We start from the raw sequence: 56,272 nt of genomic DNA, 5'->3' as shown, positions 1-56,272 counted from the left end.
CTTTCCAAAGGAGATGTCCACGGGAGACGGTGCCGGAGCCCCCACCGCTCCGGGTACCGGGCATTCCCGGCAGGACGGTCCGAAATCCGGCACCGCGATCACGCGTTCGCCGGACACCGTACCCACGGTCGGCGTGCAGATGGGCAGCCCGTACACCTCGGAGAGTGCGGGACCGGTGAGCAGTTCCTCGGTGGGTCCCCAGCGCACGTCGTGGCTGCCGACAAAGAGCAGCGAGTTGCGGGACACATGCAGCGCGTGGTCGGGGTGGTGGGTGGTCATGATGACTCCCATTCCCTCGGCCGCCAGGCCGGTGAGCACGGCCAGCACGCGGGACTGGTTATTCAGGTCCAGTGCCGACGCCGGTTCGTCCAGGATCAGCAGGTCGCAGCCGGATGCCACGGCACGGGCAATCAGCACCAGCTGGCGCTGCCCGCCGGAGAGGGTAGAATAGTCGCGCCCGGCCCAGTCAGCCACTCCCACGCGAACCATGGCCGCGTCAGCGGCGTCGTGGTCCTCTCGGCGCGGCGTCTGGTAGGCGCGCAGGTGCCGGGTACGTCCCATCAGCACCATCTCGAAAACGGAAAAGGACGGGCCGGCGCCGTGGTCCTGCGGTACGTAACCGATGCCGGGGGCACTGTGGACCGTGCCCTCGCGCGGGGCGAGCAGCCCGGAGAGGCATTTGAGCAGCGTGGTTTTCCCGCGGGCGTTGGGGCCCAGGATGGATAGGATTTCTCCGCGTTCCAGGGAAAACCCGAGGTTCCGGAAGAGCCACGGGCGCAGCCGGGAATAGCGGAACCCGAGGTCGGTGGCCTGCATCAAGGGTGCGGAGCCGACGGCCGGGCTGCCCGCCATCCGGTCATGTGGAACCGGGCGGGGCCGGGATAGGACGGTCATGAGAGCTCGGCTTTCTTCTGCGAACGGGCCAGCAGCACCACGAAGACCGGAGCGCCGATGATGGCGGTGAGGATCCCCAGCGGCAGTTCGCTGCTGCTGATGGAGCGGCTGAGGGTGTCGATGAGCATCAGGTAGGTGCCGCCCAGCAGCAACGACGCCGGCAGCAGGATCCGGTGGTCCGGCCCCACCCAGAGCCGGGCGAGGTGCGGAACTACGAGTCCCACCCAACCGACGGCCCCGGCCACGGCCACGGTGCCGGCCGTCATCAGGGCAACGGCACACAAAAGCACCACCCGCGAACGCTGCGGATTGACGCCCAGTGCGGCGGCGTCGTCGTCCCCCAGGGACAGCACATTCAGGCGCCAGCGCAGGGCGAGGACTATCGCCGCGCCGATGGCCACCGGAACGAGTGCGGTGAGCACCTTGTCGTAGCTGGCCGCGGCGATGGACCCGAGCAGCCAGTGCACAATCGAGGGCAGTTCGGAATAGGGGTCGGCCAGGTAGGTCATGAAGGACACCAGCGCGTTGAAGAACGCCGCCACCACAATGCCGCCCAGGACGATCATCAGCATGGCGTTGTCCCGTCCGCCCAGCCGGCCGAGCAGCAGGACGCCGGCGAGTGCGGCCAGCCCGAAGCCGAAGGCGCCGCCGACCATCCAGCCGCCGGACAGGCCGAGGGTCAGCACCAGCACACCGCCAAAGGACGCCCCCGCAGTCACACCGATGATGTCCGGGCTGACCAGCGGGTTGCGGAACAAGGCCTGCAGGCAGGCACCGCCGAGCGAAAGCGCCCCGCCCACCAGGAAGGCCAGCAGCACGCGCGGAAGCCGTACATCCAGGACCACGGTGGCTTCCTGCTCGGTCCAGGTCCGGCGGACCATGCCTTCGCCGCCAAAGAGGGTGGTGATTTCGTTGAACAGGATGCGCAGGATTTCGTTCGGCGGCACCCAATACCGGCCGGCCGCCATCGAGACCAGGGCCACCGCGCACAGAATCAGGACACACAGCGGCAGGATCAGCCGGCGGCGCCGGGACGACGACGTCGGGGCATCAGCGTTGGAAGAAGCGGCGGACACTGTCCGCACCTCAGCCGCGGAAGACGTCATAGCCAACGCTGGCACCGTTCAGGTCCAGCCGCAGGGCGGCATCGATCTGGGCTTCGCTGACTTCGTAGCCGTAGAGGTACGCAATCTTTTCCCTCATGTCAGCACGCAGGGTGTTTTTGCTGCGGCCCGGATGGAATACCTCCGCCGCCCACTGCCACATCAGCGGCGATTCGGCACAGGGAACCTCCCAGCGGTACCCGCCCAGCGGCGCCTTGTAGACACGGCGGTTTTTCACGGCGGACACGGAGGCGAGCGACTTATCCGCGTAGACCTCAGCCGGGGTGCGGACATCGAAGCCGCCCAGCGTAATGACTTCGGGATCCCAGTCGATCAGCTGCTCTGAACTGACCACGTTCTCGGCCGAAAGGTTATCCGCAGCCATGTTCTGCCCTCCCGCCAGCTCCATCCAGTAGTGCATGTAGGAGGACTTGTTGGAGGCCGAATAGCCGTCCCCGGACTGGCCCAGGTGAACCGCGCGTACCGGAGTGTCCACCGAAGACAGCTCCTCCTTGAGCCGGGAAATTTCGGCATGCATCCAGTCCACGATTTCGGTGCCGCGTTCAGGCTTGCCGAGGATGGTGGAGAACAGGGACATCCAGGTTTCCAGGTATTCCTGCGTGCCGTAGAGCAGGCAGACGGTTTTGAAACCTGCGTTTTCCAGCGGCTCCACGAGCCCCTCGCCCTGGTCCGCCCACTGGAACACCACGTCGGGTTCCAGCGTGGTAATCGTTTCGATGTTGGGGGTGAAGCTCGACGGCGCAATGGTAGTGGTCTTCTTCGACTCGGGGAACATCTCGCCGAACAGGCCCTGCTGGTTCGCCTGGAGCGTGGATTCGTTGATGCCGACGATCTTTCCGTAGCCCCCGTCCACAGCCGTCAGCATGGACGGGGATGGGATGACCGTGGTGGCGATGCGCTGGACGGGTGCGTCGAAGGACACCTGGACGCCTCGCATATCCGTCACGGTGAAACCGCCGGCTGCGGCAGCCCCGCCTGCGGCTCCCACCGTTTCACGGGACGAGCATGCCCCGAGGGCCAATGCCAGGAACCCCAGCCCGGCTCCGCCGAGAATATTGCGGCGCGAGGGTCCGGAGATGGGGCCGGGCAGGGAGGTATCGGGTGCAGTCAAGGACGTTCCTATCGCAGGCGGTAGGTAAGGATTACCTAAATGGACACCTAACATCTGACCACACCCGAAGAGATTAGAGCACGTTTTTATGCCCTAATTACGCTGTGAAATCCGTCGCACCGATCCCTAGCCGGCCTAGCATCCAGCAAGGCTAGGATTGGTCAAATGGACACCCCAAAGCGACCGTCGGAACAGGACGGCTATTGGTACGGCCCCGATCCGGAACACCCCCGGGCCCGCGACGTGCTGGACGCCGTGCGTAGCTACCGCGCCGCCGAGACTTTGGTTCGACGCCGGACACAGGATGCGATGGGGATGAATGAAAACGACCTGCTGGCCATGCGCTTCCTCATGCAGGCCCGGCAGGCCGGAGACAGCCTTGGACCCAAGGACCTGAGCCGGCTGCTGGGCATCTCCACTGCTTCGACCACGGCACTTATCGACCGGTTGGAACGCGGCGGATACGTTCAGCGGCGGGCCCGCCCCAACGACCGCCGCGCCTGGGAGATCGTCCCCACCGACGCCTCGGACAACGATGTGCGCCACACAGTCGGCGATATGCACCGGCGCATGATGCAGGCTGCAGCTGACCTTTCCCCGCAGGAAGCCGAAATTGTCATCGGCTTCATGGACCGCCTGCGCCAGGCGCTGGACGAGCCCCGCGAAGCCAATCCGCAGCCGTAACCTCTGCGGGATGTTCCGCATCCCGGCCGCTTTCTTCCCGACAGCTGGACCGCAGCACCCTGCCCACCTTATTGTTAGCTGAACTACTATCTAGACAGGCTAGGCATTCTGGAACGAACCTGAAGGGGCGGGGCAATGGGCGGATATTCTCGATCACCAACCGACACCTCGGGATTCAGCGCACACGTCCTCATCGACGGACGGTTTTGCCTGGACGAACCCATCGGCCGCGGCACCGCGGCCTACGTCTGGCGGGCCACAGACCTGGCCTCGCTGGAAAAGGTGGCCGTGAAGATCTTTTCTGCGCCGCTCGGACACGCGCCGGAGGGACATGAAGCACTCCGGGAAGCAGCCGCGCTGCGTTCCGTCGATAACCCACACGTGGTGCGGATGATTTCCACGGGCGCCATTAGCCACCCGGCCACCGGCATGCAGACGCCGTACCTGGTTCTGGAACTTGTGGGGGGAACGGATCTTCGGCAGGGCCTCACCGGCGGGCTGCAGCCCGCCGCCACCGCGCGGCTCGGGGCCGAACTGGCTGCAGGGCTCGGCGACGTGCATGCCGCCGGATACATCCACCGGGATGTGAAGCCTTCGAACATCCTGCTGGATTCCGCCACGGGCCAGGCCAAAATCACCGATCTGGGCATCGCCGTCAGCCGCCAGGAGCACGGGACCGAAGCGCCGTCCTACGGAAGCCTGCCCTACATGAGTCCCGAGCAGGTGCGGCGCTCACCGCTGACCCCCGCCACGGACATTTACTCGCTGGGACTTGTCCTCCTGGAATGCCTGACGGGCGTCCGGGCCTTTGACCTGCCGCAGATCGAATCCATGGTGGTCCGGACGGTCCGCGGACCGGAAATCCCGTCCACTCTGCCGCCCGGCTGGCGGTCGCTGCTGTCGGCAATGACCTCCGTATCTCCGGGCGAACGGCCCACCGCCGAGCATTGCAGGGTCGCACTGGAATCCCTGCAGCACGAGCAGGCGCCCGCAGCCGCGGCCTGAGCCGCAGCCCGCAGCCGCCTGCGCCGGCAGCCGCTAGGCCAGCTTCCCGGTCATCCGGTCGCGCATCAGCACACTGGCGTCGTTCAGCCCGGTGATGCGCACTTCGGTTCCGAGCCTGCGGTATTTTTCCGTCACGGCGTCGAGGGCAGCAACCGTGGACGCGTCCCAGACGTGGGAGGCACTGAGGTCAATGACCACGAGGTGCGGGTCGAGGGCGTACTCGAACTGCGAGTACAGGTCATTCGACGAGGCAAAGAACAGTTCGCCGTTGACCGTGTAGACGGCGGTGGCCTCGGGCCCTTCTCCGGTGACGGTGCGGTCCACGGTGACGAAATGCGCCACCCGCCGCGCGAAGAGCACCATGGCCACCAGCACGCCGACGCCGACGCCGGCGGCGAGGTTGTGGGTGCCGACCGTCACCGCCACCGTGGCCAGCATGACGGCGGTTTCACTCTTGGGCATCATTTTCAGCGTGGACGGGCGGATGCTGTGCCAGTCGAAGCTGGTCACGGCCACGAAGATCATGACGGCCACCAGGGCAGCCATCGGGATCAGTGCCACTACATCCCCGAGGACCACCACGAGAAGGAGGAGGAACACTCCGGCGAGGAACGTGGAAATCCGGGTCCTGGCGCCGGAGCCTTTCACATTGATCATGGTCTGGCCGATCATCGCGCAGCCGCCCATGCCGCCGAAGAATCCCGTCACGAGGTTCGCTGCCCCCTGGCCCCAGGCTTCGCGGGTCTTGTTGGAGCGGGTGTCCGTGACGTCGTCGACCAGCTTGGCGGTCATCAGTGACTCCAGCAGCCCCACGAACGCAACGGCCAGTGCATACGGGAAAACCACCTGCAGGGTGGCCAGGCTGAAGGGAACATCGGGCAGCAGCAGCGAGGGCAGGCTGTCCGGCAGTTCGCCCTTGTCCCCCACCGTCGGGACGGACAGGGACGCGGCTACCGTGATCGCGGTGATGACAACAATGGCCACCAGCGAGGCGGGCACCGCCGTCGTCAGCTTCGGCAATCCGAAGACGATGAGCAGCCCCAGGGCGGTGAGCGGATAGACCAGCCACGGTACTCCCAGCAGCTCGGGCACCTGGGCAATGAAGATGAGGATGGACAGCGCGTTGACGAAGCCCACCATGACCTGGCGCGGGATGAAGCGCATCAGCTTGGCCACGCCGAGCACCGCGAGCAGCACCTGCAGGACACCGGCGAGCAGCACTGCCGCAACCATGTACTGCACTCCGTGGGAGGCCACCAGCGGGGCAATCACCAGGGCGACGGCGCCGGTGGCGGCGGAAATCATGGCCGGACGGCCGCCGAGGAAGGAAATGGTGACCGCCATGGTGAAGGCGGAAAACAGGCCGATCCTGGGGTCCACTCCGGCAATGACGGAGAAGGCCAGGGCTTCCGGGATGAGCGCCAGGGCGACCACCAGCCCGGCCAGTACCTCGGTCCTGAGCAGTTTCGGCGAACGCAGGGTGCGCAGGACCGACTGCCGTTCCTCGGGTGTCAGCACCGCAGCCGGCGCTGGTGTCTCCGTCGGCTCAGAAGGTGAGTGAACTGGTGTGGTGGCCACCGGGCTCCGTTTCGGATGAAGTTCTTGTGCGGCAGAGGCTGCCTGGCTGTCGAGGGTGCGGTCCCGTTTCTGCGCGGAACTGCCCAGCCCAATTTAAGCCTGCCCGCGCGATATCCTGAAAAGCGTGATGCAGTCCCCGCTTCCCGTGCGCAACGGAGTCAACGCCACCCGCCTGCGCCTTCCCGGTGAAGGGCCGTGGGACACCGCCATGGACTACGTACTCGAACGGTTCGGCCATGTGGACCCGGACGGCATTGTGGACCGGTTCGAGCGCGGTGAAGTGGTGGGTCTGGGCGGCGTTCCGCTGACCGCCTCCACTCCCCTGACCGAGCACACCTTCATCTGGTACTACCGCGAGCTTCCGCCCGAAGATCGGATCCCGGTGGAGATCGGCATCCTGCACCAGGATGATGACCTTCTGGTGGTGGACAAGCCGCATTTCCTGCCGACGACGCCGGGCGGCATGTACGTGGCCGAGTCGGCCCTGGTGCGGCTGCGGGTCTCCCTGGGGATTCCGGACCTGATTCCCATGCACCGGCTGGACCGGATGACCGCCGGAGTGCTGCTGTTTTCCACCAACCCGAAGACCCGGGGCAAGTACCAGACGCTTTTCGAGAAGCGCCGGATCAGCAAGGAATACGAAGCGGTGGCGCCAATCCGGGAGGACCTTGAGCTGCCCCGGACTGTCCGCAGCCGGATGATCAAGTCCCGCACCTATCTGCTGGCCCAGGAAATCGAGGGCGAGCCGAACGCGGAGACCCGGATCGAGCTGCTGGAAAGCCGCGGCGGGCGGGGCCGGTACCGGCTGCTGCCGCATACCGGGAAGACCCATCAGCTGCGGGTGCATATGGCTTCGCAGGGGATCGGGATCCTGAACGATTCGTTTTATCCGGAGCTGCTGCCCCAAGCCCCTGACGATTACGCCAAGCCGCTGCAGCTGCTGGCCCGCTCGGTCCGGTTCACGGATCCGCTGACCCGCGAGCCGGTGGAGTACCGCAGCCGGCTTGCTCTGGGTGCCTTCCCCGGCTGATTCCGGTTTTACAGCACGGTCCAGCGTCCTCGCATCCGCCGCAGCACGCGCAGGTCCTGCCCGTTTGCCACTTCCTCCACGGCCGCGCGCATGTTGATGGCGGCTCGGCGTGCCCGGGAGTTTTCCACGGACCACTCGTCATCCGGCACCGTGAAACGCAGGGTGATCCGCGGAACCCCGGAGACGATATCCAGTTGGTTGGCCTCCACATGGTGTGCGGTGGCCAGCGCGGCGACGGCTGTTTCCATTACTGCTTCCGGCGGGTTGCCCGGCTTCAGTCCCAGGATGTTCAACTGGACGCGGAAGGAAGGCATGGAACCAGCCTAGTGCCGTGCAGGACCCGGATACGCCGCCGGGCCCGGCACCGGTCCTGGGGACCGAGGTGCCGAACCCGGGGGAGAAAAGCTGCGGGTGTGTCCGCTCAGATCTGCTCTTCGGGGTCGAAGTCTTCCAGGGTGGCGCCGCCGCGGTGGGCCGGATCGTCACTGGCGTCGTCGGCGGCAGGATCACCGAAGTCGACGTCGTCGGCGGCCTGGCCAATGGTGGGTTCCTCCGGCGGGATCTGCGAGTCGCCCTCGAGGAACCGCTCATCGGCGGTTTCGTCGCGCAGCGTCTGATCCGACAGTTCGCCCGGTTCGTTCAGGGGTGCCTCTTCACGGATCAGCGGGTCCTCCTGCCAGTTGTCGGGGTTGTCCTCCGCTGCGCCGGGGTAGGTCAGGTCTTCGGCGTCCACCAGTTCGTCCTGCTCCAGCAGCTCGTCTTCGGACACCACCGTCAGTTCGTCCGGGGTGGCAACTGCAGCTACGTCATCGGCGAGAACCGGATCGTCGCCCAGTTCGGGATCAGGAATGCTCTGCTCGGTCATCAACCATGCCTTTCACGTCCGGTAAACCGGGCCACCGAATCTGCGGCCCATTTAGTAAGCCTACTGATCCTGCGGTTCTCATGCCACCCGGCGGCCCAGGTGCAGTCCCTGCGGTTCCGCCGCCCGCTGCAACCGCAGGCTCCGGAAAAGCCCGTCCTCGCGCGTCATTATGCCTGCCGAAAAGGCCTAGGGAATAACTGTGACAGCGCCCAACCCGCGAATTCCCGGCACTTTCCGAATTAGGTCACGAAATATTGACGTAATTGCCCGGGGTGGTCCAGTGTTTCCTCGTTACCTTTCCGAAAATGCAATTCAAGGGAGTCAGCAGTGTCCTTGCTGCACCACGCCGAACCTTCCGGCGATGTCCGTATCCGTGTTGATGAGGCGCTCGCCGGCAGGCATCTGCTCAACGCCGGAAACAGTGCCCGCTATGCCGAGCAGATGCTCCAGGGCGTGGAAGCTGCTGCCGCCGCAATTCGCAGAGCCGACGGACCGTTCACCGGCGTCTCCCCGGCAGAGCTCAAACCCGTGGTGGAAGCCGTTGACCTGGAGACGCCGCTGCCGGATACCGCCGCAGCCTTGGCTGAGCTGGAATCGGTGTACCTTCGGGACGCGGTGTACTTCCATCACCCGAAATACGCCGCGCACCTGAACTGCCCGGTGGTCATTCCGGCGCTGGTGGGAGAAGCCGTGCTTTCCACCGTCAATTCCTCCCTGGACACCTGGGACCAGAGCGCCGGCGCCACCCTGGTCGAGCAGCGGCTCATCCGCTGGACCGCGGACCGGCTCGGTTTGGGTTCAAACGCGGACGGTGTCTTCACCAGCGGCGGCAGCGCTTCCAACCAGCAGGCACTGCTGATGGCACGCAACAGGGCTGTGGCAGCACTGCGCCAACACCCGGAACAGCGCGCACGGCGGCTTCCCGAGCTGCTCGGCGGCCTCCGCATTTTCGCTTCCGAAGCAAGCCACTTCAGCGTCCGCAAATCCGCGTCCATCCTCGGCCTGGGGTACGACGCCGTCATCCCGGTCCCGTGCGACGCAAACCAACGGATGGACCCGCGGGCGCTGGAAGGAGCACTGGCGGCGAGCGCCGCCCGGGGCGAGCAGGCAATGGCAGTAGTGGCCACGGCCGGAACCACTGATTTCGGCAGCATCGACCCGCTGCTGCCGGCCGCCCGGATCGCGAAACAGTACGGGGCCTGGCTGCACGTGGATGCGGCGTACGGCGGAGGGCTCATCACCTCCCGGCGCCACCGGCACCTGCTCGACGGGATCGGCGCTGCCGACTCGGTCACCATCGACTTCCACAAGACGTTCTTCCAGCCGGTGAGCTCCAGCGCCGTCCTGGTCCGCGAGCGCGCAATGCTCGACCACGTCACCTACTACGCCGACTACCTGAACCCGGAGAGCGCCGCCCGGGAGTCCATCCCTAACCAGGTCGACAAAAGCATCCAGACCACCCGGCGCTTCGATGCGCTGAAACTCTGGCTTACCCTGCGCGTCATGGGGGCCGACGGCGTCGGGGCACTCCTGGACGCGGCCATTGACTTGGCCGCCGCCGTCGGGCTCGCCGTCGAGGCCGACCCGCAGCTCGAAACTGCCGCACCCGTCCAGCTGAGCACCCTGGTCTTCCGCTACCGGCCGGCCGGGACGAAAGGCAGGCCCATGGATGAGGACAGGCTCGACGCGGTGAACCTGCACATCCGGCGGGCGCTTTCCGCCTCCGGCGAAGCACTCGTGGCAGGCACCAAGGTCGCCGGCCGGCATTACCTGAAGTTCACCCTGCTCAACGCCGACACCACTCTGGCGGACATGCAGGAAATCCTGGAGCAGATCGGCCGCACCGGCTCTGCCTACCTTGCCGGAGCTGAAGCATGAGCGCCCGCACCAGTACCAGCGGCAGCCCCGGCACCGGAGTCCCCGAGCCGGGACACATTTACGACCTGCTGGGGATCGGCGTCGGGCCCTTTAACCTCGGGTTGGCGGCACTGACCGATCCGCTGCCGGGCCTGGACGCCCTCTTCCTGGACAGCAGCAGCGGTTTCAACTGGCACCCGGGGATGATGCTCGAGTCCGCACACCTGCAGGTGCCGTTCATGGCGGACCTGGTCACGCTCGCGGATCCCTGCTCGCGGTACTCCTTCCTGAACTTCCTGAAACAGACCAACCGGTTGTACCGGTTCTACATCCGCGAGAACTTCTATCCCCTCCGGGCGGAGTTCAACGCCTACTGCCGCTGGGTAGCGGAGCAGCTGCCCAACGTCCGGTTCGGTGAACACGTCACCGGAATCCGCCATGTGGCCTCCGGCGGTTCCGGCTCCGGTTCCGGTTCCGGTTCCGGCTCCGGCCCCGGCAGGATCTACGAAGTCACCGCCCGGACTGCCGGCGGCCCCCGCACCTACCGCACCCGGCGGCTGGTCCTGGGCACCGGAACCCAGCCCTACCTGCCGGCCGCAGCCGCCGCCCTGCAGGAGAGCGGGGCAACCGTCCTCCACAACGCCGACTACCTTTCCCGCCGGCAGGAACTGCAGCAGAAGCGGTCCATCACCGTTGTCGGTTCCGGCCAGAGCGCCGCGGAAATCTACCTCGACCTCTTGGAGGGCATGGACGCCCACGGCTACGAACTGAACTGGGTCACCCGCTCCGGGCGGTTCTTCCCGCTGGAGTACACCAAGCTCACCCTGGAAATGACCTCGCCGGACTATGTTGACTACTTCCACGCCCTGCCCGCAGCCACCCGGGACCGGCTCGTGACCGAGCAGAAAAACCTCTACAAAGGCATCGACTCGGACCTAATCAACACCATTTATGACACCCTCTACGCGAAGAGCCTGAACGGGGAACCGGCCACCCGGCTGCTGACCCACATGGAACTGTGCGGCGGTACCTTCGATGCGGCCGCCGGGCGCACCACCCTGCAGCTGCACCATGCCGAACAGCAGCGCACGTCCTCCCTGGAGACCGACGCCGTGGTCCTGGCCACCGGCTATGCCTACCGCGAACCGGAGTTTCTGGCCGGTATCACCGACCGGATTCGGCGCGACGGCGCCGGCCGGTTCGACGTCGACCGTTGGTACGGGGTGGGCACCGAACCGGGTGAGATCTTCGTCCAGAATGCGGAGCTTCATACCCACGGTTTCGTCACCCCGGACCTGGGCATGGCCGCCTACCGCAATTCGGCCATCATCCGCGAAATCCTCGGCCGGGAGGCCTATCCCGTCGAAACCGGCATCACGTTCCAGGATTTCGGCGTGACCGCGCAAGGCAGCCCTGCTTCCGGAGAGGTTCGCGAGTGAACTTCACCCTTACCCCCGTGGACGCCGCCCGGCACGCCCCGGTGCTGCATAGCTGGATGACCCGGGACTACGCACGGTTCTGGGGCATGCTCGAGGCCTCCGTTGCCGACGTCGAACGCGAATACGCCGGCATAGCGGCGAACCCGCATCACCAGGCCTGGCTCGGATTCGAGACCGGGGCGGAGGAACCGGCCTTCCTGATGGAAAGCTACGATCCGGCCCGTTCCCCCCTCGCCGGCACCTATCCGGTGGCGGCGGGCGACGTCGGAATGCACCTGCTCGTGGGACCACCGGACCAGCCGCGCCCCGGTTTTACGTCCGCGGTGTTCCGCACCGTGCTCGAGTTCCTGTTCAGTGATCCCGCCACCGTCCGGATAGTCGTGGAACCTGACATCCGCAACACCAAGATTGCCGGCCTCAATGCGCGCTTCGGCTTCGAGCCGGACCGCATCGTGTCCCTGCCGGACAAGGAAGCCCGCCTCAGTTTCTGCACCCGCGCCGGGTTTGCAGCCGCACTCCAAGGAGTTACCCCGTGACCACCGTTCTTGAACCGACATCTGCTGCTGAACCGGCTGCATCCTTGCCAGCGGCGCCGGCCACCGCACACCTGACGCCCGGCCGCTGGGAGCGCGCGAACCGCCATCTGATCCGCAAGGCGATTGCGGAGTTCTCCCATGAACGCATCCTTCGTCCCGCACCGGAGCCCGGGCAGGAAGGAATGTTCCGCCTGGTCTCGGACGACGGCACTGCCGTCTACCGGTTCCGTGCCGCCCGGCTGATGCTGGAGCACTGGAGCATCCCCGCAGACAGCATTCACCGCGAGGTCAACGGCAGCGCAACCCGCCTCGATGCCCTGGACTTCATCACTGAATTCGCCGGCACCCTCGGCATCAACGAGCAGATGCTGCCGGTCTATCTGGAGGAAATCTCCTCCACGCTGGCGTCCGCGGCCTTCAAGGACGCCCCCGACGCTCCGGGTTCGGAGCTCCTGGCTTCCGGCATCACCGCCGGGCACGATCCGGCCGAGGACTTCCAGGCCGTGGAACGGTCCATGACCGAAGGCCACCCCTGCTTCGTGGCCAACAACGGCCGACTCGGGTTCGGCTCCGGCGACTACCTTGCCTACGCCCCCGAAGCCGGCGCACCGATCCGGCTGGAATGGATCGCGGTCCGTGCCGACCGCACCCGGTTTACGGCTGCGGCGGGGCTCGACTACCGGATGCATCTGGAAGAGGAACTGGGGCCCGCAACGCTTGCCGGGTTCGAGTCCACACTGCACGCCTCCGGGCTCGCGGCCGGAGACTACCTGTTGATGCCGGTGCATCCCTGGCAGTGGCAGAACAAACTCAGCGTCACTTTCGCAGCGGACCTCGCCCAACAGCACATCGTGTACCTGGGGACGGGCCGGGACACCTATCAGGCCCAGCAGTCCATCCGCACCTTCTTCAACCGCGATGCACCCTTCCGTTGCTACGTGAAGACCGCACTCTCCGTAGTCAACATGGGCTTTATGCGCGGCCTCTCCCCGGAGTACATGGTGACCACTCCCGCCATCAACGACTGGCTGGACGGACTGGTCCGTGCCGACCCGACGCTCCAGGCAGCCGGTTTCCGCCTCCTGCGCGAGGTCGCCGCCGTCGGCTACACCAACAAGTACTACGACGCCGCGGCCCCCAAGGGCTCCCCCTATCGGAAGATGCTCGCGGCCCTGTGGCGGGAAAGCCCGGTGGACCAGCTTGACGACGGCGAACAGCTGGCCACCATGGCGTCCCTGCTGCATACCGACGCCGCCGGGACGCCGTTCGCGTCCGAGTTGATCCGTCGGTCCGGGCTGCCCGCCCGGAAATGGCTGGGCCGTTACCTCAACGCGTATTTGGTGCCCCTGCTGCATTGCTTCTACGCCTACGATCTCGCGTACATGCCGCACGGCGAGAACCTGATCCTGGTACTGGGCGACGGTGTCCCGCACCGGGTTTTCATGAAGGACATTGCCGAGGAAATCGTGGTGATGGGCGACAAGGTGCCCCTGCCGAAGGAAGCCGCCCGGGTGCGGGTGCAGATTCCCGCCGATGAAAAGGTCCTCTCCGTCTTCACCGACGTTTTCGACTGCTTCTTCCGTTTCCTTTCCGCCATCCTGCACGAGGACGGCATCCTCCCCCAGGAGGAATTCTGGGCCGAAGTGGCGGACACCGTGCGGCAGTACCAGGCAGACCATCCGGAACTTTCAGCTGAGTTCGCTGCGTCAGACCTTTTCGCCGAGGATTTCCCCCTCTCCTGCCTGAACCGTCTGCAGCTGCGCAACAACCAGCAGATGCTGGACCTTTCCGACCCGTCCGGCGGCCTGCAGTTCTCCGGCCGTCTCTCCAACCCTCTGGCGGCTTTCCGCGGGTAAACCTGCGGGGTGGGCCGCCGAAACCGGAGGGTTGCCGCCCCGCGCCCACCATTAGGCCCGGCACCGATCACCGGAGAGCGGCCAGGGGGCACTCCATTTCCCTTCCGGTTTGGGAATCTGCTGCCGGTTTGGGAAATCGCTCCATTTCGCAGTGGCAGGGATTTCCCAAACCGGCAGATTTCTCCCATAACGGCGCAAAAACCGGCTCACCTCGGAGCAACCCGGCGGCTCAAACACCCGGGGGCCGTGGGATCGGGGGCGGTTTGGCGCCGACGTTGAAGGGCCGGCGCTTTCCGCGCCGGTATCGGCAATCCCCTCGGTTTGGGCAAAACCCTTCGGTTTGTGGCAATCCCTGCGCCGCACCCCGCACGCATCCGGACAAAACGCAGGGATCCGGGCAAACGGCAGGAGCCCGGGGCCCGGGGACTGGGGCGACCCGGAGTGCCCAAGAAGGTGCGGCGACACCGGTGACACCGGAGGGGCCTGGAGGAAGGCGGCTTTAATATTTCCCGCGAGCTCTGCGAGCGCGGAAATTTCGTTGCCGCCGTTCCAGGCCCCGCAGGGGCCAGGCCCAGGCCCAGGCCCAGGCCCAGGGCCACCCCCAGCCAGGCCCAGGCCCAGGCCCAGCAGAAACCTAACGCAGCGCCGATACCCCGGTAATGTCCCGGCCCACAATCAGCGTGTTGATCTCATAGGTGCCCTCGTACGTGTAGATGGCCTCGGCGTCGGCGAAGATCTTCGCCATCCGGTAGTCGGTGACAATGCCGTTGCCGCCGAGGATGCTGCGCCCCAGAGCTACGGACTCGCGCATCCTGGCGCTGGCGTAGGACTTGGCCAGGGCAGCCCGCGCCATATTCCCGGGGCCTGCGGTATCGCCCCGGCCTGCCGCTCCGTCCTCCGGTGCAGCCGCGGCATATCCGCCGTGTTCCAGCTCGGTAACCCGGGCCAGCATTCCGGTGCTGGCCACGGCGTTGCCGAGGATGGACACCAGCTGCTGCTGGATCAACTGGAACGCGGCCAGGGGCCGGCCGAACTGGAGGCGCTCGACGGCGTAGGCCCGGGCGACGTCGAACGTCGCCAGCTGCGCCCCCACCGCCTGCCAGCCGACCATGATCCTGGAGCCCTGCAGCAGCTGCTTGGTGTCATCGAAGCTCTCCACCCCGGCGAGCAGGTCCGCGGCGGGGACGCGGACATTGGTCAGCACAATGTCCGCGTTCTGCACGGTGCGCAACGCGGTCTTGTGCTCGATCCGGGTCCGGGTCACGCCGGGCAGGGTCGCGTCAAGCAGGAAGCCGCGGGTATGCCCGGTTTCCGGTTCCCGCGCCCACAGGACCATGTAGTCGCAGAAGGTCCCGTTGCCGATCCAGCGTTTGGCGCCGTTGAGCACCCACTCGTCGCCGTCGCGCACCGCGGTGGTGGCCATCCCGCCGGCGACGTCGGAACCGTGATCCGGTTCGGTCAGCGCGAAGGCACCGGTGATCCGCAGGGCACGGGCGTCGTCGAGCAGGCGCCCCTTCTGCTCCTCGGAGCCGAACGCATGCAGTGCTTCGACAAACAGGTCGTGGTGGACCATGAAGAACGTGGCAAGCGAGGTGTCGGCGCGGGTCATTTCGGCGATCACCAGACCGGCGAAAAGCGGCGAGTACCCCTGCTGGACGGGCGTGGACAATTCCAGCCGTGCCAGCTTGGGCAGGAGGTCGAAGGGGAAGCGCTCCTCGTTCCACCAGTGCCCGGCGTACGGCAGCACTTCCTCGGCCAGGAAGCGGCGCAGTTCGGCGAGTTTGCGTTTTTCGATGTCGCTGAGCAGGTCTTCGAATCCGTAGAAATCGGCGTCGGGCAGCTGGGGTGCGGAGGAGCTCGTCAAGGTCAGCGCGGCCCCATCCGGATGGCGCCGTCCAGACGGATGGTTTCACCGTTGAGCATCTGGTTTTCAATGATGTGCGCGGCCAGGGAGGCGTACTCCGTGGCCCGGCCCAGGCGGGACGGGTGCGGCACCTGCGCCGCCAGTGAGTCCTGCGCGGCCTGCGGCAGTCCCGCCATCATGGGGGTTTCAAAGATTCCCGGCGCAATGGTGACCACCCGCACCAGGTGGCGCGCCAGTTCGCGGGCCAGCGGCAGGGTCATGGCTGCCACCCCGCCCTTGGATGCGGAGTAGGCCGGCTGGCCGATCTGTCCGTCAAAGGCGGCAACGGAGGCCGTGTTGATGATGACGCCGCGTTCCTCGGTGCCGTTGGCGGTGACCGGGTCGGTTTCGGCCATGGCGGCGGCGGCGAGCCGGGTGACGTTGAACGTGCCGATCAGGTTCACGCTGACCACGCGGGCGAAGTCCGCCAGCGGAAGGACACCGTCGCGGCCCAGCACCTTGCCCGGTGTTGCAATCCCGGCGCAGTTCACGGCCACCCGGAGGGGCCCTGCCGCCATGGCTGCTTCGACGGCGGCCTGCATCTGCTCCGGATCGGTCACGTCCCCCGGCACGAACCTGGCGTTGTCCCCCAGCTCTGCGGCGTAGGCGAGGCCCTCGGACTGCGGCAGGTCCACCAGCACTACGGAGGCGCCGGCGTCGTACAGCCTCCGCGCCGTCGCCCGCCCGAGTCCGGACGCTCCCCCTGTGACTATGGCCGATGCGCCTGCGATGTCCATGCATTCCTCCTGAGTCCTCACCGGCAGTGTCGTCTATGTCACACCGGCAGTACCCGAGCCTACTGCGCCGCGGCCGGTGCCGCATCTTCGGCGGCTGGCATAGGGTTGGCGCATGCCCTATGAGGATTCCGACGCCGACGAACGCGCAGAGGCTGCAGCCCGCAGCGTGAGCACCGCGTTTGGCCGTCAGCTGGCCGGGCTGCCGGGCACCCATCTGGCCGCCACGAGCCGTCCCGCTTCCCGCCTCCAGCAGCTGCGCCTGCCCTGGCATTACTGGTGGCAGGCACACTATCTCGATGCCCTGGTCGATGCGGGCCTGCGGGAACGCCGCACCGGCACTCCCTTCCGCGGGCCGGAGCATCCCTCGGCTGCGGAGCTGGCGCCGGCGCTCGTCCGGACCATTCGGCTGCGGAACCGGATGCGCTACGCGAACCGCTTCTACGACGACATGGCCTGGCTGGCCCTCGCGGTCGGCCGGCTGAACTCGTTGTCGGGATCGCGGGACCGGCAGCAGCCCTACCGGAAGATCCTCGCCACCCTGAACGCAGCCCTGGAGTCCGCCCACACCCCGGATCTGGGCGGCGGCATTTACTGGAACAAGGACCGGAACTTCAAGAACACTCCGGCCACCGCTCCGGCTGCCCTGCATTTTGTCCGCAGCGGATCACGGGACCGGGCGCAGCAACTGGTGGATTGGCTCAACGCCACGGTGCTGGACCCCGAAACCGGGTTGTACCTGGATGGAGTCAAGCTGGTTCGGGGCCGGCCCAAGCTGGAGAGCACCGTGTTCACGTACAACCAGGGGCCGGTCCTGGGCGCGCTGCTGGAGCTCGGGGGGAGCGCCAATCTCGCCCGCGCCGCGGAACTGGTGGGCGCCGTGAACACCCACTTGACCGACGACGGCGGCACCTCACCGGTGCTGCGCACCCATGGCACCGGGGACGGCGGGCTTTTCACCGGCATCCTGGCACGGTACCTGGCCCAGGCCGCCGTTTCACCCGCGTTGCCGGAACCTTCCCGCCGCACTGCTGCCGCCCTGGTCGACGCCACGGCCCAGGCACTGTGGGAGGGGCGGGGCAAACGGGGGGACTGGATCCTCTTCTCCACCCGGCCGCTGCAGCCGGCGGCCGTGTCCTATCCCGGCGGCACCGCCGTCGGGCTTTCCACCCAGCTGCAGGCCTGGATGATCCTGGAAGCCTCGGCGCGGGTGCACCGGGCCGGGGCGGACCTTCCCTGAGGCGTCTCTAACCGGCCTTGAGCGGGTGCTGTGAAGCGGCGGCCGCGGGGTCCAGGTCCGCGAGTGTGATCAGGTGCTGCGGGTGCTGCGGGAGCGGGAAACTGCGCTGCACATTGAGGTCGCTGTCCACGTGCAGCATTTCCCCGGAGTCCAGCAGCCGCCAGTTCGGGTTGGCGTCCATTTTCTCGGTGGCCACCAGCACCTCCGGCCGGTTCTCCTCGCGTATCTGGTCGCTGTGGACGCTGATCCGGTTGCTCCGCTTTTCCCCCACCGGGCCCCGCGGACCCTGCTGCAGGACGTACAGCGGATGCGTGTCGGGATAGCGGACCGCCCACAGGTCCGTGGCTGTGGTGAGGATGAGGTTCACCGCGTAGAGCCGCACGTTCTGAGCGATCCAGGTCAGGGTGGACGCGATGGCAGCGGAAACGTCTCCCCCGTTCACCCTGGCGGCGGCAGTGATGAGTGCGAATACCCGTTCGCTGTCCGTCTCCCCCTTGACCAGGTGGTACATCTCCAGCTGGCGCAGCCTGTCGTTCAGCTTGTCCAGGTCCTCCACCACCCCGTTGTGGGCCAGCAGACGGTTGTCCTGCTCAAAGGGATGCGTATTGACGTCAGTGTCCCCGCCGGTGCTGGCGTAGCGCACATGCGCCAGGAAGGTGGTGCTCTCCAGCTCCCGGGCCTCCTGCGCGTACTGGACATCCTCGTACGCGGCAATGGGTGCTTTATCCACCACCGGGCTGCCGTCCGGAGCGAAGGTCCCGATCCCGAAGCCGTCCGCTTCCTTATGGCTTTGCCGGGCCAGGCTGTCCGGGGCCGTGAGGAGCCAGAACGTAGCCCGGACCGGGGTCTTCCCGGCATGCATACCAAAGAGCCGGCACATGTGGACCTCCTGGCGGGGTTTCGGATGGGTATCAGGCCGGCCGGTTCTCCGCGTCCCGCGGTTGGGCTTCGACTGCCGGCTCCTGGACCGGCGCAGCCGGTGGAGGCTTCCGTTTCTGCGGATAGGGAGCCCGGTGTTCACTGAGCATCTGCACGTAGTCGGCGATCCGGCGTTCGCGGGCGGCCTGGGTCTTGAGGCCCTTGAGCCGGAAGTACATGGCAAAGCGGTTCTGGGACGTCAGCACGTCGAACATTTCCTGTGCGGAGGGAACCGCGGCGATGGCGGTCCGCAGGTCCTCCGGGATCTCCGCGGTTGCGGATCCGGCGTAGGCGGCGTCCCAGCGGCCATCCACCTTGGCGCTGAGCACGGCATCCCGGCCTGCCGGATGCATCCTGCCCTCTGCTTCCAGCCGGCCGATGTACCCGACATTGCGCAGCGACCAGATGCTGCGCGGTCCCCGCGGCTGGAACCGCTGGAGGTAGCTTTGTTCATCGCGCTTGTCCGCCTGCGCATCGATCCAGCCGAAGCAGAGCGCTTCTTCGAGGGCCTGGCGGTAGGTCAGCTCCGTGACGCTTCCGCCCTTCTTGCCCAGCACCAGGCGGACACCGTGGGACAACCCGTGATTGCGCTCCAGCCACTCCCGCCAAGCCCCGGCATCCGGCAGGAGGAGCTCCGGGAGCTCTCGTGTCATGCCCCCAGTCTAGGGAAGCCGCAGGCGGGCCAAAAGGGCCCGGACCGGTCCGGGGCCGGTTTCTCCCGGGTTCAGCCAATGGCTCAAGCGCAGCGTGCCGTGTGACGTGCGCGGGTTGTTTGGGGTAGAACACTGCTATGAACGTTCGCACTCCTGACCCGTATCCAGGCTGGCTCTCCGAGGAAGATCTTTACGAAGCCCGGCAGCGCCTGCCCATGGTGTACGTCGAAGCCGTACCGGTACGGTGCGACCCGCTGGGGTACGTCACCGAAGTCGGACTGCTGCTGCAGGCAACTCCGGAGGGCAAGATGGTGCGTTCCTTCGTTTCAGGCCGGGTGATGTACCGCGAGACCATCCGCGGTGCCCTGCTGCGCAACCTGGAAAAGGATCTTGGTCCCATGGCACTGCCGCAGCTGCCGCCCACACTGGTGCCGTTCGCCGTCGCGGAGTACTTCCCTTCCCCCTCCCAGAGCGGGCTGACGGACGAACGCCAGCATGCCGTGGCGCTGGCCTACCTGATTCCCGTGACCGGTGAATGCGACCCGCGGCAGGACGCACTGGAGCTGTCCTGGCTTACCCCGGAGGAGGCTCTCAGCCCCACCATTTACGCCGAGTTCTCCGGCGGCCGCGGCGACCTGCTGCGCCAGGCGCTGGCCTCGGCCGGCTGGGGACGCTGACAAAGGCGCCGCTGCAAGCTTTATATACTGGGGGTTCTGGGGATCCGAGGTCCAATCACGAAGGAATCGCAATGTCTGAGAGCCAGCCGGAAACATACGCGTTCCGGGTCAACGCGGAACTGCTTGCCCCCGGACAAAAGCTTGTCCCCGGTGAGGGCGGCGGAGAACCGCTGGCTCCCGTAGCCGGAACCAGCGTGGAGACCGATGACTTCGGCGTGCCCGCGCTGGTCATCGCCAAACTCGATGACGGAACCTCGCTCCGGCTCGCTTACGGATCCGCTGTCCGCGTCGAGGCTCCGGCTCCGGAAGGTGCGCCGTCGGACGCTGTCCGGAACGTGCCGTCGGAAGAAGACAACGCGGCTGAGATCATTGCCGAAGCGGCAGCAGCCCACCCCGACAACGGCCCGGTGCAGGAAATTGCGGCGCGGCTTGAGCGCGGGTTGAACGTGAAATCCGGGAGCCACCTGCAGGACGTACGCGATCTTGCCCACATTCTCTATGTCGATCTCGGTGATGCGGAGAATTCGCTGAAGGTCTGCAATGTCATTACCGGGCTCCCCTTTGACGGGAACTTCGGCCGGTGGAACTGGATCCAGGGTGCTCTTGCCCTGGCCGCCCACATCACCCATGAGGCCGGCGACGCCGAGAGCGCAGCCGCCTACAGCCACGCCGTACGCGCAGCGGACAGCTCCGAAACGGATCCGCTTAAGGCAAAGCTGGCGGCGGAGCTGCTGCAGCGCCAGTTGAACGAACCCAACCTGTACGACCGGGAAATCCACCGTGCCGCGGAGGCCGGCAACGACAAGAGTGAACGCGAGTGGCGGATCCTGCGGCTGAATGCCCTGCTTTACCTGCGCTCCCACGGGGGGTCGCAGACCCTCTCCGATGCCGAGCTGGACCGGCGTATCCGCACCGAACTGATCGCGGTGCGCGGCTAGCCCTGCTGCGCCTGCCGTTGGTGCAGGACCTTCCGCCGCAGATGTGCGGCCAGCACCACGGCCATGCCGACGGCGGCGCCGATCACCGTTTCGATGCCGCGGTCCCGAAGGAGCTCCGCCGGGTTGCTCGGGTGGGCCAGCTCCGTGCTGACCAGTGCCAGCGGTGTGACCACCACCTGGGCCAGGGCGTACTGCCGGGCAATGAACATTTCCGCACCGAACTGACACGCGGCAATCACCAGGACCATTTGCCAGGGCTCCAGCCCCGGGAGCAGGATCAGCCCGGTGAGCAGCAGGCCGCCGAAGGTTCCGAGGATGCGCTGCAGTCCGCGGTGGACCCGGTGCCTCACCGTCGCGCCGATCAACGGCACCGTGGCTGCGACCATGGCCCAGTAGTTGTGGCCGATCCCCAGCAGAGTGGCAATGGAGCCGGCGAGGGCCGCTGCCAGGGCGTACTGCAGCCCGTCGCTGTAGATCAAGCGGCGCTGGGCCGGGGAGAACCGCGGCCGTTCCGGTTTGCTCCATCCGGTGCGGTGGCGCGGAAGCAGCATTCCCGAAAGGCCGAGCAGAATGGAAAAGGACACCGTCAGGACGGCAGCGAGCATGCCTTGCCAGAGGGGCGGCTGGTCGGGGACCGAAGAGATCGCCGCAAAAGCGAAAATGTGGAACAGCGAGCCGACGGGGCGCAGCCGCCAAAAGCCGGTGACCACGGTCCCCAGGCCGGCAACCGCCGTCGTGCCCGCAACGATTCCCCAGGCGTCGAGGTCCAGCCTTGAGGACAAAGCTCCCGCCAGGATGACGCCCAGCATCAAGGCACCTGCCCGCAGCTGATGGCCAAGACGCTGGCGGTGCGGTTCGTTCCTGCCGTAGATTCCGGTAAAGGCACCGAACGTCGCGAAAATCGCCAGGTCGATCCGGCCCAGGAAAAGCACGAGCAGAAGCGGTACGCCCAGGCCCACGGCGCACCGGATAGCCGCGTGGTGGTCATTGTTCGCCGGAGCGATCCTGAACATCTCCTGCAGGTGCGTCAAAGGAAAAGCCTCTGCCTCTCGTGCCGCCGGCACTTTCGGGGAATAGCGGGCGCGGACCTCATCCGTCCGGTGCGTCACCGGGCCGCATTTTCCGCCCATCCAACCTATCCCTGGGAATGCACCAGGCTGAATAAATGTGGTGCATCTCCCAGCCCCGGCGTGCGGCGGGAATTGCCCGCCGGGTAGGGCAAAATGGAGAAGTGTCTTCCTCAGCCTTTTCCTTCACCCTCGGTAAGCGCCTGCGCGAAACCGCCCCTGCAGCGGCCGAACAGCATGTCGAAGCCAACGGCGGCGGATTCCAGGGCCGCACGGGAACCATTTCCACGCCGCACGGCGATATCGCCACTCCGGCATTCATTGCCGTAGGCACCAAGGCCACGGTCAAGGCCGTGCTCCCGGAGTCGGTGGCGGAGCTGGGCGCGCAGGCGGTCCTGGCCAACGCCTACCACCTGTACCTGCAGCCCGGCCCGGACATCCTGGATGAGGCCGGCGGGCTGGGGAAGTTCATGAACTGGTCCGGCCCCACCTTCACCGATTCCGGCGGCTTCCAGGTCATGAGCCTGGGTGCGGGGTTCAAGAAGGTCATCAACATGAATGCCGACGGCACCACCCATGCCACCGGGGCGGACGACGACGTCGCGCCCGGCAAGGAGCGCCTGGCCCACATTGACGACGACGGCGTCTGGTTCAAGTCCCACCTCAACGGGGATAAGCACCGCTTCAGCCCGGAGATTTCGATGCAGGTCCAGCATCGGATCGGGGCCGACATCATGTTTGCCTTCGACGAGCTGACCACGCTGATGAATTCGCGCGGATATCAGGAAATGTCCCTGGAACGGACCCGGCTCTGGGCCCTGCGGTGCCTTGCAGAGCACGAGCGGCTTACGCAGGAACGGGTCGGCAAGCCCTACCAGGCACTGTTCGGTGTGCTGCAGGGAGCCCAGTACGAGGACCTGCGCCGCAAGGCGGCCCGGGACCTCGGCGCCATGGACTTCGACGGGTTCGGACTGGGCGGGGCGTTCGAGAAGGAAAACCTCGGCACCATTGTCCGCTGGTGCACGGAAGAGCTTCCGGAAAACAAGCCCCGCCACCTGCTGGGGATTTCAGAGCCCGATGACATCTTTACGGCCATTGAAAACGGTGCCGACACCTTCGACTGTGTTTCCCCGACCCGGGTTGCGCGGAATTCTGCCTTCTACACTCCGCACGGCCGCAAGAACCTGTCCAATGCCAGGTACAAGCGGGACTTCGGGCCGCTGGTCGAGGGCTGCGACTGCTACACGTGCACCAACTACACCCGTGCGTACATCCAGCACCTTTTCAAGTCCAACGAGATGGTCAGCCACACGCTGATCTCCATCCACAATGAACGTTTCACCGTGAAGCTTGTCGACGATGCCCGCCTGTCCATCGAGGACGGGACGTTCTTCGACTTCAAGGCAGAGGTCCTGGGCAAGTACTACAGCGGGAGCTAGTTCCAGGCCCGCGGCAGCGGCTCGTTCTCCTGCTCATCGGCTTCGCCGGTGGGGTTCTGTTCTTCGGCGCTGGGGTCTTCCGGACCGCCGGTGGGTGCACCGGCCTGCTGCTGTCCGTTGTCCTGGCCGTCCTCGCCCGGAGCCGGCGGATCCACAATCTGCAGCTGTTCTTCGGCCGCTGTTTCGTTGTGTTCGAAATCTTTGTCCTCGGGCACAATATCCTCCTGTTTGGGGTGAGGCTGCGGATTGTTCAGGGAGCCGGGCGGAAACGGCCGGGTTAGGAATTATCCGGCTTCGCCAGAGTCGCTTCGTCCTCTTGCAAGGCGGGCTGGGAGTCCCGTTCGTCGTCGCCGGGGCTGTCGTTCTGCCGCAGATCCTCAACCATCGCCTGGGTGACTTCGTCGTTGAACTCATCGCGGCTTCCCGCCAGGTTCTCGTCTACTGCCTTGGCTCCGGGGTTGGGAACCGGTTCCTGATTGCTCATGTGCTGTCTCCTGCCTTGCTGGGGAAGTACAAGCGTGCGTTCCACCACCATTGCACATCCGCGCGCAGATTTCCCCCGGCCCCTGGTTCCGGTCACCGGAACGAGAAGGCGCAAAATACCGTTTTCGGCCCGGAAACCGGTAATTCGTGCCTTCTCGTTTCCCCGACAGGGCTGCGGCGTGTAGCTAGCCGGCCCGGGTCAGTTCCCGCTCGGGCTCCACATAGCTGGGCTCGCGTTTCTTGATCACCCGGATGACCAGGGCAGTGACGGGCACAAAAAGGTACTCAATCAGCGTCTTGTAGAGGAAGCCGAACAGGACGTAGTTCAGGAAGCCGCCAGCGTCGGTAATCCCGATCACCGGAGCTGCAATGGCGCAGAAAATCAGGGTGTCGGCGAACTCCCCCACTCCGGTGGAAGCCATCAGCCGCCCGGCAAGTGCCTTCTCCCGGAACCGATCCTTCATCCGGGTCAGCACCAGGGAGTTGAGCAGCTGCCCGGCAAGGAACCCGAGCAGGCTCGCAGCCACAATCTGCCAGACCGGTCCCAGCGCTGTCTCCAGTGCGGCCTGCTTCTCCAGTCCGTAGGCGTCATTGAACCCGGGCAGCGCAATGATGACCGCGAAACTGACGACGGCGAGGAGCGCCATCGCGAAGCCGGTGAAAATCGCGCGGCGGGCGGCTTTGAAGCCGTAGACCTCGCTGACCACATCGCCCAGGATGTACGCGAGCGGGAAGAGGAAAAAGCCGCCGTCGGTCACAATGTCCCAGCCGCCGGGGAGGGAAAACTGAACGCCCTTAGTGGCGCCGATATTGGAGATGACGATGACCACGCACATCAGGGTGAGGATCAGGTCGTACTGGGAGCTCCCGCGGGAGGCGTAGGTTGCAGCGGTTTTCACAGCTGCCCGTGGCTGTGCGTCCATGGCATTTCCGTTCGTAGTGGTTCGCCAGGCTTTCGCCGGCTGTATTAGCACTGTGCCCGCTGCCCCGGGCAGCCCCGCAGGGCCGCATCCATTCTGCCACGGCCCGCCGGATCGCCGCGCACGGCGCTTTTTGAACACGTTCAAGAATGTGGTCTACTGAACGCTGGAAATACTGCATAAGGGAGCATCATTGGCCGTCATTGCCAAAAGCGAACAGACGCGCCGGCTCCTCATCGATACGGCCCTGCGCCTCTTTGCCTCACAGGGTTACGAAAAGACCACCATGCGAGCCATCGCACTGGAAGCGAATGTCTCCGTCGGGAGCGCCTACTACTATTTCCGCTCCAAGGATGACCTCATCCATGAGCTGTACCGCTCCCTCCAGGATGAACACCGCTCGCTCGCGTTGCCGCAGATCCGCGAGGGGCACAACCTGGGTGAAAACCTGCTGGCCATCCTCACTGCAGGCCTGACAACCATGGAGCCCTACCACGGCTTCGGCGTGCATTTCCTGCGCGGTGCCATGGCACCGCACCGCAGCGGCGACGACGCCGTCGGACGGGGAAAGGCAATCGCCATGTTCCGGGAAGCGGTGTCGAGTGCCAGGCCGCAGCCGCCCGTGGCACTGCGCAACGACCTGCCCGAACTGCTCTGGCTGGTGCATATGGGAATCACCTTTTTCTGGGTCTACGACCGTTCCCCCGGACAACGCAGGTCCCACCGGCTGGCCGCCAGTGTGGCACCGCTGATCGCCAAACTCGTGATCCTGTCCCGGCTCCCGGTGGTCCGCAGCATCGTGGAAGACGTGGTCCATCTGCTCCGTGCCGTCCGGCGGGACGGCTAGCCGGTTCCGCCGGTTGCACAACGACGGCGGCACGGCGTAACAGGGCGTCTTGCGCGGGTGGCCGGTTTCGTCGATTTGGGTGGAAGATAGACGCATGTCTGCTAACACACACACTTCTGCGCCCGCTGCTCCGGCCGTCACGCTGACCATCGCCGGCTCGGAAGCCACCGGCGGCGCCGGCGCCCAGGCCGATCTGAAGACCTTCCAGGAACTGGGCGTCTACGGCATCACCGCACTGACGTGCATCGTTTCCTTCGACCCCAATGACTCCTGGAACCACCGGTTCGTGCCGGTGGATCCGCAGGTCATTACCGACCAGCTCGAGGCCATCCTGACCGCCTATGACCTGGACACGGTCAAAATCGGGATGCTCGGCACCCCGGCAACCATCGACGTCGTCGCCAAGGCCCTGCAGGCCCAGGACTGGAAGAACCTCGTGCTGGACCCGGTGCTCATCTGCAAGGGCCAGGAACCCGGCGCCGCGCTGGACACGGACAAGGCACTCAAGGCCCAGATCCTTCCGCTGGCAACCTTCGTCACACCCAACCACTTCGAGTCCATGTCGCTGTCCGGCATGGACTCCATTGAGAATGTGGAAGACCTGAAGGAAGCGGCCCGCCGCATCCATGAGGCCAGCGGAGCCGTGGTCCTGGCCAAGGGCGGCGTCCGGCTGGAAGGCGACGACGCCGTCGACGTTTTCTACGACGGTGAAACCATGGAGGTGCTGCGAGCACCCAAGGTGGGCGAGGTAGCCGTGAGCGGTGCCGGCTGCACCCTGGCCGCCGCCATCACGGCGGAACTGGGCAAGGGCGCTACTCCGCTGGAGGCTGCCCGGACCGCCAAGGCGTTCGTCACCGAGGGCATCCGCAACCGCGTGTCCTCGAATGCACCGTTTGACGCCCTGTGGCAGGGCGGCGCCGGGCAGGGTCCGGCCCTCTAGCGGTACCGGGCGCCGCGCACGGTCTCCGCTCCGGCGGCGGCAGCGTGCGCGGCGCCGCCTGCGTGTGCGGGTTCTTTAGCCGCGCGGGCGGCGGATCCTGGAATAGGCTCCGTGCAGGGTCAAGGCGGTCTGCACGGTCCGGCTGCCTGCCAGGCGCTGATGTGCATCCTGTTCCTGCAGCAACGCCCGGTGGAGGGGCGCGGTGAACGACTGCACCCTGTCCTCCTCCGCCGCCAGACGTGCTTCCAGAAGTGACTGCGCATAGAACCGCGGGTGCAAAGCTGCCGCTGCCTTCCTCCAGTCACCGTTGGCGTCGAACCGGGCCGAATGCGGCACGCCTCCGGCAGCAGTGCCGCCGTCGCCGGCAGCCTCGGCGGGCACGAAGGACCGGTCTCCGCCCAGCACGCCGGCTACCCGGTCCCACCAGGTATCCGCGCCACGGGTGCGCTCCTGCCGCAGGGCAGCCAGGTGTTCCGCTGCTTCGGAGCGCCGTTCCCATGCCTCGAACAGCGCCTCCTGCAGCAGGCCTTCAAGCAAAGCCGGGAGACCGAGGACAAAGTCCTGCATTCCCCAGTTCTCCATTGCTCCGCGCAGCCGGGCGTCCGAGTATGCATCCACGGACAACGCCACGGTGGGGACGCCGGCAGAAACAGCGAACACTGCAGGGTGGTACCGGGTGGTGACCACCAGGGAGGCACCCCGCGTCAGCCGCGCCGCTTCGCGGGCAGTCACCACCGGCGCCAAAACCGCGGGACTGGTCATGAGCGCCGCGATCTCCCCATGGATCCCGCAGTCTGCGTCATTGTTCCCGGGAACACCCATATGCGGAATGAACACCGCGGGCTGCTGCGTCCTGGCGTACAGCTGGTCCAGGACGTCCGCGAGACCGATCCGGTAGGCAGCGTCGCCTCCGGGCGCAAACGTCACTGCCGCATAGCCGCCGCGGGGCGCTTCGAACCGGGCCAGCGGCTGGCCGGCATCGTGCTGCGCCTGGACCGGATCGCCGGGGCCCTCCGGGAAGGGGTCGGAGAGGAACGAGGCGTCATCCAGTCCGGGAACTGCCTCGATTCCCAGTTCCCCGGCCAACCGGGCGGACGTGGATTCCCGGACTCCCACGAGGTCGGCACTTTCCAGCATTCCGGCCAGGACCTGGGCATCCCGGGCTGTCAGCACCGGGCCGAGGGTCTGGCCGGATACCACTACGGGTTTCCCGAGACTGCGGGCAATGGCTGTAACCGCTGCACGCTCGTACAGGAGCCATCCGTACCGTGAGTTCAGGTTCCCCCCGCCAGCTATCAGCACTGCGTCCACGGACTCCAGCACCTTTATCAGCTCCCGGCCCGGATCCGGTTCCGGCAGCGCAGACGTGCCGTCCAGGTGGAGGCGGATACGGTGCAGGTATTCTTCCCGCTCGGCAGGACTCCAGGGGAATTCCAGCGTGGCTGCCGCCGGATGCCCGTAGCCCTGCTGCGTCTGCCGGGGGTCCCGGGACAACAACACGACGTCGAGGCCGCGCCGGCTCAACTCGTCCGCGGCTGCGTGCCCCATGGCTTCGTCACCGACGTGGTAAACGTGCTGCCCGACGTCGGCCAGCACCGCGACCCGAGTCACTTCCGCGTCCTGCCGATCAGGGCGCGGATCCGCTCCCCCGCCGACCGCATCCGGCCGACCGAGCCGCTGAGGCTGGTCCGCCGCACCACCGTGTCTTCCAGCCGGTGGATCGATTCATTCAACCGGTGCTCCATCTCTTCGATCCGCCGCCGGTTTTCGTGCAGGACATTCTCCTGCCGCGCCAGCAGGGACGTGAGGTGGAGCATGGTGCCCATCCCGTACTCGGCGATGTCGGCCCGGAGATAGGAATCACGCACTTCGGCATCAAAACGGCGGTGCGCTTCGGCCTTGGCAAACAGGCTATTGGCCGCATCTCCCGTGGCTTCAGGGCGCTGGCACCAATAAGCAAGGGCAGTACCGTCGATGAAGGCGATCTCGTGTCGGGCCAGGATGCGCAGGGTGAATTCCCAGTCACCGACCGCTTCAAGGGACTCGTCATAAAACCCGAGCTCATCATGCAGCGACCGGCGGTAAAGAAATGAAATCGGCACGGCATGGTTGCTGCGCAACATTTCACCGAAGGAGATCCGGGTCATTCCGGGGCAGAAGGGCTCCGAACTTACTTCACGGATTTCGCCACTGCTGATCTCTTCATACCGGATGTCGGTCCGGACCATTACTCCCGCTGCGGCGGAGCTTTCCAACTGATCGACGGTCCGCTTAAGGAAGTCCGGGTGCCATAAATCATCATCGTCGTGGATGGCGATGTAGGTGCTGGAACATGCCCTGATGCCTGCGTTGGAGGCTGCTTCCATGCCGTGGCTTTCGCTCCGGTGCAGGATGGCAATCCTGTCCCGGAAACCCTCCGGAACAGAGGAAACTACCCGCTCAACATCGGCCGGAGCGCCGCCGTCGTTCACCACAATCACGGTGTAGTCGCTGAAATTCTGGCGGAGGATATTGTCCAGTGCCCGGGCGAGAAAAAGGGGTCTGTTCCGTGTCCGGATGACAATCCCGACAGCGGCAGAATCTAAGACCACGTGGCTCCCAGCTTTGACTGACTTTGTGTCCACGATACCAAGAAACCGGGTAGCGGCTCCGCCCGCAATCTCTTCGAAGTAACACGGGTAACACCGTTGACAACCCGCCGGGGAAAGATGACCCTACTAGCAGTGCTGCAGCGTTCGGAGTCGCTTCTTTGGGGGTCACTGCATTCTGAGGCACCGGATTTGCCTATTCATTTTTGCCAGGTCCGCCCGGTCTCGGTCATTTCTGCGGAATTCACTGCCGTACTTGTCCCAGGCCTCCGGCGGCCTCTTTAAAGGGAGAAGTATGAATAATCCAAACCACCGGAGAGCAGGAAAGGCAGCACTGGCAACAGTCGCGGGCCTTGCCCTCGCCTCCAGCATGTGGTCCCCGGCCGCGGCCGTGGAGGGGACTGCAGGCGATGAACCGACCATTCGGGGCATCGAAACGGTTACGCCCCAGCTCAAGGTTTCAGCCGACCTCATGGCCAAGAAGGGCCCGGTGTCGGTCTTCGTTCAGTTCAGCGGCAAAGGCGCCTATGAACAGACCCAGCCCGCCGAAGTCCGTGAGGGACGAGCCGAACCGCTGAACAAGTCCGGACAGGTGCAGGACATCCGCAGCGGCATCGAAACGAAGGCCGAGGAGGTTGCACAGGCCGCTTCGTCGTCCATCATCTACACCACCACCAACACCATTCCTGGCGTTGCCATCAACGGTGACGCGGAAGCCATCCGGGCGCTGGCGGCGCGCAGCGACGTTGTCAAGATCACGGGCATTGTCCCGAAGACGGTCGACAACAAGGGCGGGGACATCGATGTCCGTGCCGTGGATTCCTGGGTGCAGCGGACGCAGACCGGCGAGGGCGTCACCATTGCCGTCCTCGACACCGGCCTCGACTACACGCACTCGGATTTCGGCGGCCCCGGTACGACCGAGGCGTTTGAGGAAGCGCAGGCGTCCTCCACTATTCCGGCGGCAGACTCGGGCCTCTACGATCCGGAGAAGTTCGCCGGCGGCTGGGACCTGGTGGGCGATGCCTACAACGCGGATCCTGACGACCCCGCATACAGCCCCATTCCCGTTCCGGACGCGAACCCGCTGGATTGCGGCAGCCACGGCACCCACGTGGCGGGAACCGCAGCCGGTTACGGCACCAATGCGGACGGGACCACCTTTGACGGGGACTACTCCGAGCTCACCGCCGACAAGGTGAACGCAATGGGCATCGGCCCGGGCACGGCGCCGGACGCCAAGCTCGTCAGCGTACGCGTCTTCGGCTGCGCAGGTTCCTCCGAAGTTGTCGGCCAGGCCCTGGACTACGTCCTGGACCCCAACGGCGACGGTGACTTCAGCGACCGGGCCCAGGTAGTGAACATGTCCCTGGGCTCCCTGTTCCCTGCCTACGACGATCCGGAGAACGATATCGTCAACGCCCTGACGGCACAGGGCATCCTGTCCGTGGTGTCCTCGGGCAACTCCGGCGACATTTACGACGTCGGCGGCTCCCCCGGCAGCGCCGAAACCGCGCTGACGGTGGCGAACAGTGTCGGTTCGCAGACCACACTGGACGCGGCACGCGTCCTCGCCCCGACAGAGGGCACGGTCAAGGGCCAGTACAGTGTCAACTTCGACTACTCCACCGCCGACGAGGCCGCTCTCACGGGCACCGTGGTGATGGGGCCGGAGGGCGACAATTCCGACGGCTGTGCCGCCCTGGAGCCGGCAGGCGCGAACGAGGGCAAATGGGTGTGGCTGACCTGGGACGACAATTCCGCCACCCGTGAATGCGGTTCGGGCGTCCGCTGGAACAATGCGGAAGCTGCCGGGTATGCCGGTGTTGTCCTTGACTCCACCGTCAACGGTTTCGACGCCGGAATTGCCGGCAACGCTACGATTCCCGGTTTCCAGTTCACCCGCGACTCCGCGGAGGAACTGCGTCCGGCAGCTGAGACCGGAACCCTGGAGATTCAGCTTGCTACGGACCTGGTGGGCACCGTGACCGGCGAGTCCGGCGCACTGGATACCTTGAACCCGAGTTCCTCACGTGGCGTCCACGGTTCCAACGGCGTCATCAAGCCCGACGTCGCCGCTCCGGGAACCCAGATCAAGTCCGCCCAGGTGGGCACCGGCACCGGCGCCTCCATCAAGTCCGGAACCTCGATGGCGGCCCCGAATGTCGCCGGCATCGCTGCGCTCGTCGTGGGCGCGACGGATTACAACCCGTACGAGGTCAAGTCGATCATCATGAACACGGCCACCCACGACGTGTTTGCCGGTGAAGGCATTGTCCATGCACCGAACCGGGTCGGGTCCGGACGCGTTGACGCCCTTGATGCCCTGAGCACGAAGATCCTGGCCTACGACACGGAGAATCCGCGTCTGACGTCCGTGAACTTCGGTGTCCTGGAAGTCGGAGCAGATCCTGTATCGCTCACCCGCTCGGTCACGGTCGAGAACAAGGGCGATACGCCCAGGACCTACACGCCCGAGTACCTGCCCGCGACGGATATGCCCGGTGTCAGCATCAGTGTCAGCACCGCTCCCGTCGAGGTTCCTGCCAATGGTACTGCCACCGTTCCGGTGACGCTGAGCATCGAAGACCCCGCTGCTCTGGTAAAGCGGATCGATCCGGCTGCCGAGGAACTGCAGGGCCAGGAAGCCACCGCGCGCCAGTACATCGCTGAAGCTTCGGGCCGCATCCAGCTGACGAGCGAAGGCTCACCGGCCCTGCGGGTGCCGGTCTACTCCGCGCCCAAGCCGACGTCGGACATGCAGGCGAGCTCCAAGATCTCGTTTGCCAACCCGACGGAAACGGGTACAACGGTGACGTTCACCGGACGCGGGCTGGCCCAGGGCGAAGGCAGCGAGGCTTACGTTTCGCAGGTCACGCCGCTGGTGCTGGGCGCGGAAAGCCCGCGCGAGGACAATCTTGCCCTTGATTCCCTGTACGGCCTGGACCTGCGCAGTGTTGGTGCCTCTTCCAACATTCCGGCATTGGCCGCTGCGAAGGGGGACATGAGCAATGCGACCCTGAACATCGGGCTGAGCACTTGGGAGAACTGGGCCACGATCAGCGGCACCAGCACCATCCGGGTGCACCTGGATACCAATGCCGACGGCGTAGCCGATTTCGTGGTGGAAACCGGCCGATTTGAAGGACTGGACCAGACAGTCTTCGTCATCTACCGTGCAGTCATCGACGAAAACGGCGAGGTGGACCTTGGCGAACCGCTCCCGGGCGCCTATCCCGTGAACGGTGCTTTCGGAAACGTCGATACGAACATCTTCGACACCAATGTGATGACCCTGCCGATCCCGGCCGGCCTTCTTGGCCTGGATCTCACGGCCTCACAGCCCATCCAGTACCGGGTTTCCATGTCGAACGTGATCAACGTGGACGACTCCGGCAAGGAGGTTCCGGTGGACGCCACGGAATGGGTTCCGTTCAACCTCACCCAGCCTGCTATCTGGTTCCAGGGCGCCGGAAGCGCAACTGCGTTCTCCTACGTAGAGGCCGACGGGCAGGTCCTCGCGGTCAACCGCCAGGCCGGCACCACGGGCGCCAAGGCACTGTTCCTGCACCACCACAACGCCGAAGGCGTCAAGGACCAGGTCTCGGCCGTGGAGGTTGCTCCGCTGCGGTTCCCGGACGCTACGGGGACCAAGTTCGAAGCGGACATCAACTGGATGGCGGACCAGGGCCTGACGACCGGTTACCCTGATGGCTCCTACCGTCCGTCCGGTTCCATCAACCGTGACGCCATGGCAGCATTCCTTTACCGTCTGGCCGGCTCGCCGAACTACGATGCACCCGATGTATCGCCGTTCAAGGACGTTGCCACGGACAACATGTTCTACAAGGAAATCGCGTGGCTCTCGGAAACAGGCATCACCACCGGTTACCCGGACGGGACCTTCCGCCCGGTGTCGCCGATCAAGCGTGATGCGATGGCTGCCTTCATGAACCGGTTCGCCGGCGAGAAGTGCGGCATCGACGGCGCCCTCGGCTACGAGGCTCCGGGGTCGGCATCCTTCACGGATGTTCCCACGAACGATCAGTTCCACCGGGAAATCTCCTGGATGAAGGCATCCGAGGTCTCCACCGGTTACCCGGACAACAGCTACCACCCGGGTGAGAATGTCTCCCGTGAGGCCATGGCGGCGTTTGTTCACCGCCTGGACACCTACACGGAGAACAACGGAGGGTGCCGCTAAGTCCGTCAGGACCTTGGCACAGGTAACCACCGCTAAATGACGGCGGGCCCCGGAGAAATCCGGGGCCCGCTGTTTTTGCGTGTCGTTCCAGTGCCTACTTCAGGAGCCGGGACATGCGCCGGTCCGCCAGCAGCTTGCCGCCGGTCTGGCAGGTGGGGCAGTACTGCAGGGAGGAATCGGCAAAGGCCACCTCGCGGACGGTGTCACCACACACCGGACACGGCTCACCGGTCCGCGCGTGCACCCGCATGGCGCGGCGTTTGGAATCCTTCAGCTCCGCAGCGGGACGCCCCGACGCATTCTCAATCGCAGATTCCAGGACGGCCCGCATGGCTTCGAACAGCCGCTGCACTTCGTCCGGGCGAAGCTTCGCGGCAATCGCAAACGGCGACAGATGCGCCGCATGCAGGATCTCGTCGCTGTAGGCGTTGCCGATTCCCGCGATAGCCGACTGGTCCCGGAGGAGCCCTTTGATCTGGCCGCGGTGGGAGGCGACCAGTTCCGCAAAAGCCGCCTCGTCGACGTCGAGCGCTTCCGGACCCAACCGGGCAATCCCGGGCACTTCCGCGGGGTCCCGGACGACGTAGACGGCCAGCGACTTCCGGGTTCCGGCTTCGGTGAGGTCAAAGCCGGGCTGCGGCGAGCCGTCCTCCGCTGCGAAACGCACGCGCAGGGCCATTGCTCCCCGGCCGGGGCGCAGCGGTCCCGGCTTCAACGCATCGGACCAGCGCAGCCAGCCAGCCTTGGCCAGGTGCATCACCAAATGCACTCCTCCGGCGGTGACCACCAGGAACTTGCCCCGGCGTTCGACGCCGGACACCGGAACGGCGGAGAGCTCCCCCAACGGAACCGCCGCGGTTTTCAGCACGGGAAAGGACAGGACTTCGACGTCGGCGATCTTCGCGGCGGGCGCGTCAGGCGGAAGCAGCTTGGACCGCAGGTAGTCGACCAACCCCTGCACTTCGGGCATCTCAGGCATGGCCCTACCCTAACGGCCGTCCGCCATGGGCGTCACTGCTCCGAGTGCGCCTGCAGGAACGAGTACACCTCGGTCTCGTCCACTCCGGGAAATGCACCGGGCGGCAGGGCAGCCAGCAGATGCGAGTGGGCCCGGGCGCTGGGCCAGGCGAACCCGGACCATTCGGACGCGAGTTCCCCGGGAGGGGTGCGGCAGCAGTCCGGGTCCGGGCAGCGGGACTTCGACCGCTCGGTGGTGTCCCGCCCCCGGAACCACTTCACGTGCTGGTACGGCACGCCGATGCTCAGCGAAAACTTTCCTGCCGAGCCCCGCTCAATCCTCGCGGTGCACCAATAGGTGCCGGCCGGGGTGTCGGTGTACTGGTTGAAGGCACTGAACTGGTCCGGCACGGAGAACACCTCCCGCGAGGTCCAGTACCGGCAGATCGGCTGGCCCTCGATGGCGCCGGTGTGGTCCGCAGGGAATGTCACGCCGTCGTTCTCATAGGCCTTATAGACAATGCCGCTCTCATGCACCTTCTGGAAATGGGTGGGAATCCCCAGATGCTCCGTGGCGAGGTTCGTGAACCGGTGCGCGGCAGTTTCATAGGACACGGCAAAGGCGTCACGGATGTCCTCGACGGCAATTTCCTTCGCGGCCTTGGCCCGCTGCAGGAACTCCACCGTGGCCTGCTCCGGCAGCAGCAGTGCGGCGGCAAAGTAGTTGGTGGCCACCCGCTGGCCCAGGAACTCGCCGTAGCTGCTCGGCGTCTGGTGCTGCAGCACGTAATGCCCCAGCGCCTGCAGCAGCACCGAGCGCGGATCGTGGTCCGAACGCTGGGACTGGGTCAGGTAGATCCGCCGGTTCTTCAGGTCCGTGACGGAACGGGTGGAATGCGGCAGGTCATTGACATGGTGCAGGCTAAAGCCCAGATGGTCCGCGATATCCGCGATCACGTGCTGGGACAGCGGACCCGACGTGTGGCCCACTGACTTAAGCACCTTCTGCGCTTCCGCCTCATATTCGGGGAAATAGTTGTTGCGCTCGCGCATCATGGCCCGCAGTTCACCGTTGGCCCGGCGGGCCTCCTCCGGGGTGGCCACCTGTTCATTGAGCCGTCGCTCCAGCTCAGCCTGCAGTCCCACCAGGGATTCCAGCACGTCCAGCGGCAGCCGGGAGCCGATCCGCACCTTCGGCAGGCCGAGCGAGGCATACAACGGGCCGCGCTGCGCCCGCTCCAGCTCGATCTCCAGGGCGGCGCGCCGGCTGGGCGGCTCCGCGCCGAGCAGCGAATCGATGCTGACATCCAGCGCGGCGGCCAGCGCCTGCATCATGCCGAGCTTCGGCTCACGCTTCCCGTTTTCGATCAGCGACAACTGCGACGCCACGGTTCCGACGGCGGCGCCCAGGTCATCCAAGGTCATCCCCTTGGCCTTGCGCAGATGGCGGACCCGGCGGCCCAGGCTGATCACGTCCAGGGTGCGCTCGCCGTCGCTTCCGGGCTTGTTTCCGCCCTTGCGCGGCTGCGGATTGGGCCGGTTCCATGTTGTACTCGTCACATTTTTCACGATACGCGAAGAACTGCATTTCTTTCCAGAGGAAAACCCTAGAAGAGGGGTTGTTGTTGACACAGGCTTAGTTCACAGCAGGAAATTCCGGCTAAAGCGGCCGGAATGAAGGAATGACTTCAAGGAGATTTAGCAATGAGCCAGGACCAGTTCACCGCCCCCACGGCAGAGCAGCTTACCTCCGAATGGGCCACCGACCCCCGCTGGGAAGGCATTGAGCGCGACTACACCGCCGAAGATGTAGTGAAGCTGCGCGGGCGTGTCCAGGAAGAGCACACGCTGGCCCGCCGCGGCTCCGAAAAGCTCTGGGACCAGCTGCGCAATGCCGGCGATGACGGCTACACCAACGCCCTGGGCGCGCTCACCGGCAACCAGGCCGTGCAGCAGGTCAAGGCCGGACTGAAGGCCATCTACCTCTCCGGCTGGCAAGTGGCTGCCGATGCCAACAATTCCGGCCACACTTACCCTGACCAGTCCCTCTACCCGGCCAACTCGGTTCCCACCGTTGTCCGCCGCATCAACAACGCCCTGCTGCGCGCCGACCAGATCGAATTCGCCGAAGGCATCTCCAGCGTCGATGACTACCTGGTGCCGATCGTGGCCGACGCCGAGGCCGGCTTCGGCGGTCCGCTGAACGCCTACGAGCTGATGAAATCCATGATCTCCTCCGGCGCCTCGGGCGTGCACTGGGAGGACCAGCTCGCCTCGGAGAAGAAGTGCGGCCACCTCGGCGGCAAGGTCCTGATCCCCACCGGCCAGCACATCCGCACCCTGAACGCCGCCCGCCTCGCGGCCGACGTCGCCGGGACCCCGACCGTCGTGATTGCCCGCACCGATGCCGAGGCAGCCACGCTGATTACCTCCGACGTCGACGAGCGCGACGCCGAGTTCATCACGGGCGAGCGCACGGCGGAAGGCTTCTACAAGGTCCGCAACGGCATTGAGCCCTGCATCGCCCGGGCCAAGGCCTACGCACCGTATTCGGACCTGATCTGGATGGAAACCGGGACCCCGGACCTGGAGATGGCACGCAAGTTCGCCGAGTCCGTCCGCTCCGAGTTCCCCGACCAGATGCTGGCCTACAACTGCTCGCCGTCCTTCAACTGGAAGAAGCACCTGGACGACGAGACCATCGCCAAGTTCCAGCGCGAACTCGGGGCCATGGGCTTCAAGTTCCAGTTCATCACCCTCGCCGGTTTCCATGCCCTGAACTACTCCATGTTCGACCTGGCGCACGGTTACGCCCGCACCGGCATGAGCGCCTACGTGGAACTGCAGGAGAAGGAGTTCGGCTCCGAGTCCCGCGGCTACACCGCCACCAAGCACCAGCGTGAGGTAGGCACCGGCTACTTCGATGCCATCGCCACTGCCCTGAACCCCGAAGGCAGCACCCTGGCCCTGGCCGGCTCCACCGAGTCCAGCCAGTTCCACTAAACCCGGCTCGCCAGGAGCCCGCGGGGGCGGCGGCACACGCCCCGCCCCCCGCAGCACCACCCCCCCCCAGTTTTGAATCCCCGAAGGAGAACGCCATGAATGACCCGATCACCCTGAACGGTATTTCCCTCACCGCCCCCGCAGTCCGGCGGCAGGAGGAAATCCTCACCCCGCAGGCATTGGACTTCGTCAAGGCGCTGCACCGGGCCACGGCCACCCGCCGGCAGGAGCTGCTCCAGCAGCGCCAGGCCCGCCGGACGCAGATCTCCAACGGAGCCGATCCGGCCTTCCTGCCGGAGACCCGCAGCATCCGCGAGGATTCGTCCTGGCGTGTGGCCCCCACTGCTCCCGGCCTGGAAGACCGCCGCGTGGAAATCACCGGTCCGGTCGACCGGAAGATGACCATCAACGCCCTGAACTCCGGGGCCAAGGTGTGGCTGGCCGACATGGAGGACTCCTCCACGCCGTCGTGGTCCAACGTGGTCAACGGCCAGCTGAACCTGCGCGACGCCCTGGACCGGAAGATCGACTTCACCTCCCCGGAGGGGAAGGACTACAAGCTCAGCGGTTCCTCGCTGACCGACCTGCCCACCATCGTGGTCCGGCCCCGCGGCTGGCACCTGCCGGAAAAGCACATGCTGATCGACAACACCCCGATCGCCGGGGGCCTGGTGGACTTCGGCCTGTACTTCTTCCACAACGCCCAGCGCCTGATCTCACAGGGCCGCGGCCCCTACTTCTACCTGCCGAAGATTGAAAACCACCTCGAGGCCCGCCTGTGGAATGACATCTTCATCCTCGCCCAGGATCTGCTCGGCATCCCGCAGGGCACCATCCGTGCCACGGTCCTGATCGAGACCATCACCGCGGCGTTCGAAATGGAGGAAATCCTCTACGAGCTGCGCGACCACGCCGCGGGCCTGAACGCCGGCCGCTGGGACTACATCTTCTCCGTGATCAAGAACTTCCGCACCCGCGGCCCGCGGTTCGTGCTGCCGGACCGGAACATGGTGACCATGACCGCACCGTTCATGCGCTCCTACACGGAGCAGCTGGTCCGCGCCTGCCACCGGCGCGGTGCCCACGCCATCGGCGGCATGGCTGCCTTCATCCCGAACCGCAGGGACGCCGCAGCCAATGACGTCGCCATGGAGAAGGTGCGCGCCGACAAGACCCGCGAGGCGAACGACGGCTTCGACGGCTCCTGGGTGGCGCACCCGGACCTGGTGCCGGTGGCCATGGAGGTGTTCGACGGCGTGCTCGGCGACCGCCCGAACCAGCTGGAGAAGACCCGCGAGGACGTGGCGCCCAACGACAAGGCGCTGCTGGACATCGCCTCCACTCCGGGCGTCATCACCGAGGCCGGTATCCGCAGCAACATCGAGGTCGGCATCCGCTACATCGAGTCCTGGCTGCGCGGCAACGGCGCGGCCGCCATCAACAACCTGATGGAGGACGCCGCCACCGCGGAAATCTCCCGCTCCCAGATCTGGCAGTGGATCCACTGCACGGCCGTGACCGACGAGGGCGACGTCGTCACCCACCAGTGGGTGGAGGAACTGCTCGACGAAGAGTTCGCCGGCCTGCAGCGCTTCGAGGGCGACCGGTTCGACGATGCCCGCGAAATCTTCGAGGAAGTCGCCTGCGGCGAGCATTTCCCCACCTTCCTCACCGTGCCTGCCTACGCCCGCTTCCTGCACGAAGCCCAGGAGCCGGCCATGGCATAGCCGCCGGGACGGGGCGGGGACGCCTGCACCATCCGGCCAAGGGCCGGGAGCCTTTCCGCCTCCCCCGCGGGAATGGCTTCCGGTCCTTTCGGCGTTGCACCCGATATGAAGATTGATATCTGGTCCGACATTGCCTGCCCGTGGTGCTACATCGGCAAGCGCCGCTTCGAGACCGCCCTTGCCCGTTTCCCGCACCGGGACGAGGTGGAGGTCCGCTGGCACAGCTTCCAGCTGGATCCGTCCCTGCCCGAACACTTTGACGGCACCGAGGTCGAGTACCTCAGCGAGCGCAAGGGCATCGACCCCGAACAGCTCGCAGGCATGCTGGAACAGGTGACGGTCCAGGCCGCCGGCGAGGGCCTGTCCTATGACTACGACTCCCTGGTGGTGGCCAACAGCTTCTCCGCCCACCGCCTGATCCATCTGGCCGCCGCCGAAGGCGGTCTGCAGGGTGCCGACGCCGCCAAGGAGGCGCTGCTGTCGGCCCACTTCGAGAAGGGCATGGACATCGGAGCCGCCGATGACCTGGTGCGGATCGGCACCGGCATCGGACTGGACGCGGAACGCATCAAGGCAATGCTGTCCACCGACGAATACGCCGACGCCGTCAATGCGGACATTGCCGCCGCCCGGTCGCTGGGGATCAGCGGCGTGCCGTTCTTTGTGCTGGATGACAAGTACGGCATTTCCGGCGCACAGCCGGCCGACCTGTTCTCCTCCGCCCTGGAACAGGCCTGGCAGGAATCCCACCCCCTGGTGAACCTGACGCCGGTCTCAGTTGACGGACCTGCCTGCGGCCCGGACGGCTGCTAGGGGGCCAGCGCAGCCAGTTCCCGCTCGACGCCGGCCGGACACAGCAGGTCTTCGGTCACCATAAGGCTGGCGCCGAGCAGGGCTGCACCGTCTCCCTCTGAGGACGCCACAATCTGCAGGCTCGATGTAGCCAGCGGCAACGAGCGCCGATAGACCACCTCCTTCACGCCGGCCAGCAGCTGGTCGCCAGCGGCCGCCATGCCGCCGCCAATGACGATGACGGAGGGGTTCAGCAGGTTCACGCAGGTCGCCAGCACGTCGCCGACGTCCCGTCCTGCCTGACGGAGCACCCTGATGGCACGGAGTTCCCCGTGCCGGGCATGCTCCAGCACGTCCTCGCCGGTGGCGGCGGGCAGCCCCTCACCGCTCAGCACCCCGGCGAGGGCCGGACCTGAAGCGAGCGCCTCCAGGCATCCGGTATTGCCGCAGCGGCAGAGCACCGCCCCGCCGCGGGGCACCCGAACATGCCCCAGATCGCCCGCGGTTCCGTTGGCGCCGCGCTGCAGCACTCCGCTGCTGATCATTCCCGCCCCGATCCCCGTGGCAACTTTGATGAACAGCACGTCGTCGTGCTCCGGCCAGTAGGCGGTCCGCTCCCCGAGCGCCATGATGTTCACGTCGTTGTCCACCAGAACAGGTGCCTGCAGGCTGCGCTGGACGTATCCCACGACGTCGAACCCGTCCCAGCCGGGCATGATCGGCGGCTTCACCGGACGTCCGGTGCTGTGCTCCACCGGCCCGGGCAGGCCGATACCGACGCCTGCAAGGATTTCCTCGTCCCTGCCCGCAGCGGCCAGGACCTTCCGTCCCGCCGCAACCACCCAGTCGAGGACTACCTCCGGTCCCTCGGCTATGGCGGCAGAGGTACCGGAGCGGGCGAGTTCATTGCCGGCAAGGTCGGTAAGGGCAACCGTGATGTGGGTGGCCCCTATGTCCGCCGCGAGTACCACTTTGGCATCGGGAACGAACGCGAAGCGGGACGGGGGCCGGCCGCCGGAAGAGACGGCGTCACCGGCCGGTCCCACCAGTCCGGTTGCCACCAGGGCATCGATGCGTGCAGTCACCGTGGAGCGGGCAAGCCCGGTGGCCGACGCCAGCTCGCTCCGGGTGTGTGCCCTGCCGTCCCGCAGCAGCTGGAACATGTCCCCCACTGGGCTTCCGCCCGTTCCAGGAACCGCGGCCCGCGGCGGAGTGAGTGTCATCGCTCAGGCATAGCACGCAGTGTTATGCCTGTCATCCGAGTAAACCCGTAACTGATCTTCCAACTTTTCCTTGACCGTCGGCATAAGTCTCTCTAGATTGTGCACACCAGTCACAAACCGAGGGAGCTGAAGTGACGTATTCTCTGCAGCTGTACACTGTCCGCCGGCAACTGGATGCCGACCTCTCCGGCACGCTGAAGCAGCTGGCCGCCATCGGATTCCGGCAGGTGGAACCCTACAATTTCCACGAAAACACCGACGCGCTTCACGCTGGGCTGCAGGAGCAGGGGCTGAGCGCCCCGTCAGGCCACGCACCGCTTCTCCGCAGCGACCAGCAGGAGATTTTCACGGCGGCCCGGACCCTCGGCATCGGCACGGTCATAGATCCGCATGTCCCCGCAGACCGGTGGAATTCCGAGGAAGACATTGCCGCCACCGCGGCCGCGCTCAATGCGGCGGCCGCTGCTGCCGCGGCCTCAGGGCTGCGGGTCGGGTACCACAACCACTGGTGGGAGCTGGAAACCCTGCCGGACGGACGGACCGGCCTTGACGTCCTGGCCCAGTACCTGGATCCCGCCGTCGTCCTGGAAGTGGACACCTATTGGGCGGCTGTAGGGGGCCAGGACCCGGTCCGGCTGCTGGAACGCCTGGGCAACCGCGTCCGCTTCATCCACATCAAGGACGGTCCGGTCACCACGGACCCGGAGGCCCAGCTGGCGGTCGGGGACGGCAAGATGCCGGTCTGGGACATCATTGCTGCGGCACCGGCGCTGGAAACCGGAGTGGTGGAACTCGACGGGCACGCCGGAGACATGATGGACGCCGTCGCTGCGAGCTTCGCGTACCTCTCCGCGGGAAGGCCGGAAGCATGACCACCCGGGGACCGGTGGGAATCGGCATCATTGGCGCAGGCTTCATCAGCAGGGAATACCTCACCAACCTCACGTCCTTCCCCGACGTGAAAGTCCACGTAGTAGCCGACCTCTACGAGGAGGCTGCCGCAGCGCGGGCACAGGAGTTCGGCATTGCCGAGTCCGGCGGTGTCCAGGCCGCTCTGAGCCACCCGGATGTTGAGATCATCGTCAACCTGACCACGCCGGGATCGCACGTGGAAGTGTCCACCGCTGCCGTGAACGCCGGCAAGCATGCCTGGAGCGAGAAGCCGTTCTCACTGGACCGCGAGTCCGGGCTGGCCCTGCTCAAGGCAGCCGAAGCGGCGCAGGTGCGGCTGGGATGCGCTCCGGACACCTTCCTGGGCGCAGGCCTGCAGACCGCTTTCCGGATGATCCAGAACGGGGACATCGGGACGCCGCTGACGGCCCTGACCCTGATGCAGTCCCCCGGACCGGAATCCTGGCATCCGAACCCGGACTTCCTCTTCCAGGAGGGTGCCGGACCCCTGTTCGACATCGGTCCGTATTACCTGACCGCGCTGGTCCAGACCCTGGGCTCCATCCGCAAAGTGGGTGCCTTCGGATCCCGCTCCAGGGAACTGCGGACCATCGGCTCCGGGCCGCGTGCCGGCGAAACCTTCGCCGTGACGGTGCCGACGCACGTCAGTGCCATTGCCCAGTTTGAAAACGGCGAATCGTCGCAGAGCATCTTCAGCTTCGATTCGCCGTACAAGCGCGCCGGGTTTGTGGAAATCACCGGTACGGAAGCCACCATGGCCTTCCCCGACCCCAACATGTTCGACGGCGACATCATGATCTGCGCGCGCGGCTCCGAGGACTGGACCGTTGTCCCGTCCTCCGGAGCCGTGACTACCCGCGGCTCCGGGGTGCTGGAAATGGCCCGTGCCCTGCGGGAAGGCCGCCCGCACCGGGCCCAGGGCGAGCTCGCCTACCACGTCCTGGACGCCATGGCCTCCATCACCGAATCCATGGACACCGGAAGCTTTATTGCGGTGGAAAGCTCCGCGGAAAGGGCTCCCGCCCTGCCCGAGGACTGGGATCCCACTGCGGCAACCCTTACCTGACTCCACCGCAGGCTGTTTGCAACCGAGATCAAACCCATCGCAGAGATTTGAGGGAAAACTAATGAAACGTCCGTTCAAAGTGCTCACCGCGGCCGCTGCGCTGGCCGTGGGTGTCTCAGGCCTGACGGCCTGCAGTTCCGGCAGCGACGCCGGAGAAGGCGACCAAACCATCACCTACTGGGCCTCGAACCAGGGCGCCAGCCTGGAGGACGATGCCGAGAAACTGCGTCCCATGCTGGACCGTTTCACCGAGGAAACGGGTGTTGAGGTTGAACTCGAAGTCATCAGCTGGACCGACCTCTACAACCGCATCCTGACCGCAGTGGCCAGCGGCGACGGACCCGATGTGCTGAACATCGGCAACACCTGGGCCGTCACGCTGCAGGAAACCGGTGCCTTCGAACCGTTCGAAGGCGAAGCACTGGAAGCCATCGGCGGCTCCGACCGTTTCCTGGAAACCAGCTGGGCCACGGGCGGCAAGGAGGGCCAGGCTCCCACCTCGGTGCCGCTCTACGGGCTGGCCTACAACCTGTACTACAACACCGCCATGTTCGAGGAAGCCGGCATCACCGAGCCGCCGGCCACGTGGGAGGAATTCGTCGAAGCCGGCAAGAAGCTGACCAAGGACACCGACGGTGACGGACAGATTGACCAGTGGGGTTTCACGGCGGCCGGGTCTTCGGTGTCCGCAAACTCTCACCAGGCATTCATCCGCGGGCTGCAGAACGGCGGCAGTCTCTTCGACGAGGAAGGGAACCCGACGTTTGACAGCCCCGAGCAGGTTGCGGGCGTGAAGCAGTGGATCGACCTCATGGCGACGGACAAGATCATGGCTCCCTCCGACGCCGAGTTGGCAGACGGCCCCAGCAAGGTGGACAACTTCATCAACGGCAATGCCGCGATGATGTTCGACCAGAGCCCGCTGAAGAACTTCGAAGCCCGCGGCTTCACCGACTATGCCACGGCGCCGGTGCCCATGATGGAGGCTGATGCGACAGGCCTGGAGGGGACGCAGAGCCACGTGGCCGGCATCAACCTCAGCGTGTTCAAGAACAGCGACAACAAGGAGGCCGCCCTGCAGCTGGTGGGCCACATGACCAGCGACGAGGAACAGGTCTACCTCAATGACGCCTTCACGTCGCTGCCGATCGTCACCGCCGCTGCCGACGACGAGGCCTTCGCGAATCCCGATGTCCAGGCCAAGCAGGCCGCGTTGAAGGATCACGCCGCGCCCATGCCGCTGGTCACCAATGAAGGACAAATGGAGACCCTCACGGGCACGGCGATCAAGGATCTGTTCGCCCAGGCCGCCACGGGAACCGTTACGGAAGCGGACATCAAGAACGCCCTTACGGACGCCAACAACCAAATGGCCGCCGCCCAGTAGGCACCGGCAGCAGGCCCCGGCGGGCGGGGAAGTTCCCCGCCCGCCCCGTTTCGGAGGAGTTCCTTATGTCCCAGGTAACCCAGGAAGGACCCGGCTCGGATTCGGGGCGGGAGGAAGGCCCGCCGCCCACACCGCCGGCGGGGAAGAACCGGAGGCAGGGCACGCCCGAGGTACGCCGCCGGCCGCGGAACCCGCTGCCGTATGCCCTGATCACGCCGGCCGCCCTGATGGAGCTGCTCATCCACATCGGTCCGATGGTGCTGGGCATCTGGGTTGCCTTCATTTCCCTGAACCAGCTGAACCTGACCAACTGGCTCAATGCTCCCTTTGTGGGGCTGCAGAACTTCATCAACGGACTGAATCCGGACAGCACCATCGGGCAGGCGTTCTTCTCCACTCTGGGCCGCACCCTGCTCTACACCGTGCTCGTGGTCGGCTTCGCCTGGATTCTGGGCATGGCCGGAGCCGTTTTCCTGAACTCCGCGTTCCGGGGACGGGCGCTGCTGCGCACGTTCTTCCTCGTCCCCTATGCGCTGCCCTCCTATGTGGGCACCATTGCCTGGGCCTTTATGTTCAACCAGCGGGACGGTGCCGTGAACCAGGTCCTGGTGGACACACTGGGGCTGTTCGGCGGGGACCGCCCGTTCTGGCTGCTCGGTGAGAACTCCTTTGTCGCCCTGGTCATCGTCAACATCTGGCAGCTGTGGCCTTTCGCCTTCCTGATGCTGATGGCCTCGCTGCAGAACATCCCGTCGGACATGTACGAGGCCGCGGCCATTGACGGCGCCAACCGGTGGCAGCAGTTCCGCACCCTGACGCTGCCCATGGTTCGCCAGACCAACGGCGTGCTCCTGCTGGTGATGAGCCTCTGGACCTTTAACCAGTTCAACATTCCCTTTGTCCTGTTCGGATCCGCCTCCCCCGCCGAGGCCCGGCTGATTTCGCCGCTGATCTACCAGAACTCCTTCGGCAGCTGGAACTTCGGACTGGGCGGGGCCATGAGCGTGCTCCTGCTGATCGCCCTCTTCATTGCTTCGCTGTTCTACATCCGGCTTGTCCTGCCGAAGGGGAAAGACGATGACTGAAACCCGCATCTTCCGCGTCCTGCGCGCCGTGATCCTGACGGGCCTTACCCTCTGGGTGGCGGTGCCGCTGTTTGTTGTCCTCTCCACCTCCCTGAAGCCGCTGAAGGATGTATCCGGCGTCTTCCAGTGGATCCCGGAGACACTGACCGCCGCCCCCTATTTCGACATCTGGCGCACTGTTCCCCTTGGCAGGTATTTCGTCAACAGCCTCATAGTGACCACGTCGGCCACGGTGCTCTCGGTTACGGTTGCCGTCCTGGCCGCCTATGCCATTGCCCGGTTCGATTTCCGCGGCCGCCGTGTCTTCCGGCTGACGGTTCTTTCCACCCAGATGTTCCCGGGGATCCTGTTCCTCCTGCCGCTGTTCCTGATTTTCACGCAGATCCGGAACTTCACGGGACTGCAGCTGCAGGGATCCTACTTGGGATTGATCATCACGTACCTGACCTTCACGTTGCCCTTCGCAATCTGGATGCTGAGCGGTTACTTTTCCTCGATCCCCCGGGAACTCGAGGAGGCTTCCATGATTGACGGCACCGGCCGCATGGGGGCACTGATGCGTGTGGTCCTGCCGGTGGCGAAACCGGGCATCATTGCCGTGGCCGTGTACTCATTCATCACAGCCTGGGGGGAAGTGCTGTTTGCCTCGGTCCTGACCAATGAGAGCACCAAGACACTGTCCATGGGGCTGAAGTCCTATGCAAGCTCCACTGATGTCCTGTGGAACCAGCTCATGGCTGCATCGGTGGTGGTCTCGCTTCCGGTGCTGGTGGGCTTTATCCTGGTGCAGCGCCATCTGGTGGCCGGGCTGTCAGCCGGCGCGGTGAAATAAGGCGCCTCCAAGCCCGCCGCACTACTCGTCCGGCGTTGAAGAACCCGGACAGCTCAGCGCCCCCGGTCCGGCGGCAACCGCCTGGTCGGGCGGGGCGAGGCCCTGGTACGCGGAACCGATGACCACGTCCACCGAGCCGTCCGTCCGCTCGTCCAGGACGTAGTCCGTGCCGGGAATGTGCTGCTGCACCGTGTAGGCCGCAGCAAGCCCGGATGGTCCCGACACCACCAGCGCCGTCATGCCGGCACGGTTCACGCTGCTGTTGCCGACGTTTTCCACCCGGAAGCCGCGCTCGTCCAGGGCGCTGCCCACGGTTCCGCCCAGCCCCGGCGAGGCCGTGGCGTTGTAGACGTTTACCGTGACTGCACCGGGGTCCAGATACGGAAAAGGCCCGGCCGGACATTCGTCCACCGGACCTGCGGAAGTTTCAGGTGCTGATTCTGGCAGCCGCACCCACCCGGACATCAATCCCTGCGCCAGGACCGCCGCCAGCAGCACAAGGACGGCAAGGCAGCCGAGCACTGTAGTGTGCAGCCGCCGGCGGCGGTCCGCACGCCGGACCAGCTCCGGCTCGTCGGTGGGGGCAAACACCTCCCCCAGCTCGCCGCCGGTAACGATCCGGTGCCCGTGCCATTCCCTCGGGTCGTTCTTCGCGGGGTTTCCGCGACGCCGCCCCTCGGGAGGATCCTTAGTCATCGAGGACCAGCACGCGTGCGTGCAGTATGGTCCGTTGGTGCAGTGCCGTCCGTACGGCCCGGTGCAATCCGTCTTCGAGGTACATGGTGCCCTTCCACTGGACGACGTGCGGGAACAGGTCTCCGAAAAAGGTGGAATCTTCGGCCAGCAAAGCACCGAGATCCAGTGTGGCCTTCGTGGTCACCAGTTCATCCAGGCGGACCTGCCGGGGAGGTACCGCTGCCCAGTCCTTGGGTGTCACGTATCCATGGTCGGGGTAGGGGCGTACGTCGCCAACAGCTTTGAAGATCACTAGTACAGAGTAGAGAACATCCGCATCCAAAGAAACAGAGGGGCTCGGGCGCGCCGCCCCTGAAACCCCTGAATATGCCGCTGCCACCGGGTCAGTGGCCGGAAAACACGGTCCTGACACGCGATACTGGGAAGGTGAACACCTCTGCTCCCCGAATCGGTCTCCTGCTCGACGTCGACGGCCCCGTGGCCAGCCCCGTCTCCCGGAGTGTCCGCCCCTCCATCATCCGCGACCTGGTGACCCTCGCAACCGCGGGCTGGCCGGTCATTTTCAATACGGGCCGTTCCGATGCCTTCATCCGCGAGCAGGTCATGCAGCCGATGATGGCCGCCGGGCTGCCGGAAGGCGTGCGCCTGCACGCTGTCTGCGAAAAGGGCGCCGTCTGGTTCTCCTTCGATGGAACCGGGCCCGAGCAGTCCCAGGTGGATCCGGAGCTGAAGGTCCCCGGCGAGTATGCCGAGGCGATCCGCGACCTGGTGGCGTCCAAGTACTCGGAAACCATGTTCTTCGACGAAACGAAGCTGGCCATGGTCTCCGTGGAGCAGCACGTGCAGGTGGACAACGCCGACTACCTCACCGACCAGCGCAGGTTCGACGCCGACGCGCTGGAGCAGATGTCCCTGGCCGGAATGGGCGGCCGGCGCTTGGAGCACGCCATTCCGGATGCCCGCGGAGACGTTGCCTTCCGCATTGACCCCACCATCATCTCCACTGACATTGAAGCCCTGGGGGTTGGCAAGGACCTCGGTGCCCGCCGCGCGCTGTCCCTGCTCGAAGCGGACGGCACCCCGGTTCCCCGCATCTGGCGGACGGTCGGCGATTCCCGTACCGATTACGCGATGGCGGACGAACTGCACGCGTTGGGGTACGACGTCGCGCATGTGGACGTGCGGCCGGCGGACGGGGTTCCGTCCACGCCTTATCCGGTGCTGACGGCCGGATCCCTAATCCACGACGACGCCGGCGCGGCCTACTTTGAGCGCTGGGCGGCAATGGCTGCCGGGAACTCCGCCGACGACGCCGTCGTCTAACCGGCCTGGGAAGCCGCTGACTCGATGGCCTCGGCAAGGTCGCGGGGGCGGCTCCACATGGGCCAATGCCCCGTCGGGAGGTCTACGACGTCGAGGTGTTCAATATTGGCGACTTCGGCAAACATGGCGTGGCCGGCGCTGGCCAGTTCCATCACCTGTGCACCAGGGATGGAGCAGCACAGCAGGGTGGTCGGGATCTTGCGGCGGGCGTCGTTGCTGAGCTCGAGGGGCTGGCGAAGCACCGGGCCCGGTTCAGGTACGGCCCGGGCCCGGAACCGCTCGAGGTCCTCCGGGCTCAGGCCTTCGAGGCTCGCCTGCCCGGCGAGGACGTCGAAGGACGGCAGCGGAAGCTCCTCCAGCCCCTCGGGGAAGTCCGGGGCGAAGACGCTGCCCGCCGCGACAGGGCCGGAGTCCACCCACACTACCCGGTGGACAAGTTCCGGGTGCCGGTCAAGGACAAGGCTGACGGGGAAGTTCGCCCCGCTGTGGGCGACGATGGTCGCGGGCCGGTCTTCGGAGACGCCGAGCCGGGCGAAGACGTCCAGGACCGCTGCGGACTGGTCGTCCAGGGTCTTTGCCGTACGCTCCGGATCGTCCCCGTCGAGGCCGGGGAGCGTCACAGCGAGTGATTGGTCGGCTTTCAGGTATTTCAGGACGTCGTCCCAGGCCCAGGCGCCCAGCCAGTGGCCGGCGATGAGAACGATGGCGGGATTGCTCGTAGTAGTGGTCATGCCACTACCTTCGTAGCCATTGCGGGCAGCGGCATGTCACTATTTGTGTCATGAATTCAAGGCGGAACGCACGGTGAAACGGACGGAACGCCTCCATGCCCTGTCGGAGATGCTGCGCCGCAACGGGTCACGGGGCTGCTCCGCCGAGCGGCTGGCCAGGGAATTCGGCGTGTCCGTGCGGACGGTCAAGCGGGACCTCGCTGCGCTGGAGAACAGCGGCGCGCCCGTTTGGTCGCGCCCGGGACCCGGGGGCGGCTACGGATTGGCCGCAGGCGCGTCTTTACCGCCTGTCAGCCTGTCGCCGGCCCAGGCCGTGGCGCTCATGGCGGCCGTGTCCGCTGCACCCGATGCCCCCTACGCCGATCTGGCTTCGGCCGGGGTTCAAAAGATCCTGGACGTCCTCGGCCCCGGAACCCGCGCCAGAGCCGACGAGCTGGCCGGCCGCGTCTGGGTCAACGCCGTTCCCCCCTCGTCGCGCACCGTCAGGTCAGCGTTGGAGGAGGCGATGGCCGAGCAGCGGGTCGTCCGCCTTCGCTACACCTCCAGAGACGGGACCACGACTACCCGCGACGTCGAACCCGTACTGTTCGCCTCCACGAACGGCCACTGGTACCTGGTGGGATGGTGCCGCCTGCGCAACGCCATGCGATGGTTCACGGTGTCACGCATCGAGCGGGCCACCGTAACCAAGGCCGATTGCAGCGGCCATACCATCCAGGAGATCGGAGATCCCCCGGCGAACGCCAGGCCGGTGCACGGCCGGGCAGAGTGAGTTCCTCGACGCTGGAGCCTATTCCAGGCGCAGGACCGCTTCCACGGCTTCCTGCATTTCCGGGGCACCAGGGGCGACGGCGGAGGCGAAGCGTCCGACAATCTCGCCGCTGTCGGTGATGAGGAACTTCTCGAAGTTCCAGCCGATATCCTCGCCCAGCTCGCCGTCCTGGAACCGGGTCAAGGCGGCGTACAGGGGATGCCGGCCGGGGCCGTTGACGTCGGTCTTGGCCGTCAGCGGGAAGGTGACGCCGAAGTTCCGCGAGCAGAACTCGGCAATCTCCTCGTTGGTGCCCGGTTCCTGCCCGGCGAAGGAGTTGCTGGGTACGCCGAGGATGGCGAAGTTCCGCCGCTCGTAGGTTTCGTAGAGGGCCTGCAGCCCCTCGTACTGCGAGGTGAAACCGCAGCGGGAAGCCACGTTCACCACCAGTACGGCCTTGCCGCGGAACAGCTCGCCGAAAGTCGTTTCGGTGCCGTCCAGCATAGTCAGGGGAATGTCGTACAAGTTGTCGGATGAAACGGTGTTCTCCACGGTATCCCTTTCGATAGTCCTGGTTCCATTGCATCCCATCCCCGAGCGGAACACCCAATTTCGAGCTCGGATGCCTACCCCCTGCAACCTAGCGACGTGATTCATCGCACTTCGTAACACTCGGTCTCAACTTGACAGGCCCGGTGATAGCTTGCCGATATGAGTGCGATTCCCGAGTCAATTCCTGTCCTGGACCTGAGTACGGCACGCAGTGCCGACGGCTCCTTCAACCCCGGATTCATCGACCAGCTGCGTGATGCCACGCACCGGATCGGGTTCTTCCAGCTGGTCGGATACGGCGCTGCCCAGACCCGGGTGGATGATCTGTTCGAGATCACCAAGCGGTTCTTTGAGCTGCCGCTCGAGGACCGGCTGGCCTTGGACAACCGCAATTCCCCGCACTTCCGCGGCTACACCCGGCTCGGCACCGAGATCACCAAGGGCCGCCCCGATGCCCGGGAGCAGGTGGACTTCGGTCCCGAACGCGCACCGGTTGCGGACTACCCGGCGGACCAGCCGTACTGGCTGGTACAGGGACCTAACCAGTTCCCGGACCAGGTGCTGCCCGAGCTGCGGGCCGCTGTCATGGACTGGGCGGAAGACATGAGCTGGGTCGGTGCGGAGCTGCTCAGTGCCATTGCCGTGTCCCTGGGGTTGCCGGAGGACCACTTCGCCGAACCCTTCGAGGAGACCCCGGCCTGGATGGCCAAGCTCATCCACTACGTGGGCGGCGTCGTCAAGGAAGCCGGCACCCAGGGCGTCGGGGCCCATGCCGATTACGGCTTCATCACCCTGCTGCTGCAGGACTCGGTGGGCGGGCTGGAAGTGAAACCGCACGAGTCCGAAACCTGGCTTCCGGTGGAACCCATCCCCGGCGCACTGGTGGTGAATCTCGGCGAAATGCTCGAGGTGGCCACCCAGGGGTATCTCTCGGCAACTATCCACCGTGTCCTGGCTCCGGCCCCCGGAGTGGACCGCTACGCCATTCCGTTCTTCTGGTCGCCGCGGCTGGATACGGTGATCGACCCCGTAGAGCTTCCGGCAGAGCTGGCTGCGCAGTCCCGCGGCATTTCGGATGACCCGGACAACCCCATGCTGGCCTCCTACGGCGCCAATGTCCTGAAGGGCTGGCTGCGGGCCCACCCGCAGGTGGCCCAGCTGCACCATCCGGAGCTTGTGGGCAAGTAGGAGCCGTTCCGGGGCAGTTGACGGTATTGTCGGCACCCTCACCAACCTCAGGAGAAACCATGAAAGTCCTCGTTACCGGCGCCTCCGGAAAAGTAGGCCGCGCCGTCACCCAAGCCATGTTGGACGCCGGGCACGAGGTTCTGACCACCGACCTCTCGCAGCCGAATTTCGAACGCAAACTGCCGGGAACCCCTCAGTACATGCGGGCCGACCTCACCAATGCAGGTGAGGCGTTCGCCGTCGTCCGCGGCGCGGAGGCCGTGGTGCATGTGGCCGCGATCCCGGAGCCCACGGGCCATCCCCCGCATGTCGTGTTCCAGAACAACCTGATGGCAACGTTCAACATCCTGGAAGCCGCAGTCCGCTTCGGGGTAAAGCGCTTCGTCTACATTTCCAGTGAAACGGTGCCCGGGTTCTTCTTCCCCGAACGCGATTTCCTCCCCGAGTACGCGCCGGTGGACGAAGACCATCCGGTGCATCCCCAGGACCCGTACGCGCTCTCCAAGCACTTCGGGGAACAGCTCATGGACGCCGCGGTTGCCCGCTCCGACATCCGGTGTATCTCCATCCGGCCTAGCTGGGTGCAGTTCGAAGGGAACTATGAACTGAACCTCGGGCCCCAGGTCCGCGACAGCTCGGTGCTGAGCCCCGGTTTGTGGAGCTACGTGGACGTGTACGACCTGGCCGACGCGATTGTGCTCGCCACCGAATCGGATCTGCCCGGGCACGAGGTCTTCTACATTGCATCGCCGGACAACGTGGGCGGCCACGACTTTGCGCAGGTCCTGGCGAAGCACTACGGCGACACGATTGAGCTCCGAGGCCTCGACCGCCCGGATGCCTCCGGGATTTCCAGCGCGAAAGCCCACAGGATGCTTGGCTGGGAGCCGAAGCGGTCCTGGCGGGATTATCTGGACAACGAAGGCAACACGCTGCGGAACTAAGCCGGCTGCGGAAGTGGGAACCATGCGGTTCTCGCTTCCGCTTTCAGTTGGGCAGGGGCGCTAGCCGACGGCGCCGGCTCCCGTCGTGCCCGAATGCTCCTCCTCCGGGCCCTCCACGATTTCCGGGTTCTGCACGTTGTCCGTGTACCACTCGGTGAGGGCGGGGTCGCCGCTCTCAAAGTCGGCACCGGCGCCTTCGGCCTCCGGCACGTGCGCGGTGCCGAAGACGAAGTCGTCTCCGTGCTCGTCGATGCCGCGGCGCACGCCGCCGCTGATGGCCTCCAGGGCATAGCGGCGCCGGATCATCAGGGGGTCGTTGCGCAGGTCCTTGGCCCAGGAAACCATCACGCCGACGAGGATGATGGTGAACGGCAGGGCACAGGTCACCATGATGGCCTGGAGCCCCGAGAGGGCGTTGCGCCCCCCGGCCAGCAGCAGGAACATGGCGATCAGCCCGAGTGCCGCCGACCAGATGATGGTCACGGATTTCGAGGGCACGGGCCGGCCCGACTGCGACATCGAGCCCATGACATTGGCGGCCGAGTCTGCGGCGGTGACGAAGAAGACCAGAATCGCGAGCATGCACACGATGGGGGTCACGGAGCTGAAGGGCAGGTTGGCCAGCAGATCGAACATGACGTTCTCTCCGGTGCCCTTCACGGCCAGGTCCTGCCCGTTCCGGTTCATCCAAATGGCGGTACCGCCGAAGACCGTGTACCAGCAGACGGAGATGGTCAAGGGAACGAAGACGACGACGGTGACGAACTGGCGTAGGGTGCGGCCCTTGGAGATCTTGGCGATGAACATTCCCACGAACGGCGACCAGGAGATCCACCATGCCCAGTACAGGGTGGTCCAGCCGGTCAGGAATTCCTCCTGCTCGGTGCCCTGGCCGGCGAAGACGGTCAGCATGTCCGGCAGGTTGCCGACAAACGCAATGAGCGAGGCCGGCAGCAGATCGAGCAGGAAGAACGTCGGCCCGGCCAGCAGGACAAAGAGCGTCAACAGAATGACCAGGGTCATGTTGAGGTTGGAGAGCAGCCGGATACCCTTCTTGATGCCGGCGACCGCGGAGATGGTGAAGACAACCGTCAGGATGCTGATGGCGGCGACGACGAAGCCGTTGCCCAGCTCCCGGCCCGTGATGAACGAGACTCCGGTGCGGATTTGGAGCGCGCCGATGCCCAGCGAGGTTGCGGTGCCGAACAGGGTAACCAGCACGGCGGAAACGTCGATGATTTTTCCCAGCACCCGGTTGTTGCCATCGGGGAAGACCGGTTCGAACAGCGACGAAATCAACGGCAGACGGCCGCGCCGGAACGAGGCGTAGGCCAGGGCGCCGCCCACCAGGGCGTAGATGACCCAGGCCAGACTGGCCTGGTGCAGGAAGGTGGTTGTCATGGCCGGCAGGATGGCGGCGGAAGTTCCGGCTTCGGCATCAGTCGAGGGCGGCGGGGAGAGGAAATGGCTGAGCGGTTCCATCGGACCGTAGAAGATCAGCGCGATACCCAGGCCAGCCGCGAACAGCATGGAGATCCAGGACGTCGTGGAGTACTCCGGTGTGCTGTCATCCGCCCCCAGCCGGATCTTGCCGGTCGGCCCGAAGCCGACCACCAGCATGAAGATTGCGGCGGCAACCATGGTGGCGTTAAACAGCCAACCGAAATGCACAACCACCCAGCTCTGTATTCCGGTGCCCACGGAACTGAGGTTGTCGGGCGCAAAAATCGCCCACGCCAGAACGGCGAGAGAGATGGCCATGGCGGAAATGAACACACTGCGCCGGGTCGGATAGCTGACTCCGGTGTCCTCGACACTGATACCCGGGACCAGCCCGGGATGGAGGCTAAGCGCCGGGGCGGAAGCGGCGGTACGCAGCGCCTTTTTGACGCGTTCGACAGGGCGGCTGGCCGCCTTTCGCACCGGAGACCCGGTCACGCTCGAATTGTCGGTACGGCCTGGGACGTGCTCTGGTGGTGAAGACTCGGAATTCATAACGTTAAACTTTAGTGTATAAAACGCCAATTACAGTAAATTATGGATTGCAGCGGCACCCTCTCGGTCGAGCCCGCGAGGCAATGATACCGCGGCAGGACCGACCAAGCGAAAGCGCTCGACCGATGCTCTGTCGACGGCCCTGCACCGCGAAAGTATTACACTTTACGCACCGATGGAATCACCGAAATAGCAAAAGTCCTGATATCGATATCCCTTTTTAATTTATTTTGATAATTCACAATTCAAGCCAGCCGAATATCGCCATCGCGTATCTACCGTTGACTCGCTCCGGCCCCGCCCCTAGGCTGTCGGGCAAGCCGGAGCGGCACCGCTGTTTCCATCCCATGACGGTCCCCCGGTGACCGAAAGGCTTCGACATGCCGCTGTACGCCTACCGCTGTGCTGCCGTCGAGTCAGGTAGGCCCGCCTGCCCGGACTTCGAGGTCCGGCTGGCCATGGGCTCCGCCCCCGCTTCGCTCCCGTGCCCCGGCTGCGGGGCACCCGCCCGGCGGCGCTTCACCGCTCCGAATCTCTCGCATTCTTCCTCCGGCACGTACCGGCTGATCGAGTCCACGGAGCGCAGCGCCTCGGAACCCGCCGTCGTCCGCACCCCCGGCTCCGGTGCCCGTCCGGCTCGCGCTGTCACGCTCAATCCGCTCCACCGCAGGCTGCCCCGCCCCGATTGAAACCACCAAAGCCCGTCCGTTAGAGGAGAAGCCATGCCCAAGGCCGTCTTTCCACTTGATTCCGCCAGGACGTTCGAAGACCAGGAAAAGCTGGGGCACAACCGGTGGCACCCTGAAATCCCGCCGGTGGAAGTACTGAAGCCGGGCGAGTCCTTCCGGGTGGACTGCCGCGAGTGGTTCGACGGCGCCATCGTCAACGACGACTCCGCCGAGGACATCCTGAATGCCCCGCTGCTGACCGTACACAAGCTCAGCGGTCCGTTCGCTGTGGAGGGTGCCCGCCCCGGCGACCTGCTGGTGGTGGACATCCTCAACGTCGGGCCCATTCCGCAGGAGGACTCCGGCCCGCTGGCCGGCCAGGGCTGGGGCTACACGGGGATCTTCGCGAAGGAGAACGGCGGCGGGTTCCTCACCGAGCAGTTCCCGGACGCCTATAAGGCGGTCTGGGATTTCACCGGCCAAACGGCCACCTCACGGCACATCCCCGGCGTCTCCTTCACGGGGCTGATCCATCCGGGGCTGATGGGGACCGCGCCGTCGGCGGACCTCCTCGCGACATGGAACCGGCGGGAAGGGGACCTGATCGCCACCGACCCGCAGCGGGTTCCGCCGCTGGCCCTGCCGCCGGAGGCCGAACATGCCGTCCTCGGTAGCCTGCCGCGGGACCAGTGGAAGCGGGTGGGCGCTGAAGCCGCCCGCACTGCGCCGCCGCGAGAGAACGGCGGCAACCAGGACATCAAGAACCTGTCCAAGGGCAGCCGGATCTTCTACCCGGTGTTTGTCGACGGCGCGAACCTTTCGGTCGGTGACCTGCACTTTTCCCAGGGCGACGGCGAAATCACCTTCTGCGGCGCCATTGAAATGGGCGGTTTCATTGATCTCCGGGTGG

52 protein-coding genes (2 of these 52 running past the window's edge) are annotated in these 56,272 nt (G+C 65.7%); 28 read left to right on the top strand and 24 right to left on the bottom strand.

What is annotated here, in order from left to right; all coding sequences use genetic code 11:
- The 3 genes in view from AC5RT8_RS15360 to AC5RT8_RS15350 are tightly spaced (at most 10 nt apart) and all read right to left on the bottom strand, a layout consistent with a single transcriptional unit that may run on beyond the window.
- Window positions 1-894, bottom strand: partial view of an ABC transporter ATP-binding protein gene (locus tag AC5RT8_RS15360; RefSeq protein ID WP_494096585.1) — the 5' portion only. The gene continues 12 nt to the left of window position 1, outside the view; the window shows 894 of its 906 coding nt (coding positions 1-894); its start codon is at window positions 892-894; its stop codon lies beyond the left edge, outside the window.
- The gene (locus AC5RT8_RS15355) at window positions 891-1,970 is read right to left on the bottom strand and encodes a FecCD family ABC transporter permease (protein WP_494096584.1); all 1,080 of its coding nucleotides are present in this window, start codon (window positions 1,968-1,970) and stop codon (window positions 891-893) included. The genes AC5RT8_RS15360 and AC5RT8_RS15355 overlap by 4 nt, the downstream gene beginning before the upstream one ends.
- A gap of 10 nt (window positions 1,971-1,980) precedes the next feature.
- Window positions 1,981-3,129: an ABC transporter substrate-binding protein gene (locus tag AC5RT8_RS15350; protein ID WP_494096583.1), complete on the bottom strand. Its 1,149-nt coding sequence runs from the start codon at window positions 3,127-3,129 to the stop codon at window positions 1,981-1,983.
- A gap of 165 nt (window positions 3,130-3,294) precedes the next feature.
- Here AC5RT8_RS15350 and AC5RT8_RS15345 point away from each other — a divergent pair, with 165 nt between their 5' ends.
- The gene (locus tag AC5RT8_RS15345) at window positions 3,295-3,813 is read left to right on the top strand and encodes a MarR family winged helix-turn-helix transcriptional regulator (RefSeq protein ID WP_494096582.1); all 519 of its coding nucleotides are present in this window, start codon (window positions 3,295-3,297) and stop codon (window positions 3,811-3,813) included.
- Between the two features lie 135 nt (window positions 3,814-3,948).
- The gene (locus AC5RT8_RS15340; RefSeq protein WP_494096581.1) at window positions 3,949-4,818 is read left to right on the top strand and encodes a serine/threonine-protein kinase; all 870 of its coding nucleotides are present in this window, start codon (window positions 3,949-3,951) and stop codon (window positions 4,816-4,818) included.
- Between the two features lie 33 nt (window positions 4,819-4,851).
- Here the strand turns inward: AC5RT8_RS15340 and AC5RT8_RS15335 are convergent, their stop codons facing one another.
- Window positions 4,852-6,396: a SulP family inorganic anion transporter gene (locus AC5RT8_RS15335; RefSeq protein WP_494096580.1), complete on the bottom strand. Its 1,545-nt coding sequence runs from the start codon at window positions 6,394-6,396 to the stop codon at window positions 4,852-4,854.
- A gap of 127 nt (window positions 6,397-6,523) precedes the next feature.
- On the opposite strand from AC5RT8_RS15335, the gene AC5RT8_RS15330 reads away from it, so the two are divergent.
- The gene (locus tag AC5RT8_RS15330) at window positions 6,524-7,426 is read left to right on the top strand and encodes an RluA family pseudouridine synthase (RefSeq protein ID WP_494096711.1); all 903 of its coding nucleotides are present in this window, start codon (window positions 6,524-6,526) and stop codon (window positions 7,424-7,426) included.
- 8 nt (window positions 7,427-7,434) lie between these two features.
- On the opposite strand, the gene AC5RT8_RS15325 is transcribed toward AC5RT8_RS15330, so the two are convergent.
- Entirely contained in the window at window positions 7,435-7,740 is a 306-nt protein-coding gene (locus AC5RT8_RS15325; protein ID WP_494096579.1) for a hypothetical protein, read from the bottom strand.
- A gap of 107 nt (window positions 7,741-7,847) precedes the next feature.
- Window positions 7,848-8,291 carry a hypothetical protein gene (locus tag AC5RT8_RS15320; RefSeq protein ID WP_494096578.1) on the bottom strand — a complete coding sequence of 148 codons (444 nt, stop codon included), beginning with the start codon at window positions 8,289-8,291 and terminating at the stop codon, window positions 7,848-7,850.
- A gap of 327 nt (window positions 8,292-8,618) precedes the next feature.
- Here AC5RT8_RS15320 and AC5RT8_RS15315 point away from each other — a divergent pair, with 327 nt between their 5' ends.
- Genes AC5RT8_RS15315 through AC5RT8_RS15300 form a run of 4 tightly spaced genes read left to right on the top strand, consistent with a single transcriptional unit; the run spans window position 8,619 to window position 13,979 of the window.
- Entirely contained in the window at window positions 8,619-10,169 is a 1,551-nt protein-coding gene (locus tag AC5RT8_RS15315) for a pyridoxal phosphate-dependent decarboxylase family protein (protein ID WP_494096577.1), read from the top strand.
- Window positions 10,166-11,587, top strand: coding sequence for a lysine N(6)-hydroxylase/L-ornithine N(5)-oxygenase family protein (locus AC5RT8_RS15310; protein WP_494096576.1), 1,422 nt, complete (start codon window positions 10,166-10,168; stop codon window positions 11,585-11,587). The genes AC5RT8_RS15315 and AC5RT8_RS15310 overlap by 4 nt, the downstream gene beginning before the upstream one ends.
- The gene (locus AC5RT8_RS15305; RefSeq protein WP_494096575.1) at window positions 11,584-12,123 is read left to right on the top strand and encodes a GNAT family N-acetyltransferase; all 540 of its coding nucleotides are present in this window, start codon (window positions 11,584-11,586) and stop codon (window positions 12,121-12,123) included. Before AC5RT8_RS15310 ends, AC5RT8_RS15305 begins: the two co-directional genes overlap by 4 nt.
- On the top strand, window positions 12,120-13,979 hold the full coding sequence (locus AC5RT8_RS15300) for an IucA/IucC family protein (RefSeq protein WP_494096574.1): 1,860 nt from the start codon (window positions 12,120-12,122) through the stop codon (window positions 13,977-13,979). The genes AC5RT8_RS15305 and AC5RT8_RS15300 overlap by 4 nt, the downstream gene beginning before the upstream one ends.
- A gap of 634 nt (window positions 13,980-14,613) precedes the next feature.
- Here the strand turns inward: AC5RT8_RS15300 and AC5RT8_RS15295 are convergent.
- Together AC5RT8_RS15295 and AC5RT8_RS15290 are read right to left on the bottom strand one after the other, a co-directional pair.
- Window positions 14,614-15,843 carry an acyl-CoA dehydrogenase family protein gene (locus AC5RT8_RS15295; RefSeq protein ID WP_494096573.1) on the bottom strand — a complete coding sequence of 410 codons (1,230 nt, stop codon included), beginning with the start codon at window positions 15,841-15,843 and terminating at the stop codon, window positions 14,614-14,616.
- Window positions 15,844-15,845: 2 nt separating this feature from the next.
- On the bottom strand, window positions 15,846-16,619 hold the full coding sequence (locus AC5RT8_RS15290; RefSeq protein ID WP_494096572.1) for an SDR family NAD(P)-dependent oxidoreductase: 774 nt from the start codon (window positions 16,617-16,619) through the stop codon (window positions 15,846-15,848).
- Window positions 16,620-16,731: 112 nt separating this feature from the next.
- Here AC5RT8_RS15290 and AC5RT8_RS15285 point away from each other — a divergent pair, with 112 nt between their 5' ends.
- Window positions 16,732-17,856 carry a glycoside hydrolase family 76 protein gene (locus tag AC5RT8_RS15285; RefSeq protein ID WP_494096571.1) on the top strand — a complete coding sequence of 375 codons (1,125 nt, stop codon included), beginning with the start codon at window positions 16,732-16,734 and terminating at the stop codon, window positions 17,854-17,856.
- A 7-nt stretch (window positions 17,857-17,863) separates the two neighbouring features.
- Here AC5RT8_RS15285 and AC5RT8_RS15280 read toward each other — a convergent pair whose 3' ends face one another.
- Both AC5RT8_RS15280 and AC5RT8_RS15275 read right to left on the bottom strand, forming a co-directional pair.
- Window positions 17,864-18,736, bottom strand: coding sequence for a class II glutamine amidotransferase (locus tag AC5RT8_RS15280; RefSeq protein ID WP_494096570.1), 873 nt, complete (start codon window positions 18,734-18,736; stop codon window positions 17,864-17,866).
- Window positions 18,737-18,767: 31 nt separating this feature from the next.
- The gene (locus AC5RT8_RS15275; RefSeq protein ID WP_494096569.1) at window positions 18,768-19,427 is read right to left on the bottom strand and encodes a YdeI/OmpD-associated family protein; all 660 of its coding nucleotides are present in this window, start codon (window positions 19,425-19,427) and stop codon (window positions 18,768-18,770) included.
- A 137-nt stretch (window positions 19,428-19,564) separates the two neighbouring features.
- On the opposite strand from AC5RT8_RS15275, the gene AC5RT8_RS15270 reads away from it, so the two are divergent.
- The gene (locus AC5RT8_RS15270; RefSeq protein WP_494096568.1) at window positions 19,565-20,104 is read left to right on the top strand and encodes an NUDIX hydrolase family protein; all 540 of its coding nucleotides are present in this window, start codon (window positions 19,565-19,567) and stop codon (window positions 20,102-20,104) included.
- A gap of 71 nt (window positions 20,105-20,175) precedes the next feature.
- Window positions 20,176-21,042, top strand: a complete 867-nt coding sequence (locus tag AC5RT8_RS15265) for a DUF6707 family protein (protein ID WP_494096567.1) — start codon at window positions 20,176-20,178, stop codon at window positions 21,040-21,042.
- On the opposite strand, the gene AC5RT8_RS15260 is transcribed toward AC5RT8_RS15265, so the two are convergent.
- A complete protein-coding gene (locus AC5RT8_RS15260; protein ID WP_494096710.1) occupies window positions 21,039-22,055 on the bottom strand; it encodes an FUSC family protein in 1,017 nt (338 codons plus the stop codon). The two genes, AC5RT8_RS15265 and AC5RT8_RS15260, sit on opposite strands and share 4 nt — an antisense overlap.
- A gap of 218 nt (window positions 22,056-22,273) precedes the next feature.
- Between AC5RT8_RS15260 and tgt the strand changes: the two genes are divergently transcribed.
- A complete protein-coding gene (tgt, locus tag AC5RT8_RS15255; RefSeq protein ID WP_494096566.1) occupies window positions 22,274-23,548 on the top strand; it encodes a tRNA guanosine(34) transglycosylase Tgt in 1,275 nt (424 codons plus the stop codon).
- Here the strand turns inward: tgt and AC5RT8_RS15250 are convergent.
- The 3 genes from AC5RT8_RS15250 to AC5RT8_RS15240 form a co-directional block, all read right to left on the bottom strand.
- Entirely contained in the window at window positions 23,545-23,763 is a 219-nt protein-coding gene (locus AC5RT8_RS15250; RefSeq protein ID WP_494096565.1) for a hypothetical protein, read from the bottom strand. The genes tgt and AC5RT8_RS15250 overlap by 4 nt on opposite strands.
- Window positions 23,764-23,825: 62 nt before the next feature.
- The gene (locus AC5RT8_RS15245) at window positions 23,826-24,032 is read right to left on the bottom strand and encodes a hypothetical protein (RefSeq protein ID WP_494096564.1); all 207 of its coding nucleotides are present in this window, start codon (window positions 24,030-24,032) and stop codon (window positions 23,826-23,828) included.
- Between the two features lie 184 nt (window positions 24,033-24,216).
- A complete protein-coding gene (locus AC5RT8_RS15240) occupies window positions 24,217-24,954 on the bottom strand; it encodes a queuosine precursor transporter (protein WP_494096563.1) in 738 nt (245 codons plus the stop codon).
- A 190-nt stretch (window positions 24,955-25,144) separates the two neighbouring features.
- On the opposite strand from AC5RT8_RS15240, the gene AC5RT8_RS15235 reads away from it, so the two are divergent.
- Both AC5RT8_RS15235 and thiD read left to right on the top strand, forming a co-directional pair.
- Entirely contained in the window at window positions 25,145-25,798 is a 654-nt protein-coding gene (locus AC5RT8_RS15235) for a TetR/AcrR family transcriptional regulator (protein WP_494096562.1), read from the top strand.
- Window positions 25,799-25,892: 94 nt separating this feature from the next.
- Window positions 25,893-26,738 (top strand): bifunctional hydroxymethylpyrimidine kinase/phosphomethylpyrimidine kinase, encoded by an 846-nt coding sequence (gene thiD / locus AC5RT8_RS15230; RefSeq protein ID WP_494096561.1) that lies wholly within the window; start codon window positions 25,893-25,895, stop codon window positions 26,736-26,738.
- A 75-nt stretch (window positions 26,739-26,813) separates the two neighbouring features.
- Here the strand turns inward: thiD and AC5RT8_RS15225 are convergent, their stop codons facing one another.
- Together AC5RT8_RS15225 and AC5RT8_RS15220 are read right to left on the bottom strand one after the other, a co-directional pair.
- On the bottom strand, window positions 26,814-28,349 hold the full coding sequence (locus AC5RT8_RS15225; protein ID WP_494096560.1) for a polysaccharide pyruvyl transferase family protein: 1,536 nt from the start codon (window positions 28,347-28,349) through the stop codon (window positions 26,814-26,816).
- Window positions 28,346-29,329, bottom strand: coding sequence for a glycosyltransferase family 2 protein (locus AC5RT8_RS15220; protein WP_494096559.1), 984 nt, complete (start codon window positions 29,327-29,329; stop codon window positions 28,346-28,348). The genes AC5RT8_RS15225 and AC5RT8_RS15220 overlap by 4 nt, the downstream gene beginning before the upstream one ends.
- 292 nt (window positions 29,330-29,621) lie before the next feature.
- Between AC5RT8_RS15220 and AC5RT8_RS15215 the strand changes: the two genes are divergently transcribed.
- The gene (locus tag AC5RT8_RS15215; RefSeq protein WP_494096558.1) at window positions 29,622-33,530 is read left to right on the top strand and encodes a S8 family serine peptidase; all 3,909 of its coding nucleotides are present in this window, start codon (window positions 29,622-29,624) and stop codon (window positions 33,528-33,530) included.
- A gap of 94 nt (window positions 33,531-33,624) precedes the next feature.
- On the opposite strand, the gene AC5RT8_RS15210 is transcribed toward AC5RT8_RS15215, so the two are convergent.
- Window positions 33,625-34,509, bottom strand: coding sequence for an Fpg/Nei family DNA glycosylase (locus AC5RT8_RS15210; RefSeq protein WP_494096557.1), 885 nt, complete (start codon window positions 34,507-34,509; stop codon window positions 33,625-33,627).
- 32 nt (window positions 34,510-34,541) lie between these two features.
- Window positions 34,542-36,047, bottom strand: a complete 1,506-nt coding sequence (locus tag AC5RT8_RS15205) for a helix-turn-helix domain-containing protein (protein ID WP_494096556.1) — start codon at window positions 36,045-36,047, stop codon at window positions 34,542-34,544.
- A gap of 144 nt (window positions 36,048-36,191) precedes the next feature.
- On the opposite strand from AC5RT8_RS15205, the gene aceA reads away from it, so the two are divergent.
- The 3 genes from aceA (at window position 36,192) to AC5RT8_RS15190 (ending at window position 40,030) form a co-directional block, all read left to right on the top strand.
- Window positions 36,192-37,490 carry an isocitrate lyase gene (aceA, locus tag AC5RT8_RS15200; RefSeq protein ID WP_494096555.1) on the top strand — a complete coding sequence of 433 codons (1,299 nt, stop codon included), beginning with the start codon at window positions 36,192-36,194 and terminating at the stop codon, window positions 37,488-37,490.
- A 95-nt stretch (window positions 37,491-37,585) separates the two neighbouring features.
- The gene (aceB, locus tag AC5RT8_RS15195) at window positions 37,586-39,217 is read left to right on the top strand and encodes a malate synthase A (protein ID WP_494096554.1); all 1,632 of its coding nucleotides are present in this window, start codon (window positions 37,586-37,588) and stop codon (window positions 39,215-39,217) included.
- Window positions 39,218-39,322: 105 nt separating this feature from the next.
- Window positions 39,323-40,030: a DsbA family oxidoreductase gene (locus tag AC5RT8_RS15190; RefSeq protein ID WP_494096553.1), complete on the top strand. Its 708-nt coding sequence runs from the start codon at window positions 39,323-39,325 to the stop codon at window positions 40,028-40,030.
- Here AC5RT8_RS15190 and AC5RT8_RS15185 read toward each other — a convergent pair.
- Entirely contained in the window at window positions 40,027-41,232 is a 1,206-nt protein-coding gene (locus AC5RT8_RS15185; RefSeq protein ID WP_494096552.1) for an ROK family transcriptional regulator, read from the bottom strand. The two genes, AC5RT8_RS15190 and AC5RT8_RS15185, sit on opposite strands and share 4 nt — an antisense overlap.
- Before the next feature lie 131 nt (window positions 41,233-41,363).
- Between AC5RT8_RS15185 and AC5RT8_RS15180 the strand changes: the two genes are divergently transcribed.
- From AC5RT8_RS15180 to AC5RT8_RS15160, 5 genes are all read left to right on the top strand, one after another.
- Window positions 41,364-42,104 (top strand): sugar phosphate isomerase/epimerase family protein, encoded by a 741-nt coding sequence (locus tag AC5RT8_RS15180; protein WP_494096551.1) that lies wholly within the window; start codon window positions 41,364-41,366, stop codon window positions 42,102-42,104.
- Window positions 42,101-43,210 carry a Gfo/Idh/MocA family protein gene (locus AC5RT8_RS15175; protein WP_494096550.1) on the top strand — a complete coding sequence of 370 codons (1,110 nt, stop codon included), beginning with the start codon at window positions 42,101-42,103 and terminating at the stop codon, window positions 43,208-43,210. The genes AC5RT8_RS15180 and AC5RT8_RS15175 overlap by 4 nt, the downstream gene beginning before the upstream one ends.
- Before the next feature lie 61 nt (window positions 43,211-43,271).
- Window positions 43,272-44,597, top strand: a complete 1,326-nt coding sequence (locus AC5RT8_RS15170) for an ABC transporter substrate-binding protein (protein ID WP_494096549.1) — start codon at window positions 43,272-43,274, stop codon at window positions 44,595-44,597.
- 65 nt (window positions 44,598-44,662) lie between these two features.
- Entirely contained in the window at window positions 44,663-45,682 is a 1,020-nt protein-coding gene (locus tag AC5RT8_RS15165) for a carbohydrate ABC transporter permease (RefSeq protein WP_494096548.1), read from the top strand.
- Entirely contained in the window at window positions 45,675-46,514 is an 840-nt protein-coding gene (locus AC5RT8_RS15160; RefSeq protein WP_494096547.1) for a carbohydrate ABC transporter permease, read from the top strand. Before AC5RT8_RS15165 ends, AC5RT8_RS15160 begins: the two co-directional genes overlap by 8 nt.
- A 21-nt stretch (window positions 46,515-46,535) precedes the next feature.
- Here the strand turns inward: AC5RT8_RS15160 and AC5RT8_RS15155 are convergent, their stop codons facing one another.
- On the bottom strand, window positions 46,536-47,210 hold the full coding sequence (locus AC5RT8_RS15155; RefSeq protein ID WP_494096546.1) for a LytR C-terminal domain-containing protein: 675 nt from the start codon (window positions 47,208-47,210) through the stop codon (window positions 46,536-46,538).
- The gene (locus AC5RT8_RS15150; RefSeq protein ID WP_227904874.1) at window positions 47,203-47,502 is read right to left on the bottom strand and encodes a type II toxin-antitoxin system VapB family antitoxin; all 300 of its coding nucleotides are present in this window, start codon (window positions 47,500-47,502) and stop codon (window positions 47,203-47,205) included. Before AC5RT8_RS15150 ends, AC5RT8_RS15155 begins: the two co-directional genes overlap by 8 nt.
- Before the next feature lie 134 nt (window positions 47,503-47,636).
- Between AC5RT8_RS15150 and AC5RT8_RS15145 the strand changes: the two genes are divergently transcribed.
- Entirely contained in the window at window positions 47,637-48,533 is an 897-nt protein-coding gene (locus tag AC5RT8_RS15145; protein WP_494096545.1) for a Cof-type HAD-IIB family hydrolase, read from the top strand.
- Here AC5RT8_RS15145 and AC5RT8_RS15140 read toward each other — a convergent pair.
- Window positions 48,530-49,264, bottom strand: coding sequence for an alpha/beta fold hydrolase (locus AC5RT8_RS15140; protein ID WP_494096544.1), 735 nt, complete (start codon window positions 49,262-49,264; stop codon window positions 48,530-48,532). The two genes, AC5RT8_RS15145 and AC5RT8_RS15140, sit on opposite strands and share 4 nt — an antisense overlap.
- A gap of 73 nt (window positions 49,265-49,337) precedes the next feature.
- On the opposite strand from AC5RT8_RS15140, the gene AC5RT8_RS15135 reads away from it, so the two are divergent.
- The gene (locus tag AC5RT8_RS15135) at window positions 49,338-50,036 is read left to right on the top strand and encodes a helix-turn-helix transcriptional regulator (protein WP_494096543.1); all 699 of its coding nucleotides are present in this window, start codon (window positions 49,338-49,340) and stop codon (window positions 50,034-50,036) included.
- Window positions 50,037-50,054: 18 nt separating this feature from the next.
- On the opposite strand, the gene AC5RT8_RS15130 is transcribed toward AC5RT8_RS15135, so the two are convergent.
- Window positions 50,055-50,567 (bottom strand): glutathione peroxidase, encoded by a 513-nt coding sequence (locus AC5RT8_RS15130; protein ID WP_494096542.1) that lies wholly within the window; start codon window positions 50,565-50,567, stop codon window positions 50,055-50,057.
- Window positions 50,568-50,726: 159 nt separating this feature from the next.
- On the opposite strand from AC5RT8_RS15130, the gene AC5RT8_RS15125 reads away from it, so the two are divergent.
- Window positions 50,727-51,755, top strand: a complete 1,029-nt coding sequence (locus AC5RT8_RS15125; protein ID WP_494096541.1) for an isopenicillin N synthase family dioxygenase — start codon at window positions 50,727-50,729, stop codon at window positions 51,753-51,755.
- Between the two features lie 59 nt (window positions 51,756-51,814).
- Window positions 51,815-52,699 carry an NAD-dependent epimerase/dehydratase family protein gene (locus AC5RT8_RS15120; RefSeq protein ID WP_494096540.1) on the top strand — a complete coding sequence of 295 codons (885 nt, stop codon included), beginning with the start codon at window positions 51,815-51,817 and terminating at the stop codon, window positions 52,697-52,699.
- Window positions 52,700-52,759: 60 nt separating this feature from the next.
- On the opposite strand, the gene AC5RT8_RS15115 is transcribed toward AC5RT8_RS15120, so the two are convergent.
- Entirely contained in the window at window positions 52,760-54,637 is a 1,878-nt protein-coding gene (locus AC5RT8_RS15115) for a BCCT family transporter (protein ID WP_494096539.1), read from the bottom strand.
- 437 nt (window positions 54,638-55,074) lie between these two features.
- On the opposite strand from AC5RT8_RS15115, the gene AC5RT8_RS15110 reads away from it, so the two are divergent.
- Window positions 55,075-55,383, top strand: a complete 309-nt coding sequence (locus tag AC5RT8_RS15110; RefSeq protein WP_494096538.1) for an FmdB family zinc ribbon protein — start codon at window positions 55,075-55,077, stop codon at window positions 55,381-55,383.
- Between the two features lie 33 nt (window positions 55,384-55,416).
- On the top strand, window positions 55,417-56,272 hold the 5' portion of the coding sequence (fmdA, locus tag AC5RT8_RS15105) for a formamidase (RefSeq protein ID WP_494096537.1). Its footprint extends 401 nt past the window's final position; only the first 856 of its 1,257 coding nucleotides appear in the window; it begins with the start codon at window positions 55,417-55,419; the stop codon falls past the right edge of the window.

This window comes from Arthrobacter sp. Ms25 (assembly GCF_059090365.1).
The sequence above is the reverse complement of the archived record's forward strand: the minus strand, read 5'-3'. Positions and strand labels throughout refer to the sequence as shown.

What these genes read in the sequence shown, in the direction of transcription:
- AC5RT8_RS15345 (WP_494096582.1), top strand. Translation starts at nt 3,295, where the DNA reads ATGGACACCCCAAAGCGACCGTCGGAACAGGACGGCTATTGGTACGGC.
- AC5RT8_RS15340 (WP_494096581.1), top strand. Translation starts at nt 3,949, where the DNA reads ATGGGCGGATATTCTCGATCACCAACCGACACCTCGGGATTCAGCGCA.
- AC5RT8_RS15330 (WP_494096711.1), top strand. Translation starts at nt 6,524, where the DNA reads ATGCAGTCCCCGCTTCCCGTGCGCAACGGAGTCAACGCCACCCGCCTG.
- AC5RT8_RS15325 (WP_494096579.1), bottom strand. Translation starts at nt 7,740, where the DNA reads ATGCCTTCCTTCCGCGTCCAGTTGAACATCCTGGGACTGAAGCCGGGC.
- AC5RT8_RS15320 (WP_494096578.1), bottom strand. Translation starts at nt 8,291, where the DNA reads ATGACCGAGCAGAGCATTCCTGATCCCGAACTGGGCGACGATCCGGTT.
- AC5RT8_RS15310 (WP_494096576.1), top strand. Translation starts at nt 10,166, where the DNA reads ATGAGCGCCCGCACCAGTACCAGCGGCAGCCCCGGCACCGGAGTCCCC.
- AC5RT8_RS15290 (WP_494096572.1), bottom strand. Translation starts at nt 16,619, where the DNA reads ATGGACATCGCAGGCGCATCGGCCATAGTCACAGGGGGAGCGTCCGGA.
- AC5RT8_RS15285 (WP_494096571.1), top strand. Translation starts at nt 16,732, where the DNA reads ATGCCCTATGAGGATTCCGACGCCGACGAACGCGCAGAGGCTGCAGCC.
- AC5RT8_RS15280 (WP_494096570.1), bottom strand. Translation starts at nt 18,736, where the DNA reads ATGTGCCGGCTCTTTGGTATGCATGCCGGGAAGACCCCGGTCCGGGCT.
- AC5RT8_RS15275 (WP_494096569.1), bottom strand. Translation starts at nt 19,427, where the DNA reads ATGACACGAGAGCTCCCGGAGCTCCTCCTGCCGGATGCCGGGGCTTGG.
- AC5RT8_RS15270 (WP_494096568.1), top strand. Translation starts at nt 19,565, where the DNA reads ATGAACGTTCGCACTCCTGACCCGTATCCAGGCTGGCTCTCCGAGGAA.
- AC5RT8_RS15265 (WP_494096567.1), top strand. Translation starts at nt 20,176, where the DNA reads ATGTCTGAGAGCCAGCCGGAAACATACGCGTTCCGGGTCAACGCGGAA.
- AC5RT8_RS15260 (WP_494096710.1), bottom strand. Translation starts at nt 22,055, where the DNA reads ATGTTCAGGATCGCTCCGGCGAACAATGACCACCACGCGGCTATCCGG.
- AC5RT8_RS15245 (WP_494096564.1), bottom strand. Translation starts at nt 24,032, where the DNA reads ATGAGCAATCAGGAACCGGTTCCCAACCCCGGAGCCAAGGCAGTAGAC.
- AC5RT8_RS15240 (WP_494096563.1), bottom strand. Translation starts at nt 24,954, where the DNA reads ATGGACGCACAGCCACGGGCAGCTGTGAAAACCGCTGCAACCTACGCC.
- thiD (WP_494096561.1), top strand. Translation starts at nt 25,893, where the DNA reads ATGTCTGCTAACACACACACTTCTGCGCCCGCTGCTCCGGCCGTCACG.
- AC5RT8_RS15215 (WP_494096558.1), top strand. Translation starts at nt 29,622, where the DNA reads ATGAATAATCCAAACCACCGGAGAGCAGGAAAGGCAGCACTGGCAACA.
- AC5RT8_RS15210 (WP_494096557.1), bottom strand. Translation starts at nt 34,509, where the DNA reads ATGCCTGAGATGCCCGAAGTGCAGGGGTTGGTCGACTACCTGCGGTCC.
- aceA (WP_494096555.1), top strand. Translation starts at nt 36,192, where the DNA reads ATGAGCCAGGACCAGTTCACCGCCCCCACGGCAGAGCAGCTTACCTCC.
- aceB (WP_494096554.1), top strand. Translation starts at nt 37,586, where the DNA reads ATGAATGACCCGATCACCCTGAACGGTATTTCCCTCACCGCCCCCGCA.
- AC5RT8_RS15190 (WP_494096553.1), top strand. Translation starts at nt 39,323, where the DNA reads ATGAAGATTGATATCTGGTCCGACATTGCCTGCCCGTGGTGCTACATC.
- AC5RT8_RS15185 (WP_494096552.1), bottom strand. Translation starts at nt 41,232, where the DNA reads ATGACACTCACTCCGCCGCGGGCCGCGGTTCCTGGAACGGGCGGAAGC.
- AC5RT8_RS15175 (WP_494096550.1), top strand. Translation starts at nt 42,101, where the DNA reads ATGACCACCCGGGGACCGGTGGGAATCGGCATCATTGGCGCAGGCTTC.
- AC5RT8_RS15170 (WP_494096549.1), top strand. Translation starts at nt 43,272, where the DNA reads ATGAAACGTCCGTTCAAAGTGCTCACCGCGGCCGCTGCGCTGGCCGTG.
- AC5RT8_RS15165 (WP_494096548.1), top strand. Translation starts at nt 44,663, where the DNA reads ATGTCCCAGGTAACCCAGGAAGGACCCGGCTCGGATTCGGGGCGGGAG.
- AC5RT8_RS15160 (WP_494096547.1), top strand. Translation starts at nt 45,675, where the DNA reads ATGACTGAAACCCGCATCTTCCGCGTCCTGCGCGCCGTGATCCTGACG.
- AC5RT8_RS15155 (WP_494096546.1), bottom strand. Translation starts at nt 47,210, where the DNA reads ATGACTAAGGATCCTCCCGAGGGGCGGCGTCGCGGAAACCCCGCGAAG.
- AC5RT8_RS15140 (WP_494096544.1), bottom strand. Translation starts at nt 49,264, where the DNA reads ATGACCACTACTACGAGCAATCCCGCCATCGTTCTCATCGCCGGCCAC.
- AC5RT8_RS15125 (WP_494096541.1), top strand. Translation starts at nt 50,727, where the DNA reads ATGAGTGCGATTCCCGAGTCAATTCCTGTCCTGGACCTGAGTACGGCA.
- AC5RT8_RS15120 (WP_494096540.1), top strand. Translation starts at nt 51,815, where the DNA reads ATGAAAGTCCTCGTTACCGGCGCCTCCGGAAAAGTAGGCCGCGCCGTC.
- AC5RT8_RS15110 (WP_494096538.1), top strand. Translation starts at nt 55,075, where the DNA reads ATGCCGCTGTACGCCTACCGCTGTGCTGCCGTCGAGTCAGGTAGGCCC.